This is a genomic window from Oceanicola sp. S124, from assembly GCF_000220565.1.
GTDB lineage: Bacteria > Pseudomonadota > Alphaproteobacteria > Rhodobacterales > Rhodobacteraceae > Pseudooceanicola.
The window spans coordinates 1-51,325 of sequence record NZ_AFPM01000038.1 but is presented as its reverse complement, the minus strand read 5'-3'; the positions used below and the strand labels follow the sequence as shown (position 1 = coordinate 51,325).

The 51,325-nt window shown below is 67.8% G+C and carries 53 protein-coding genes and 1 tRNA gene; 20 read left to right on the top strand and 34 right to left on the bottom strand.

Annotation, left to right across the window (positions count from 1 at the left end):
- Positions 1-143 precede the first annotated feature (143 nt).
- From OS124_RS0103670 to OS124_RS0103655, 4 genes are all read left to right on the top strand, one after another.
- The gene (locus OS124_RS0103670) at positions 144-911 is read left to right on the top strand and encodes an alpha/beta fold hydrolase (protein WP_010137982.1); all 768 of its coding nucleotides are present in this window, start codon (positions 144-146) and stop codon (positions 909-911) included.
- Positions 911-2,038: an alpha-D-ribose 1-methylphosphonate 5-triphosphate diphosphatase gene (locus tag OS124_RS0103665; RefSeq protein ID WP_010137981.1), complete on the top strand. Its 1,128-nt coding sequence runs from the start codon at positions 911-913 to the stop codon at positions 2,036-2,038. The genes OS124_RS0103670 and OS124_RS0103665 overlap by 1 nt, the downstream gene beginning before the upstream one ends.
- A 389-nt stretch (positions 2,039-2,427) precedes the next feature.
- Positions 2,428-2,916: a 5-(carboxyamino)imidazole ribonucleotide mutase gene (gene purE / locus OS124_RS0103660; RefSeq protein WP_010137979.1), complete on the top strand. Its 489-nt coding sequence runs from the start codon at positions 2,428-2,430 to the stop codon at positions 2,914-2,916.
- Positions 2,909-3,982 carry a 5-(carboxyamino)imidazole ribonucleotide synthase gene (locus OS124_RS0103655; RefSeq protein WP_010137978.1) on the top strand — a complete coding sequence of 358 codons (1,074 nt, stop codon included), beginning with the start codon at positions 2,909-2,911 and terminating at the stop codon, positions 3,980-3,982. The genes purE and OS124_RS0103655 overlap by 8 nt, the downstream gene beginning before the upstream one ends.
- Positions 3,983-4,122: 140 nt before the next feature.
- Here OS124_RS0103655 and OS124_RS0103650 read toward each other — a convergent pair whose 3' ends face one another.
- Positions 4,123-4,347, bottom strand: a complete 225-nt coding sequence (locus OS124_RS0103650; RefSeq protein ID WP_010137977.1) for a YdcH family protein — start codon at positions 4,345-4,347, stop codon at positions 4,123-4,125.
- A gap of 160 nt (positions 4,348-4,507) precedes the next feature.
- On the opposite strand from OS124_RS0103650, the gene OS124_RS0103645 reads away from it, so the two are divergent.
- Positions 4,508-4,921 (top strand): Hsp20 family protein, encoded by a 414-nt coding sequence (locus OS124_RS0103645; RefSeq protein ID WP_010137976.1) that lies wholly within the window; start codon positions 4,508-4,510, stop codon positions 4,919-4,921.
- A 26-nt stretch (positions 4,922-4,947) separates the two neighbouring features.
- Complete coding sequence (locus OS124_RS0103640) at positions 4,948-5,187, top strand: DUF1150 family protein (RefSeq protein ID WP_029375141.1); 240 nt, start codon at positions 4,948-4,950, stop codon at positions 5,185-5,187.
- Between the two features lie 138 nt (positions 5,188-5,325).
- Here OS124_RS0103640 and OS124_RS0103635 read toward each other — a convergent pair whose 3' ends face one another.
- Complete coding sequence (locus OS124_RS0103635) at positions 5,326-5,661, bottom strand: ribonuclease E inhibitor RraB (RefSeq protein WP_010137974.1); 336 nt, start codon at positions 5,659-5,661, stop codon at positions 5,326-5,328.
- A gap of 4 nt (positions 5,662-5,665) precedes the next feature.
- Positions 5,666-6,607 carry a thioredoxin-disulfide reductase gene (gene trxB / locus OS124_RS0103630; RefSeq protein WP_010137973.1) on the bottom strand — a complete coding sequence of 314 codons (942 nt, stop codon included), beginning with the start codon at positions 6,605-6,607 and terminating at the stop codon, positions 5,666-5,668.
- A 209-nt stretch (positions 6,608-6,816) separates the two neighbouring features.
- Here trxB and OS124_RS0103625 point away from each other — a divergent pair, with 209 nt between their 5' ends.
- The gene (locus OS124_RS0103625; RefSeq protein ID WP_010137971.1) at positions 6,817-7,317 is read left to right on the top strand and encodes an Lrp/AsnC family transcriptional regulator; all 501 of its coding nucleotides are present in this window, start codon (positions 6,817-6,819) and stop codon (positions 7,315-7,317) included.
- Positions 7,318-7,426: 109 nt separating this feature from the next.
- Here OS124_RS0103625 and OS124_RS28150 read toward each other — a convergent pair whose 3' ends face one another.
- From OS124_RS28150 to lgt, 4 genes are all read right to left on the bottom strand, one after another.
- Positions 7,427-7,561 carry a hypothetical protein gene (locus OS124_RS28150; RefSeq protein ID WP_272941939.1) on the bottom strand — a complete coding sequence of 45 codons (135 nt, stop codon included), beginning with the start codon at positions 7,559-7,561 and terminating at the stop codon, positions 7,427-7,429.
- 154 nt (positions 7,562-7,715) lie between these two features.
- A complete protein-coding gene (gene pgeF, locus OS124_RS0103615; RefSeq protein WP_010137970.1) occupies positions 7,716-8,471 on the bottom strand; it encodes a peptidoglycan editing factor PgeF in 756 nt (251 codons plus the stop codon).
- A gap of 91 nt (positions 8,472-8,562) precedes the next feature.
- Positions 8,563-9,642 (bottom strand): class I SAM-dependent methyltransferase, encoded by a 1,080-nt coding sequence (locus OS124_RS0103610; RefSeq protein ID WP_010137969.1) that lies wholly within the window; start codon positions 9,640-9,642, stop codon positions 8,563-8,565.
- A 5-nt stretch (positions 9,643-9,647) separates the two neighbouring features.
- Entirely contained in the window at positions 9,648-10,547 is a 900-nt protein-coding gene (gene lgt, locus OS124_RS0103605; RefSeq protein WP_010137968.1) for a prolipoprotein diacylglyceryl transferase, read from the bottom strand.
- Between the two features lie 123 nt (positions 10,548-10,670).
- Here lgt and OS124_RS0103600 point away from each other — a divergent pair, with 123 nt between their 5' ends.
- Positions 10,671-10,922 (top strand): accessory factor UbiK family protein, encoded by a 252-nt coding sequence (locus tag OS124_RS0103600; protein WP_010137967.1) that lies wholly within the window; start codon positions 10,671-10,673, stop codon positions 10,920-10,922.
- 196 nt (positions 10,923-11,118) lie between these two features.
- On the opposite strand, the gene OS124_RS0103595 is transcribed toward OS124_RS0103600, so the two are convergent.
- The 8 genes from OS124_RS0103595 to OS124_RS0103560 form a co-directional block, all read right to left on the bottom strand.
- Positions 11,119-11,727, bottom strand: a complete 609-nt coding sequence (locus OS124_RS0103595) for a DUF4136 domain-containing protein (RefSeq protein WP_010137966.1) — start codon at positions 11,725-11,727, stop codon at positions 11,119-11,121.
- Between the two features lie 158 nt (positions 11,728-11,885).
- Positions 11,886-13,031 (bottom strand): iron-containing alcohol dehydrogenase, encoded by a 1,146-nt coding sequence (locus tag OS124_RS0103590; RefSeq protein ID WP_010137965.1) that lies wholly within the window; start codon positions 13,029-13,031, stop codon positions 11,886-11,888.
- A gap of 10 nt (positions 13,032-13,041) precedes the next feature.
- Complete coding sequence (locus tag OS124_RS0103585) at positions 13,042-14,415, bottom strand: aldehyde dehydrogenase family protein (protein WP_010137964.1); 1,374 nt, start codon at positions 14,413-14,415, stop codon at positions 13,042-13,044.
- 2 nt (positions 14,416-14,417) lie between these two features.
- The gene (locus OS124_RS0103580) at positions 14,418-15,779 is read right to left on the bottom strand and encodes a glutamine synthetase family protein (RefSeq protein ID WP_010137963.1); all 1,362 of its coding nucleotides are present in this window, start codon (positions 15,777-15,779) and stop codon (positions 14,418-14,420) included.
- Positions 15,780-15,852: 73 nt separating this feature from the next.
- Positions 15,853-16,890 carry a TRAP transporter substrate-binding protein gene (locus tag OS124_RS0103575; RefSeq protein ID WP_010137962.1) on the bottom strand — a complete coding sequence of 346 codons (1,038 nt, stop codon included), beginning with the start codon at positions 16,888-16,890 and terminating at the stop codon, positions 15,853-15,855.
- A gap of 63 nt (positions 16,891-16,953) precedes the next feature.
- A complete protein-coding gene (locus OS124_RS0103570; protein WP_010137961.1) occupies positions 16,954-18,279 on the bottom strand; it encodes a TRAP transporter large permease in 1,326 nt (441 codons plus the stop codon).
- Entirely contained in the window at positions 18,279-18,872 is a 594-nt protein-coding gene (locus OS124_RS0103565) for a TRAP transporter small permease subunit (RefSeq protein ID WP_010137960.1), read from the bottom strand. The genes OS124_RS0103570 and OS124_RS0103565 overlap by 1 nt, the downstream gene beginning before the upstream one ends.
- Complete coding sequence (locus OS124_RS0103560) at positions 18,869-19,663, bottom strand: N-formylglutamate amidohydrolase (protein ID WP_010137959.1); 795 nt, start codon at positions 19,661-19,663, stop codon at positions 18,869-18,871. Before OS124_RS0103560 ends, OS124_RS0103565 begins: the two co-directional genes overlap by 4 nt.
- Before the next feature lie 106 nt (positions 19,664-19,769).
- On the opposite strand from OS124_RS0103560, the gene OS124_RS0103555 reads away from it, so the two are divergent.
- Complete coding sequence (locus OS124_RS0103555) at positions 19,770-20,672, top strand: MurR/RpiR family transcriptional regulator (protein WP_010137958.1); 903 nt, start codon at positions 19,770-19,772, stop codon at positions 20,670-20,672.
- A 1-nt stretch (position 20,673) separates the two neighbouring features.
- Here the strand turns inward: OS124_RS0103555 and aroQ are convergent, their stop codons facing one another.
- Positions 20,674-21,111, bottom strand: a complete 438-nt coding sequence (gene aroQ / locus OS124_RS0103550; RefSeq protein WP_010137957.1) for a type II 3-dehydroquinate dehydratase — start codon at positions 21,109-21,111, stop codon at positions 20,674-20,676.
- Positions 21,112-21,494: 383 nt separating this feature from the next.
- On the opposite strand from aroQ, the gene OS124_RS0103545 reads away from it, so the two are divergent.
- On the top strand, positions 21,495-22,376 hold the full coding sequence (locus tag OS124_RS0103545; RefSeq protein WP_010137956.1) for a Hint domain-containing protein: 882 nt from the start codon (positions 21,495-21,497) through the stop codon (positions 22,374-22,376).
- Between the two features lie 19 nt (positions 22,377-22,395).
- Here the strand turns inward: OS124_RS0103545 and OS124_RS0103540 are convergent, their stop codons facing one another.
- From OS124_RS0103540 to OS124_RS0103500, 9 genes are all read right to left on the bottom strand, one after another.
- Complete coding sequence (locus OS124_RS0103540; protein ID WP_010137955.1) at positions 22,396-24,354, bottom strand: sulfotransferase; 1,959 nt, start codon at positions 24,352-24,354, stop codon at positions 22,396-22,398.
- Positions 24,351-25,121, bottom strand: coding sequence for a hypothetical protein (locus OS124_RS0103535; RefSeq protein ID WP_010137954.1), 771 nt, complete (start codon positions 25,119-25,121; stop codon positions 24,351-24,353). Before OS124_RS0103535 ends, OS124_RS0103540 begins: the two co-directional genes overlap by 4 nt.
- 75 nt (positions 25,122-25,196) lie before the next feature.
- Positions 25,197-26,129 (bottom strand): AEC family transporter, encoded by a 933-nt coding sequence (locus tag OS124_RS0103530; RefSeq protein ID WP_010137953.1) that lies wholly within the window; start codon positions 26,127-26,129, stop codon positions 25,197-25,199.
- 34 nt (positions 26,130-26,163) lie between these two features.
- A complete protein-coding gene (locus OS124_RS0103525) occupies positions 26,164-26,961 on the bottom strand; it encodes an MBL fold metallo-hydrolase (protein ID WP_029375137.1) in 798 nt (265 codons plus the stop codon).
- Complete coding sequence (locus OS124_RS0103520; protein ID WP_010137951.1) at positions 26,961-27,770, bottom strand: TatD family hydrolase; 810 nt, start codon at positions 27,768-27,770, stop codon at positions 26,961-26,963. The genes OS124_RS0103525 and OS124_RS0103520 overlap by 1 nt, the downstream gene beginning before the upstream one ends.
- A 27-nt stretch (positions 27,771-27,797) precedes the next feature.
- Entirely contained in the window at positions 27,798-28,937 is a 1,140-nt protein-coding gene (locus OS124_RS0103515) for a DNA polymerase III subunit delta' (RefSeq protein WP_010137950.1), read from the bottom strand.
- Positions 28,934-29,572 carry a dTMP kinase gene (tmk, locus tag OS124_RS23565; protein ID WP_010137948.1) on the bottom strand — a complete coding sequence of 213 codons (639 nt, stop codon included), beginning with the start codon at positions 29,570-29,572 and terminating at the stop codon, positions 28,934-28,936. The genes OS124_RS0103515 and tmk overlap by 4 nt, the downstream gene beginning before the upstream one ends.
- A complete protein-coding gene (locus OS124_RS0103505) occupies positions 29,569-30,774 on the bottom strand; it encodes a D-alanyl-D-alanine carboxypeptidase family protein (RefSeq protein WP_010137947.1) in 1,206 nt (401 codons plus the stop codon). The genes tmk and OS124_RS0103505 overlap by 4 nt, the downstream gene beginning before the upstream one ends.
- Before the next feature lie 100 nt (positions 30,775-30,874).
- The gene (locus OS124_RS0103500) at positions 30,875-31,810 is read right to left on the bottom strand and encodes an SPOR domain-containing protein (protein WP_237708066.1); all 936 of its coding nucleotides are present in this window, start codon (positions 31,808-31,810) and stop codon (positions 30,875-30,877) included.
- A gap of 442 nt (positions 31,811-32,252) precedes the next feature.
- On the opposite strand from OS124_RS0103500, the gene OS124_RS0103495 reads away from it, so the two are divergent.
- Positions 32,253-32,340: transfer RNA gene (locus OS124_RS0103495), tRNA-Ser, on the top strand.
- A 192-nt stretch (positions 32,341-32,532) separates the two neighbouring features.
- Here OS124_RS0103495 and OS124_RS0103490 read toward each other — a convergent pair.
- Both OS124_RS0103490 and OS124_RS0103485 read right to left on the bottom strand, forming a co-directional pair.
- Positions 32,533-35,322: a bifunctional aconitate hydratase 2/2-methylisocitrate dehydratase gene (locus tag OS124_RS0103490; protein WP_010137945.1), complete on the bottom strand. Its 2,790-nt coding sequence runs from the start codon at positions 35,320-35,322 to the stop codon at positions 32,533-32,535.
- Positions 35,323-35,552: 230 nt separating this feature from the next.
- A complete protein-coding gene (locus tag OS124_RS0103485) occupies positions 35,553-36,074 on the bottom strand; it encodes a CBS domain-containing protein (protein ID WP_010137944.1) in 522 nt (173 codons plus the stop codon).
- A gap of 86 nt (positions 36,075-36,160) precedes the next feature.
- Here OS124_RS0103485 and OS124_RS0103480 point away from each other — a divergent pair, with 86 nt between their 5' ends.
- Positions 36,161-36,340: a hypothetical protein gene (locus OS124_RS0103480; RefSeq protein ID WP_010137943.1), complete on the top strand. Its 180-nt coding sequence runs from the start codon at positions 36,161-36,163 to the stop codon at positions 36,338-36,340.
- A gap of 65 nt (positions 36,341-36,405) precedes the next feature.
- Here OS124_RS0103480 and nqrM read toward each other — a convergent pair whose 3' ends face one another.
- Entirely contained in the window at positions 36,406-36,642 is a 237-nt protein-coding gene (nqrM, locus tag OS124_RS0103475; protein ID WP_010137942.1) for a (Na+)-NQR maturation NqrM, read from the bottom strand.
- A gap of 13 nt (positions 36,643-36,655) precedes the next feature.
- Positions 36,656-37,681, bottom strand: a complete 1,026-nt coding sequence (locus tag OS124_RS0103470) for an FAD:protein FMN transferase (RefSeq protein WP_010137940.1) — start codon at positions 37,679-37,681, stop codon at positions 36,656-36,658.
- 138 nt (positions 37,682-37,819) lie between these two features.
- Here OS124_RS0103470 and OS124_RS0103465 point away from each other — a divergent pair, with 138 nt between their 5' ends.
- Genes OS124_RS0103465 through nqrF form a run of 6 tightly spaced genes read left to right on the top strand, consistent with a single transcriptional unit; the run spans position 37,820 to position 43,729 of the window.
- Positions 37,820-39,196, top strand: a complete 1,377-nt coding sequence (locus OS124_RS0103465; protein WP_443189680.1) for a Na(+)-translocating NADH-quinone reductase subunit A — start codon at positions 37,820-37,822, stop codon at positions 39,194-39,196.
- Positions 39,197-39,199: 3 nt separating this feature from the next.
- Positions 39,200-40,399: an NADH:ubiquinone reductase (Na(+)-transporting) subunit B gene (locus OS124_RS0103460; RefSeq protein WP_010137938.1), complete on the top strand. Its 1,200-nt coding sequence runs from the start codon at positions 39,200-39,202 to the stop codon at positions 40,397-40,399.
- The gene (locus tag OS124_RS0103455) at positions 40,392-41,234 is read left to right on the top strand and encodes a Na(+)-translocating NADH-quinone reductase subunit C (RefSeq protein ID WP_010137937.1); all 843 of its coding nucleotides are present in this window, start codon (positions 40,392-40,394) and stop codon (positions 41,232-41,234) included. The genes OS124_RS0103460 and OS124_RS0103455 overlap by 8 nt, the downstream gene beginning before the upstream one ends.
- Entirely contained in the window at positions 41,234-41,887 is a 654-nt protein-coding gene (locus OS124_RS0103450) for an NADH:ubiquinone reductase (Na(+)-transporting) subunit D (protein ID WP_010137936.1), read from the top strand. Before OS124_RS0103455 ends, OS124_RS0103450 begins: the two co-directional genes overlap by 1 nt.
- Complete coding sequence (nqrE, locus tag OS124_RS0103445; RefSeq protein WP_010137935.1) at positions 41,887-42,495, top strand: NADH:ubiquinone reductase (Na(+)-transporting) subunit E; 609 nt, start codon at positions 41,887-41,889, stop codon at positions 42,493-42,495. The genes OS124_RS0103450 and nqrE overlap by 1 nt, the downstream gene beginning before the upstream one ends.
- 10 nt (positions 42,496-42,505) lie before the next feature.
- Complete coding sequence (nqrF, locus tag OS124_RS0103440; protein ID WP_010137934.1) at positions 42,506-43,729, top strand: NADH:ubiquinone reductase (Na(+)-transporting) subunit F; 1,224 nt, start codon at positions 42,506-42,508, stop codon at positions 43,727-43,729.
- Between the two features lie 130 nt (positions 43,730-43,859).
- Here nqrF and OS124_RS0103435 read toward each other — a convergent pair whose 3' ends face one another.
- Positions 43,860-45,182, bottom strand: coding sequence for a DEAD/DEAH box helicase (locus tag OS124_RS0103435; protein WP_010137933.1), 1,323 nt, complete (start codon positions 45,180-45,182; stop codon positions 43,860-43,862).
- Between the two features lie 404 nt (positions 45,183-45,586).
- Here OS124_RS0103435 and OS124_RS0103430 point away from each other — a divergent pair, with 404 nt between their 5' ends.
- Positions 45,587-45,985, top strand: a complete 399-nt coding sequence (locus tag OS124_RS0103430) for a RidA family protein (protein ID WP_010137932.1) — start codon at positions 45,587-45,589, stop codon at positions 45,983-45,985.
- Between the two features lie 6 nt (positions 45,986-45,991).
- A complete protein-coding gene (gene nagB, locus OS124_RS0103425; RefSeq protein ID WP_010137931.1) occupies positions 45,992-46,753 on the top strand; it encodes a glucosamine-6-phosphate deaminase in 762 nt (253 codons plus the stop codon).
- Positions 46,754-46,756: 3 nt separating this feature from the next.
- Here nagB and OS124_RS0103420 read toward each other — a convergent pair whose 3' ends face one another.
- The 4 genes from OS124_RS0103420 to OS124_RS0103405 all read right to left on the bottom strand — a co-directional run.
- Positions 46,757-47,467, bottom strand: a complete 711-nt coding sequence (locus OS124_RS0103420) for a copper homeostasis protein CutC (RefSeq protein ID WP_010137930.1) — start codon at positions 47,465-47,467, stop codon at positions 46,757-46,759.
- Between the two features lie 12 nt (positions 47,468-47,479).
- Positions 47,480-48,691, bottom strand: a complete 1,212-nt coding sequence (locus OS124_RS0103415; protein WP_010137928.1) for an MFS transporter — start codon at positions 48,689-48,691, stop codon at positions 47,480-47,482.
- 135 nt (positions 48,692-48,826) lie between these two features.
- Positions 48,827-50,275 carry a M81 family metallopeptidase gene (locus OS124_RS0103410; RefSeq protein ID WP_010137927.1) on the bottom strand — a complete coding sequence of 483 codons (1,449 nt, stop codon included), beginning with the start codon at positions 50,273-50,275 and terminating at the stop codon, positions 48,827-48,829.
- Between the two features lie 126 nt (positions 50,276-50,401).
- Positions 50,402-51,325: family 20 glycosylhydrolase (locus tag OS124_RS0103405; RefSeq protein ID WP_010137926.1), on the bottom strand; the 924-nt coding region annotated here is incomplete at its 5' end.

Genomic DNA, 51,325 nt, shown 5'->3' with positions numbered 1-51,325 from the left:
TTATCCGATCGCTGCCGGCACGGCCTTCGCCTCGGAAAAGCTGGTCTATCCGCCGGCCTACCGCGAACTGGGCCTGGCACCGACGAACTGAGCGGCACCGCGTGCCGCTTTGCAGGCGCCGCCGCAGGGTGTAGCAAGCCGCCATGTCGCACCGCGCTTTCCACCCTGCCCGGACCCTGCCGCTTTCGGGTCTGCTTGTCCTCTGCCTGCTGCTGCTGCCGCTGCGTGCGGCGGCCTCGGACTGCGTGTTGCTGATCCATGGGCTTGGGCGCAGTGGCGCCTCCTTCACCGTGATGACGCAGGCGCTGCAGGCGCACGGCTACCGGGTCGAGAGGGTCGACTACCCCTCCACCCGGGATGAGGTTGCCCGACTGGCCGAGGGCTGGCTGCCGCAGGCCTTCGCCCGCTGCGGCGGGTGGGCCGACGTGGTGACCCATTCCATGGGCGGTATCCTGCTGCGGGCCTTCGTCGCCGCCGATCCGGATCGCGCCGCCCTGATCGACCGAGCCGTGATGCTCGGGCCGCCCAATCACGGCTCCGAGATCGTCGACACCTTCGGCGGGCTTGGCCTCTTTGCCGCGCTCAATGGGCCGGCAGGGCTCGAACTGGGCACCGAAGGTCTGCCCGACAGCCTGCCGCCGGTGCGGTTTCCCCTCGGCGTGATCTCGGGCAGCCAGAGCCTGAACCCGCTGTTCTCGGCGCTGATCAAGGGCGAAGATGATGGCAAGGTCTCGGTGGCCTCGACGCAGGTGGCGGGGCAGGCGGGACAGATCACTCTGCCGGTGACCCATACCTTCATGATGAACGACCCGCAGGTCATCGCTCAGACGCTGGCGTTCCTGGACAGCGGCGCCTTCCGCGAAGGTCTTTCCTGGGGCGCGGCGCTGCGCGAATTGCTGGAGACACCCTGATGCAGCTCACCCTGACCGGCGCCCGCGTGCTGCGCCCCGACGGCTGGTCCCGCGCGCCGCTCGGCATGGAGCACGGGCTGCTGAGCGATGACACGCCGGGGCGGCAGCTGGACCTCACGGGCTACTGGTTGCTGCCGGGCATCGTCGATGTTCATGGCGACGGCTTCGAGCGGCACCTGGCGCCCCGGCGCGGTGCGCTGTCCAGCCTGGAAGACGGCCTGGCCATGGCGGCGGCCGAGCTGGCGGTGAACGGCATCACCACGGCGATGCTGGCGCAGTTCTTCTCCTGGGAAGGGGGGATGCGCGGGCCCGATTTCGCCGAGGCGATGTGTGCCGCCCATGCCGCGCTCGCGCCTTCGCAGCCGATCGACCTGCGCCTGCAATTGCGGCTCGAGGTCGGCATGGCCGCTGAGTTCGACCGTGCCAGCGCGCTGATCCGCCAGCATGGCATCGGCTACGTGGTGCTGAACGATCACCTGCCGCACGCGGCGCTGCTGAAAGGCAAGCGGCCGCCCCGCCTGACCGGGCAGGCGCTGAAATCGGGCCGCAGCCCCGAGGCTCACCTGGCCCTGTTGCAGCGCCTGCACGAGGAGGTGCACGGCAATCCCGCCCCGGCCCGCGCCTTCATCGAGGCCCATCCCGGGGTGCTCTTCGGCAGCCACGACGACCAGTCGGCGGCGGATCGGGCGCATTGGGGCGATCTCGGTGCCGGGGTCGCCGAATTCCCCGAGACCGAAGAGGCGGCCCGCGCCGCCATCGCCCGGGGAGAGCCGGTGGTGCTGGGCGCACCCAACGTGGTGCGCGGCGGCTCCCATGCGGGCAAGGTCTCGGCGGCGGAGCTGGTCGGCCTGGGGCTCTGCACTGCGCTGGCCTCGGACTACCACTACCCGGCCCCGCGCCAGGCGGCGCTGAAGCTGGCGACAGAGATCGGCATCGAACGGGCCTGGGCGCTGGTCTCCTCCGGTCCCGCGGCAATGCTGGGGTTGCGCGATCGCGGAGAGCTAAGCCCCGGCAAACGCGCCGACGTGGTGGTGCTGGAGCCCGAAACGGGCCGTGTCGCCGCAACCTTTGCCGCCGGGCGGCTGGCCTGGCTTGGCGCCGAACTGGCCGAGGTCCTGCTGGGCTGAGCAGGCACGGGTCTGCCGCCCTCTCGGCTGTGCCTCACCCCCGCGCGTATTTTCGGCTTGGCGAGGAAGCGGGCGCGCACCCGGCTCTGGCCCGCCGCTAGGACAGGCCGGGGTGGGCGCGCTGCGGCGGTTCCTTCGCACCCCGGGCCCGCTCTATCCGAAGGCTGAAAATACTGCCGCCGGAGGCGATCAGCCGCAGGCTGATACCGGTGAGCGCCGGCGTCGCCTATTCGTGACGCGACGGGGTAACCGGAGGGGCCCCTGCGGGCATGCGCCCGCGGCGGCGTGCCATTCGGGGCCCGGCCTCGGGTTTCCGTGCACCGCCCCGATTGCCCCCTGCCGCAAATCCTCTATAAGTCCCATCTCCGAACCCCTTTGGAGGCAGGCAGATGAGCGCAATCAAGGTCGGTATCATCATGGGGAGCCAGTCCGACTGGCCGACGATGAAGGAGGCAGCCCTGATCCTGGATGAACTGGGCGTCGCCTATGAGACGAAGATCGTCTCGGCGCACCGGACCCCGGATCGCCTGTGGACCTACGGGAAGGAAGCCGCGGGCCGGGGCCTTCAGGTGATCATCGCCGGGGCCGGCGGGGCGGCGCATCTGCCCGGCATGATGGCCTCTAAGACCCGGGTGCCGGTGATCGGCGTGCCGGTGCAGACCCGGGCCCTGTCGGGTGTCGACAGCCTCTATTCCATCGTCCAGATGCCCAAGGGCTTCCCGGTCGCCACCATGGCCATCGGCGCGGCCGGAGCCGCCAATGCGGGTCTCATGGCGGCGGGTATCCTGGCCAATGCCGATGCCGATCTCGCCGCCCGCCTCGACGCCTGGCGCGCGGCGCTTTCGGCCTCCATTCCCGATGAGCCTGCCGATGACTGACATGCTTCCCACCGGCGCCACCATCGGCATCCTCGGCGGCGGCCAGCTGGGCCGCATGCTGGCCGTCGCGGCCTCCCGCCTCGGCCTGAAGACCCATATCTTCGAGCCCTCGGCCAACCCGCCTGCCGCCCAGGTCTGCGACGCCCTGACCACCGCCTCCTACGAGGACGAGGCCGCCCTGCGCGCCTTCGCCGAAGCGGTGGACGTGGTGACCTATGAATTCGAGAACATCCCCACCTCGGCGCTGGACGTGATCGAGGCGATCCGCCCGATCCGGCCGGGGCGCGAAGCGCTGCGGGTCAGCCAGGACCGGCTGACCGAGAAGGACTACCTCTCGGACCTCGGCCTGACAACGGCGCCCTACGCCGATATCACCGACTTCCCCTCGCTTGGCCGCGCGCTGGCCGAGTTCGGCACGCCGGCCATCCTGAAGACCCGCCGCTTCGGCTATGACGGCAAGGGCCAGGTGCGCATCACCGACCCCGCCGGCGCAGAAGAGGCGCTGGCCCAGCTGAAGGGCGCGCCCGCCGTGCTGGAAGGTTTCGTCGACTTCACCGCCGAGATCTCGGTCATCGCGGCGCGCGGACTCGACGGGTCGGTCTCGTGTTTCGATCCGGGCGAGAACGTCCATGCCGAGGGCATCCTGCGCACCACCACCGTGCCCGCGAAGATCCCCGCCAGCCTGCGCACCGATGCCATCCTGCTGGCCGCGCGCATCCTCAACGCGCTGGACTATGTCGGCGTCATGGGGGTCGAGCTGTTCGTCACGCCGCAGGGCCCGGTGGTCAACGAGATCGCGCCGCGGGTCCACAACTCGGGCCACTGGACCCAGAACGGCTGCGCCGTCGACCAGTTCGAGCAGCACATCCGCGCCGTGGCCGGCTGGCCGCTTGGCGACGGGCAGCGGCATTCGGACGTGGTGATGGAGAACCTGATCGGCGACGACATGGACCGGGTGCCCGAGCTGGCCGCCCGTGGCGGTGCCGCGCTGCATCTCTACGGCAAGGCCGAGACCCGGGCAGGCCGCAAGATGGGTCATGTGAACCTGGTCACGCCCAAGGCCTGACCGTGGATAGGCGCGTCGAAAGGTGCGCGCAGCCAGCAGACCAGAAGGGCGCCCCTCGGGGCGCCATCTTTCTTTCATGGGCCGCTTCCCATGGGCCGCTCGGCAGCCGGAAAGCCGGGCGCGCCCGGCCCGGGGTGGCCTCAGGCGATGATGTCGGGGGTCAGCCGGTCCTCGATCAGCGCGATTCGGTCCTTCAGCGCCAGCTTCTTCTTCTTTAGCCGCTGGATCGTCAGCCGGTCTGCCGAGGCCCGATCCTCGAGCGCGCGGATTGCCTCGTCGAGGTCGCGGTGCTCGGCGCGGAAGTGTTCCAGCTCGACCCGCAGCACCTCGTCGGTCTTCATCGAAAGGTCGGTGGGGGCATTCATGGCGGGACTCGCTTCACAGGTGGCTGGAGCTGCAGAATACCCGAAACGGGGCAATTCGCAAAAGCCTTGCAGCGGCCCGGGCCACTCCCCATATTATCGGGACAGGGCCTCGCCGACAGGGGGGCCGCACTGACGTCGCTTTTGCCAAGGACGCATGGAAATGAGCAAGCTGACCCTGGGGTCGCACCCCTATCTTCTGGGCTTCGAACAGCTGGAACGGCTGCTGGAGCGCAGCGCGAAGTCCGGTAACGAGGGCTATCCGCCCTTCAATATCGAACAGACATCCGAGAATTCCTATCGCATCACCCTGGCCGTGGCCGGGTTCCTCGAAGAGGATCTGGCGATCACGCTGGAGGACCGGCAACTGGTCATCCGTGGGCGACAGGGCGATGAGGGCGAAGGCCGGATCTTCCTGCACCGCGGAATCGCCACCCGCCAGTTCCAGCGCAGCTTCGTGCTGGCCGAGGGCGTCGAGGTCGGCGAGGCGGTGATGGAGAACGGATTGCTGCACGTGGACCTGACCCGGGCCGAGCCCGAGCGCGTCGTCCAGCGGATCAATATCCGCCGCAGCTGAGTTGAGTTGAAGAAAGGGGGTTCATGATGACCCAGAAGTACGATTTCGATCACCCCGCCCAGGCCCATGTGGCCGAGAAGATCGTCTATGTCCGCCCCGTCGAGGCGGCCGATCTGCCCGAGGAACTGCGCGAGCAGGTCGAGGGCATCGAGACCCTCTTTGCCGTTCACAACTCTGACGGCGAACGCCTGGCGCTGGTGGAAGATCGCCGCACCGCCTTCATCCTGGCGCGCGAGAACGATCTTGCGCCGGTGACGGTGCACTGAAGCCGGTGGCATGAAGCCGGGCGCGATGCGCCCAAGCGATCATCAACGGCCCGCCCTTCGGTGGGCCGTTCTGCATTCCGGGAAAGGAAAAGGCCCCGCCGGATCAGCGGGGCCTTCTTGTCTTGCGGGGCCGGGCGCTCAGCCCTCCAGGCCCCATCCGTCGGGGGCAAAGCCGTGTTCCAGCGCGGCGCGGGTGGCCGTTTCCTCTCCGATCCAGATGCCGTCGGCCGAGATCGCCTGATCCGGCAGCGTGGCGATCAGGTAGGGGGTGTCTGCTTCTTCGTCATCGTCGATGTACTGGCACTCGAAGCCTTGCAGGGTCAGCGCCTCGGCGAGGGGGCGCCAGTCGGCTTCCTCGGAGGTGGCGATGAGGAAGTAATCCACATCCGCCACCTCGGGCAGCCCGTGCTCGGCCTGCATCTCGTTGTAGACCGCGCGGGTCTCGGCCTGCTGACTGGAGAAATCGTGGCTCATCGGATCACTCGTTCTCGGCCAGGAAACGCTCGGCATCGAGCGCGGCCATGCAGCCCATGCCCGCCGAGGTCACGGCCTGGCGGTACTTGTGGTCGGTCAGGTCGCCGGCGGCGAAGACACCGGGCACCGAGGTCTCGGTCGAGCCCGGCTTGACGCTGACATAGCCGCCGTTGTGCAGCTCCAGCTGGTCCTTGACCAGTTCGCTGGCCGGCGCATGGCCGATGGCGACGAAGACGCCCTTGGCGGGGATCTCGGTCACCACGCCGGTGTCGACGTGTTTCACCTTGATGCCGGTGACGCCCTTGGGGTTGTCCTCGCCCACGACCTCTTCGAGGACGTGATGCCAGAGCGGCTCGATCTTGGGGTTCTTCATCAGGCGGTCGATCAGGATCTTCTCGGCGCGCAGCTCGTCGCGGCGGTGGATCAGGGTGACCTTCGAGGCGAAGTTGGTCAGGAACAGCGCCTCTTCGACAGCGGTGTTGCCGCCGCCGATCACCACGATCTCCTGGCCGCGGTAGAAGAAGCCGTCGCAGGTGGCGCAGGCCGAGACGCCGAAGCCCTTGAAGGCCTCTTCGCTTTCCAGACCCAGCCACTTGGCACGGGCGCCGGTGGCAAGGATCACCGCGTCGGCGACATAGTCGGTGCCGCTATCGCCCTTCGCGACGAAGGGCCGCTTGGACAGGTCCAGATCGGTGATGATGTCGCCGATGATCTCGGTGCCCATGGCGCGGGCGTGGGCCTCCATGTTGACCATCAGGTCGGGGCCCTGGATCTCGGTGTGGCCGGGCCAGTTCTCGACCTCGGTGGTGGTGGTCAGCTGGCCGCCGGGCTCGATCCCCTGGACCAGGATGGGTTCCAGCATGGCACGGCTGGCATAGACCGCGGCGGTATAGCCCGCCGGGCCGGAGCCGATGATCAGAACCTTGGTCTTGCGCGTCTCGGACATTCTCGGCATCCCCCGGAAAGAAAACTCATGCCTACTTAAGCCCCGCCCCGAGGCCATGCAAGGCAGGCTAGGCAGGGCCATCGAGGCAGCGGGACGCCCGAGAAAAACCAAAAACCGCCGCCTATACGACCGGATGTTGCGCAAAGGGGAAACTTTATTGCGTCAGCCTCGGGGGGTGATATAAGAAATGCAATCTTCCGGAGAAAGACATGCCTGGCAGCAAGCTGGACCCCATCGACAGAAAGATCCTGGCCGAACTGCAGGCCGACGGTCGCATGACCAATGTTGAGCTGGCCAAGCGGGTCGGCATCTCGGCGCCGCCCTGCCTGCGGCGGGTGCGCACCCTGGAAGAGCAGGGCTTCATCCGCGGCTACCACGCCGAGGTCGACAGCCGCGAGCTGGGCTTCGAGGTGCAGGTCTTTGCCATGGTCGGGCTGCAGAGCCAGGCCGAGGCCGACCTGGTCGCCTTCGAGAAGCGCTGCCGCGACTGGCCGCTGGTCCGCGAATGCCACATGCTGAACGGCGAAGTGGACTTCATCCTGAAGTGCGTCGCGCCGGACCTCTCGACCTTCCAGACCTTCCTGACCGGCGACCTGACCTCGGCCGACAACGTGGCCAGCGTCAAGACTTCGCTGGTGATCCGCTGTGCCAAGGACGAACCCGGCGTGCCCTTCGAGGTGCTGGAAGATCGCCTGAAGCGCGACGCCTGAGCCCTGCGGAAACAGGTAAACGACAACGGCCCCCGCCTGAGCGAGGGCCGTTCTGCATTCGGCCCGGGTCTGTGCCTGAGCCGTTTCGCCGTCGCGCCGGGTGACCCGCTCAGGCCGCCTTGGCCGCCGCGTCGCGCAGGCGCGCGACGGGGCCGCGCTTTGCCTCGGGGGCGGCAGGTTTCCGGCGGGTCTGCTTGGCGGTCTTGATCGCGGATTGCATCCAGCGCTTCGACTTCTGATCCATCTGGGTCACCTTCCGTTTCGCGTGCCGGGAGGACCCGACCGTTCATGCTTTGGTTAACCATGGCCTGCCAATAGGGCGAGGTTTGGATGAATTATGTCGAATTCAAGGATTCTCGACCTGCGGCGGGACGGCCGAAAGCGCGGCCAGGCCGAGGTCAGAGCCGGATCGTCGAGATGAGCCGGCCGTAGTCCACCTCGCCCGCATGAGTCGTGCGGCGGTACGAGAAAAAGCGCTCGGGGTCGCTGTAGGTGCAGTGGCGGATCCATTGGGCCTCGGCGATGCCGGCGCTGCGCAGGCGGTGCAGCCCGTAGGAGGGCAGGTCGAACTGCAGCCGGTCGCCTTCGCCATTGGCAAAGAAGCGCGCGTTCCCGGGATCATCGTCCATGAAGTCGTCGAAGAATTCCGGGCCGACCTCGTAGGCCTGCTGGCTGATGGTGGGGCCGATGACAGCGCGGATGCGGTCGCGCGCGGCGCCCAGCCCGACCATGCAGTCGATGGTGGCTTCCAGCACCCCGTCGCGGGCGCCGCGCCAACCGGCATGGGCCGCGCCGATCACCCCGCCCTCGGTGTCGGCGAAGAGCACCGGCTGGCAGTCGGCGGTCAGCACCGACAGCACGACGCCCGGCGTCGCGGTGGCCATGCCATCGGCCTCGGGCGCCGGCGACTGCGGCGTGTCGATGGCCACGGCACGGGCGGAATGCACCTGGCGGACAGCGGCCAGCGCCTCGGGGGCGGCCTCCATCGCGGCGGCGACGCGGGCGCGGTTGATCGCCACGATCTCAGCCTGGTCCGAGGAGCCCGTGCCGCAGTTCAATCCCGAGAAGATGCCCGAAGAGGCGCCGCCCCGGCGGGTGAAAAACCCGTGCCGCAGCGGAGCAAGCGCCGGAGAAGTGAGGATTTCCAGGGTCATGGTCTCTCTGGGATCGGTGTCTTGGGGTGCAGGCCGGGGCAGGTGCCGGCAGTGGGCCGGGTTGCCGGCGCATTCCGGCAACGCGAGGGTGTCAGAACCTGATCCCCGGTTCCAGCCCCGGTGGCGGGCGTTGGCCCGGCGGGATCAGCGCGAGAATCTTGAAGAGCGTCCCCATTTCCTCAGGGTGGGTCAAGCGGCGATGTGCGCTGACGTGACTGTCCAGCGCGGCGCCGCTCAGCCCCTTTGCCAGGGCCTGGGCGCGGGCGGTGATGCCCAGCCGTTCGAGGAAGACGCCCTGGGTCTCCAGCCGCGTGGCGGCAGCGGGCAGGGCGGCCCGGGCGATCTCGGCAAAGTCGACATGGGCGGTCAGATCGGCCTCGCCCGGGGTCTCGAAGGGATCGGCGGGGGCCTTGTCGCGCAGGGCCTGCAGCGTGTCGCCCAGAGAGCGCCAACCGCCGTAGTCGACCAGCAGAGCGACCCCACCGTGGCGTGCCACATGGGCGCCGATGGCCCGGCCCCAGCCCTGCGCGGCCTCTGAGATCTCGACGATGTCGCCGCTGCGGGTATCGCCCAGCCGGTAGTCCAGCGCCGGCAGGGCCCGGGGCTCGGCGTAGCCGGGTGTCAGCCCCTGCAGGCCGCGCTCGACCCGGCGTTCTTCCCACAGGTCGCCCTCGGCGCGGCGGAATTGGCGGATCGGCAGGGCATCGAGGAACTCGTTGGCGACGAGGAACAGCGGGATGCCGGGCAGGCCGGTCAGATCCTCGCGCCAGCCCAGGTCGAAGCCCTCCAGCGTGGTGCGCTGGATCGCGCGCAGGCGGGGCGACGCCTCGACCAGCAGGATCCGCATCGCCGCATGGAAGCCCGGTACGTGGCGGGTCGCGCGCAGGATGTCGGCCATCAGCGTGCCGCGTCCCGGCCCCAGCTCGGCCAGCAGGAAGGCAGGGGCAGAGCCCTGGTCCATCCAGCACTGCGCCAGCGACAGGCCCAGAAGCTCTCCGAACATCTGCGATATCTCGGGGGCAGTGGTGAAATCGCCATCGGTCCCGATCGAGGGGCGGGTGGTGTAATAGCCGAAATCGGGATCCAGCAGGCAGGCCTGCATGTAGGCGTCGATGCCAAGCGGGCCGTCCTCGGCGATCCGGGCGACCAGCTTTGCCTGCAGGGTGCTCATGGGGCTCATGGGGCCAGCGGTTGCTTGCGGAAGGACAGGGCGATCAGCGCCAGGCCGATCAGGACCATGGGCAGGGACAGCAGCTGGCCCATGGTCAGCCCGAGGCTCTCGGTCAGGCGCAGCACATGGCCATGGGGATTGCCCGGGGTGATGAACTGGGCATCGGCCAGCCGGAAGAACTCGACCACGAAGCGGGCGATGCCGTAGCCGGCGACGAAGACCCCGGTCAGCCGCCAGGGGCTGCGCAGGGTGCGGGTGCCGAAGGCCAGCCAGAGGAGCAGCAGCCCCAGCACCAGCCCCTCGAGCCCCGCCTCGTAGAGCTGCGAGGGATGGCGGGCGCAGAGCCCCTCCACGCCGGGGCAGTCCTGCGCCGCGGGGCCGGGGAAGATCACCGCCCAGGGTGCCTCGGAGGGGCGGCCCCAGAGCTCGGCGTTGATGAAGTTGGCGATGCGGCCCAGCATCAGGCCCGCCGGTGCGGCCAGGGCCAGCATGTCGGCGGTCTGGCCCAGCGGGATGGCGTTGCGGCGGCAGAAGACCAGCGCCGCGACGCAGACGCCGAGGAAGCCGCCGTGGAAGGCCATGCCGCCGTTCCAGACCTGCAGGATCTCGAGCGGGTGCGACAGGTAGTAGCCGGGCTGGTAGAACAGCACGAAGCCCAGCCGTCCGCCGATGATCACCCCGAGGATCAGCCAGGTCACCAGGTCGTCCAGCTGCTCGCGCCGCATCGGCGCCGTGGCATGGGGCCAGAGCCGCGCCCGGCCAAGCGCGGCACGGGCCAGCACGTAGCCCAGCAGGATGCCGACCAGGTAGGCCATTGCATACCAGCGCAGGGCAAACTCCATGCCGAAGAGCTGGATCGAGAAGATCTCGGGTGAAATGTCGGGGAAGGGGATTACGGCGCGCATTCGGGCTATCTGCCTGTGCTCGGGATTGACTGTCAAGCGGCCGCAGCGCGCCGTGGCGGGTTGAGGCCGCGCCCATTGAGCCCCATATTACCGGGCAAGGTAACACTTACATGCGAGAGACCCATGCAGACCCGTTCCAAGTTCTTCGACGACATGTCGCAGCTGATGACCAATGCCATGGGTGTCGCCCAGGGCGCCAAGGACGAGGCGGAAACCGCCTTCAACTCGATGGTCGACCGCTGGCTGGCCGACCGTGATTTCGTGACCCGCGAGGAATTCGACGCGGTGCGCACCATGGCCCAGAAGGCGCGCGAGGAAAACGCTACGCTGAAGGCCCGCCTGGACGCGCTGGAAGCCGCCTCCAAGATCGAGTGACCGAACGACCCCGGCATGACGGCTCCGGCAGGACGGCCCCGCAGAGCGCGGCCTGACCGCAGGCGAGCCGTTTCGGCAAGAGAAAAGGGCCCGGCGTAACGCGCGGGCCCTTTGTCGTTTCTCCGGTTGTTGTTTCGCCGAGTGCCGGGGCCCATGGTCGCGGGGGCGCGAACAAGGGCCGGAGAACAGGCGCCGACTAGCAGGCCTTGTCCCCGGTCTGCGTCACCCGTCCGCTCTGGGCCTCGGGGAAGCTTTTCAGCGCTGCGCCCAGCATCAGGGCGACGACCTTGTCGGTGCGGTCGCAGGTGTCGCGGCTGCTTGCGCTGGCCTCGAAGACGGGCTGGCCGCTGCGGGCATCGCGCATCGTGACGCTGATCTGGCGGGGATAGACTGTGCGGGTCTCGTACTCGGTCCGGTAGCCGATGGTGCCGCGGATCGGCACGGTCTGCAGGACGCCCTCGCGTACTTCGCGGGTCTCGTAACCGATGATGCCCTGGATGGGCACCCGCACCGGGTAGCGCTCGGTCTCGGCCGCACCGGCGGCATAGGAGAAGCGGGCCAGCAGCCGCGCCTCGCCGCGCGGCACCGAGGCATAGCCGCGCGCGGCGAGCACCCCGGCGAGGCTTTCGGCATTGCTGCGCCAGGCCAGGCTGTCGCCGCTCATGCCCGGGCCGGGCGCGATATGCACGGTCTTCGGTGCGAGGTCGGCGGGGATGACGGAATAGCCCTCGACGGTCGAGGTGACGCTGGTACAGGCCGCGAGCAGCAGCACCAGCGCGGCGGAAAGGGCGGGGATCAGGCGCATGGGCCCTCCGGAAATGCAGGTATTCAAATCGGCGCCACTCTAGCGCGGGGTGGCGCTCATGCAAACGCCCGCCGGTGAGGGCGGGCGTTCTCGGCGGATCACGACTTGTTGTTCCGCCGCGATGGTTCAGGGGCCGGATCGAGACGACCCGGGCGGCCTCAGATGCAGGCTTCGACCACCGGCTTCAGATTTTCCGGCGTCAGGGTGACCGGGTTGCCCCCGCAGGAGGGATCTTCCAGCGCCATGGCGACGATATCGTCGATCCGGTCGCCGGTAACGCCAAGGGCGGACAGCTTGCGCGGGATGCCGAGGCGATCGTTCAACTTCTGCACGTAGTCGCGGAAGCCGTCGAAGCCGCCCTCGATGCCGAGGTAGGGTGCGGCCTCGTCGAAGCGGCTGCGGATCTTGTCGGCGTTCAGCTCAAGCACGGCGGGCATGCAGATCGCATTGGTGGTGCCGTGGTGGGTGTTGAACAGCGCCCCGACCGGGTGAGAGATCGCGTGGATTGCGCCCAGGCCCTTCTGGAAGGCGGTGGCGCCCATCATGGCGGCGGACATCATCTGCGCGCGGGCTTCGATGTCGGTGCCGTCCTCGAAGGCGCGGGGCAGGTAGTCGACGACCAGCCGCATGCCCTCAAGCGCGATGCCCTGGGACATCGGATGATAATGGGGGCTGCTGAAGGCCTCGACGCAATGGGCAAAGGCGTCAAGGCCGGTGCCGGCAGTGATGAAGCCCGGCATGCCGACGGTCAGCTCGGGGTCGCAGATGACGACGGCGGGCAGGACCTTCGGGTGGAAGATGATCTTCTTCACGTGGGTTTCGGAGTTGGTGATGACGCTGGCGCGCCCCACTTCCGAACCGGTGCCGGCGGTGGTCGGTACGGCCACGATGGGCGCGATGCCGGCCGGGTCGGCGCGGGTCCACCAGTCGCCGATGTCCTCGAAGTCCCAGACGGGCCGGGTCTGGCCGGCCATGAAGGCCACCATCTTGGCCAGGTCCAGCCCCGAGCCGCCGCCGAAGGCGATCACGCCGTCATGGCCACCCTCGCGGTAGACCTTCAGGCCTTCTTCCAGGTTCTTCTCGGTCGGGTTGGCATCCACGCCCGAGAACATGGCACGGCCCAGGCCGCCCGCGACCATCAGGTCGAGGGTCTTCTGGGTGATGTCCATCGAGGCCAGGCCGCGGTCGGTGACCAGCAGCGGCTTGCGGATGTTCGCCGCGGCGCAGGCCTCGGCGATCTCGGCAATGCGTCCGGCGCCGAAGCGGATGGCGGTCGGGTAGGACCAGTTTGCGGTGAGGGTCATCAGGGGTTCCTCAGGCTTTGCGGTAATGATGCGACTTGGGACGGGTCAGGGCCATGTAGCCCAGTTCGGACAGGCCCTGGCCATGGCCGGTCTGCTTGCAGCCGGTCCAGCACAGCGCCGGGTCGAGGTAATCGCAGCGGTTCATGAAGACGGTGCCCGTCTGCAGGCGCGGCGCGATGGCGTTCATCGCGTCGATATCCCTGGTGAAGATCGCCGCCGTCAGGCCGTACTGGCAATCGTTCATCAGGGCGATGGCCTCTTCGTCGTCCTTGACCGGCATGATGCCGACCACGGGGCCGAAGCTTTCCTCGCGCATGACTTCCATGTCGTGGGTCACTTCGGTCAGGATCTGCGGCGTCAGGTAGGCGCCGCCGTCATCGGCCTCCATGGGCTCGATATGGGCCTTGGCGCCCTGGGCGACGGCGTCCTCGATCTGGGCGCGGACGGTGGCGGCGAAGCGCACGTTGGCCATCGGGCCGATGGTGGTCGCGGCGTCCAGCGGGTTGCCCAGCTTCTGCGCCTTCACCCAGGCCACTGCCTTCTCGACGAAAGCGTCATAGAGGCTCTCGTGGACGTAGATGCGTTCCATGCCGCAGCAGCACTGGCCGGCGTTGAACATCGCACCATCCATCAGCCCGTCGACAGCCGCGTCGAGGTCGGCATCGGCGCGGACATAGCCCGGATCCTTGCCGCCCAGCTCGGTGGCCACCGGCGTGAAGGTGCCGGCTGCGTCGCGTTCCACCTGCTGGCCGCCGCGGACAGAGCCGGTGAAGTTGATGAAGTCGAAGAGGTTGTCCGCGATCAGTGCCGAGCTCACGTCATGGCTCAGCACCATGTTCTGGAACACCGCCTCGGGCACGCCGGCGGCGTGGAAGGCTTCGGCCAGGTGCTCGCCGACCTTCAGGGTCTGGGTCGCGTGCTTCAGCACCACCGCGTTGCCCGCGATCAGGGCGGGGGCAATGGTGTTGATGGCGGTCATGTAGGGGTAGTTCCACGGCGCGATCACGTAGACCAGGCCCTGGGGTTCGCGGGTCAGCTTGCGGGTGAAGCTGTCGCTGTCCTCGATGACTTTGGGTGCCAGCGCCGCTTCGGCGATCGAGGCCATGTAGAGCGCGCGCTCTTCAAAGCCGCCGAATTCGCCGCCGTAGCGCACGGGGCGGCCCATCTGGTGGGCCAGTTCTTCGGTCATCCGCTCCTTCTGGGAGCCGATGATCGCGACGGCCTTCTTCACCATCTCGATCCGCTCGGCCAGGGGGCGGGCAGCCCATGCGGGCTGCGCCGCACGGGCGGCCTCGATGGCCGCGCGGGCGGCCGCTTCCGAAACATACTCCCGCGACAGGTAGACAGACCCGTCGACAGGAGAAATCAGATCCACTTTGCTCATCGTTACGCTCGCTCAAATCCGCGTTGAATTTCCCAGTCGGTGACCACCGCGTCGAAGGCTTCCTGTTCCCAGTCGGCTGCGCGGGTGTAGTGGTCGATGACTGCATCGCCGAAGGCCTCCCGCAGGAAGGCCGAGTTGGTCATGGTCTCGCGCGCGGCGCGCAGGGTGCCGGGCACCTCGGTGACCTTGCCGTTCTCGTAGACGTCGCCATCGGCGGGCGGCGCCAGTTCCAGCCCCTCCTCGATGCCCTTGATACCGGCAGCCAGCTGCACCGCCATGGCGAGATAGGGGTTCACGTCAGAGCCGGGAATGCGGCATTCCATCCGCACCGCCTTGCTGTTCGCGCCGCAGAGGCGGAAGCCCGCCGTGCGGTTGTCCACCGACCAGACGGCCTTGGTGGGGGCGAAGGTGCCGGCCATGAAGCGTTTGTAGCTGTTGATGTTCTGCGCCAGGAAGAAGGTGTAGTCGGGGGCATACTTGATGATGCCCGCGCAGTAGCTCTTCATCAGCGCCGACATGCCAAGGCTGTCCTCAGGATCGTAGAAGGCGCTTTCGCTGCCCTTCCAGATCGACTGGTGCACATGGGCCGAGCTGCCGACCTTGTTGCGGTGCCACTTCGGCAGGAAGCTGGCCGCATGGCCCTTCATCAGGGCGACGTCCTTGACCACATGCTTGCCGATCACGTGGTAGTCGGCGGCCAGCATGGCCTCGTCATAGCGGATGTTCAGCTCTTCCTGGCCGGCCTCGGCCTCGCCCTTGGTGCATTCCACCGGGATGCCCATGGCATAGAGCGCATTGCGCACCGGGCGCAGCACGACCTCGTCGCGCAGGCTGAGCTGCAGCGCGTAGTCCTCGTTGAACGGAGTCAGCGTGTCCAGCGCGCTGTAGCCCGACTTGCGGATCTCGTCGAAGCTCTTCTCGAAGAGGAAGAATTCCAGCTCGGTCGCCATCTTGGCGGAATAGCCCATGGCCTCAAGCCGGGCGATCTGGCCCTGCAGCATGGCGCGCGGCGAATGGGGCACCGGCTTGTGGTCGTGGTGGTCCAGGACGTCGCACAGGACGATGGCCGTGCCCTCCAGCCAGGGGGCGGGACGCAGGGTCGAGAGGTCGGGCTTCATCACGTAGTCGCCGTAGCCGCCCTGCCAGCTGGTCGCGGCATAGCCCTCGACCGTGTACATCTCGAGGTCGGTGGCCAGCAGGTAGTTGCAGCAGTGGCTCTCTTCCCAGGCGCTGTCGACGAAATGCGCCGCATGAAAGCGTTTGCCCATCAGGCGGCCCTGCATGTCGATGATGCAGGCCAGGACCGTGTCCACTTCGCCCGCGGCCACCTGTTCCTTGAGTTTGTCGAACGTGAGTGCTGCCATCTTTCATTCCTCCTGACCAGAGAGAGGCGGCCCCGGAAGGGCCGCCCCGTCATTTGCTGTTGCGACCCGGCGATCAGCCGAAGGTGTAGGGCGGGCCTGCCTTCGAGGTCACGTCCTTGTAGTCGCGGAAGATCTGCACCAGCTTGGCGGCCACTTCGCCCTGCTCGGCCATCTCGTCCCAGAAGGTGACGGCGGCGTCTTCGACGACCTTCCACTCGTCCTGCGGGATCGAGCGCAGCTGCAGCTTGTCGCCCTGGGCGCGCAGGCGCGCCTCGCCGCCCCAGTACCACTGGTTGCGGTAGGTGTGGCTGGCTTCGATGGCCGAGGACACGATGGTCTTCAGGTGCTCGGGCAGGTCGGCCCAGCGTTGCTGGTTGACGAAGAACGAGCCGATCCAGGCGCCCGAGATGTTGTTGGTCAGGAAGTAGTCGGTCACATCGGCCCAGCCGACGGTGTAGTCTTCCGTGATGCCCGACCAGGCCATGCCGTCCAGCTCGCCGGTCTGCACGGCGACCTGTGCATCCTCGTAGGGGATGTTCATCGGCACGACGCCGAACTGGCTGAGGAACTCGCCCGCGGTCGGGAAGGTATAGAGCCGCAGGCCTTCCAGGTCGGCCAGCGAGGTGATCTCTTTCTTGGTGTTGAAGTTGCACGGATCCTGCCCGGCAGCCGACAGCCACTTGACGCCGACCTTGGCGTATTCCTCGTCCCAGATCTCGGCCAGGCCGTACTGCTTGAACAGGACGGGCACGTCGAGGGCGTGCTTGGTGGCCAGCGGGAAGTAGCCGCCGAACTGGCGCAGCGGGGTCGGCGAGGCCATCGAGTCGTCGTCCGAGTGGACGCCGTCGATGGTGCCGCGCTGCAGGGCCTGGAACAGCTCGCCCGTGGGGACGATCTGGTCGGCGTAGTACAGCTCGATTTCAAGCTCGCCCTGGGCGGCGGCATTGATCGCGTCGATGGCGGGCTTGGTCACTTCCTGACCCAGGGCCGAACCGGCATAGGTCTGGAATCGCCACTTGATGGCTTCCTGGGCCTTGAGGACGGCCGGGGCCGCCAGAGCTGCGGGGGCCGCCATGGCGGCGCCGCGCAGGAAGGAACGTCTGTTGGTCATCTCGGGTACTCCCTTGGTTGGTGTCGGTCTTGGCCCCGCTTGGTCGCGGGATCTGGTTGATTATTATTGGTAGACGTAGTTCGGCAGCCAGGTGGCAATCTGCGGGAAGACCATGGTGATGGTCAGCGCGAGGATCATCACCGCCACGAAGGGCGCGATGGAGCCGTAGATATCTTTCAGGCTGATCTCGGGCGGGGCCATGGCCCGCATCAGGAACAGGTTGTAGCCGAAGGGCGGCGTCATGTAGGCGATCTGGCAGGTGATCGTGTAGAGCACACCATACCACACCAGGTCGAAGCCAAGCGCCCCCACGAGCGGCACGTAGAGCGGCGCGACGATCACCAGCATGGCGGTGTCGTCCAGGAAGCTGCCCATGACCAGGAAGCTCAGCTGCATCAGGATCAGGATGACCCAGGGGCTCAGGCCCAGCTGTTCGGTGAACAGGAAGCTGATCGCCTTGACCGCGCCCAGCCCGTCGAAGACCGCGCCGAAGGCCAGCGCCGCCAGGATGATCCACATGAACATGCACGAGATGCCCAGGGTGTTGCGGGTGGCGGTCAGGAAGACCGTCTTCGTCATCCGGCGCTTCAGCACGGCGGCCAGGAAGGCCGCGATGGCGCCGATGGCCGAGGCCTCGACCAGCGAGGTCCAGCCCTTGACGAAGGGCACCATCATCACCGCGAAGATGCCAAGCGGCAGCAGGCCGGCGCGCAGCAGGCGCATCTTCTCGGCGCGGCTCACCTGGGCGCGCTCTTCCGCCGGCAGGGCGGGGCCGAGCGCCGGGTTCAGGTGGCAGCGGATGACGATATAGGCGACGAACAGCCCGGCCATCATCAGCCCCGGCAGCACCCCGGCCAGCCAGAGCTGCCCGACCGGCTGGCGGGCGATCATCGCATAGAGCACCAGCACCACCGAGGGCGGCACCAGGATCCCCAGCGAAGAGCCCGCCTGGATCACCCCGGTGACCATCTTCTTGTCGTAGCCGCGCTTCAGCAGCTCCGGCAGCGCGATGGTCGAGCCGATGGCCATGCCGGCCACCGACAGGCCGTTCATCGCCGAGACCAGCACCATCACGCCGATGGTGCCGATCGCCAGGCCGCCCTTCACGCCGCCCATCCAGACGTGGAACATCTTGTAGAGGTCGTCGGCGATCTTCGATTCCGACAGCACGTAGCCCATGAAGACGAACATCGGCAGCGTCAGCATCGGATACCAGTTCATCAGCTTGATCAGCGCCGAATAGCCGATGTCGTAGCCGCCCCGGTCCCCCCAGAGCAGCAGCGAGGCCACCACGGCGACAAAGCCGATGGCGCCGAAGACCCGCTGGCCGGTCAGCAGCATCAGCATCATCGTGCTGAACATCAGCAGGGCGATCATTTCATAGGACATCAGATCTCTTCCCCGCGCAGACGCAGCAGGTCCTTGAAGAATTCGGAAAGCACCTGCAGCAGCATCAGGAACAGCCCGAGGCAGGTGATCAGCTTGATCGGCCACATGACCGGGCCCCAGGACGACCGCGAGGTCTCGATGTAGCCCATGACCTCACCCGCCGCCGCCGGGCCGCCGGTGAAGAAGGCACCGATCAGCTTGCCGAAGAAGGCCAGCGGAGAGCCCATGAAGTTGCCCAGAGAATAGGCCAGCGAGGCAAGGCCACCGTAGATCATCACGCCGAGGTAGAAGATCAGGAAGAAGACGGTGAAGGCATCCAGCCAGGCCTTCCGGCGGTCCGAGAGCTCGGCATAGATCAGGTCCATGCGCACGTTCGATCCCAGCTGGATCGAGTAGGGCCCGCCGAGGATGTAGTAGGCCACCATGACGAACTGGGCCATCTCGAGGGTCCAGAGCGAGGGCAGGAAGAAGGTCTTCGAGATCGAGGACCACAGCAGGATGCCCATCAGGATGAAGAGGCCGAACATGGTGATGCGGCCGATCAGGCGGTTCATGCCGTCGATCCAGGCGATATAGCCGCGCATCAGTTTCATACGTCGGCCCCCGGAGCGGGCGTGTCGGCCGCCTCTGTCGCCAGCTGCGCCAGCGAGCGGCTGAGCGCGGCGCAAAGCTGCTCGGCCATGGCGGCGACCTGGGCGGGCTCTGCCAGCAGGTCGTTGCGCACCTCGATCATCACGTTGAGCCGGCCCCGCGCCACGCCCTGCTCGTGCAGGGTATGGGTCACCCCGTCCGAGGCGGCATAGGGCGCGTTCAGCTCGGCTTGATTGGGGCCTGGCCAGTTTTCCAGCATCGCCACGGCAAGGCGGTCGTCGCTGTCATGCAGCAGGCCGACCTCGGTGGCACGCGGCGCGCCGTGGAAGACCGGGGTGAAGGAATGGACGGTGACCAGCGCGCCGCCGTGGCGGTCGAGCACGGCGCCGAGCGTCTCGGTGAAGGGCTGGTAGACCTCGCGCACACGCGCCGCGCGGTCGGCCTCGGACAGGTTGCGGTTGCCCGGCACCTCGATGACCTCGGACTTCGCCGACATCGCGCCGGGAGAGCTGGGCGGGCGGTTGCAGTCGTAGACCAGCCGCGACACCCGGGCGGCGACCAGCGGCGCGCCCATGCGTTCGGACAAGGCCAGCGAAAGCGCCAGCGCGCCCGGATCCCAGGCCGCATGGCTCAGCCTGTCTTCCGGAGCCAGCCCGAGACCGTCCAGAGAGGCCGGGATCGTCGCGCTGGCATGCTCGCAGCACAGCACGACCGGGCCGGTGCCCTCGGGGTTGAGAACATCTGCCGCAGGGCCATCGCCCGCCGTCAGGATAAGTGGTGCATTTCCCGTCATGGCCGCAGGGAAACCGCGACTGACCCGGAGTGTCAATTCATTTCTGTAGACATGACTACAGAGCGATCCTAGTTTGTAGCTATTGCTACAGGCGGAGGCGTGAGGCGTGGCAGGCGACAGGTCCGACGGCAGTTGCAAGGCATCCGACGAGGGCGGCGCCCTTTCGGTGCGGCAGCGGATTCGCCTGCGCGACCAGCAGCTCACCGCCGCCGAGCGCCGGGTCTGCGATGTCCTGCTGGACGACTATCCGATGGCGGGGATGCAGAGTGTCACCAAGCTTGCCGAACTGGCCTGCGTGTCGACGCCCACTGTCATCCGCATGGCGCGCAAGCTGGGCTTCGAGGGCTTTCCGGAGTTGCAGAACGCTCTGCGCGACGAGGTGGCCGACCGCATCAAGGCCCCGGCGCTTAAGCGCGATGCCCGGGGCGGGGATGGCCATGTGCTGCATCGCTTCGCCGATGCGCTGATCGGCAACCTGACCCGCTCTCTCGAACGGCTGGATACGGCGACCTTCGATGAGGTGGCCGAGCTGCTGGCCGATACCTCGCGACATGCCTACTTTCTGGGCGGCCGGATCACCGGCGCCACGGCAGCCTATTTCCACAATCACATGCAGATCATCCGCACCGGGGTGACGCTGCTCGATCAGGGGCCTTCGGTCTGGCCGCACTACCTGCTGGACATGGGCGAAAGCTCGGTCCTGGTGCTGTTCGACATCCGCCGGTACGAGAAGGACCTGCTGCGGCTGGCCGAACTGGCGCAGGGGCGCGGGGCGACCATCGTGCTGTTCACCGACCAGTGGGGATCGCCCATTGCACAGGTGGCGCGACATGTCTTCCACCTGCAGGTCGAGGCGCCCTCGAACTGGGACAGCACCACGGCGATTGTCGCCGTGGTCGAGGCATTGATCGCCGAGGTTCAGGCCAAGCGATGGGACGAGAGCCGGGAACGCCTCGACGAGCTCGAGGCGATGTTCTCGACCACGCGGGTCTTCCGCTCGGGCGGCTAGCTCAGGCGGTCAGCACGGCCATGCGGCGCAGCGCCAGCTGGTAGCCCTGCGTGCCGAAGCCCGCGATCACCCCGTCCGCGCGCAGCGAGACGTAGGAGTGATGCCGGAAGCTCTCGCGCTTGTGGACGTTCGAGATGTGGCATTCGATCACCTTGCCGTCGTAGGCGTTCAGCGCATCGAGTATGGCGACCGAGGTATGGGTGAAGGCGCCGGGATTGATCACGATGCCGGCGCAGGTCTCGCGCGCGGCGTGGATGCAGTCGATGATGCCGCCCTCGTGGTTGGACTGGTAGAAGGCCAGCTCAAGCCCCAGCTCCGCGGCCAGCGCCTCGCAGTCGCGGGCGATGTCGTCCAGGGTCTCGGCGCCGTAGATCTCGGGCTGGCGCTTGCCCAGCAGGTTCAGGTTCGGGCCATTGATGATCTGGATCCGGGGGGCCATGCGGCGTCCTTTCTGACTGTGGCGCGCCGGGGCGCTCTTGCCATGTCCTATGCTGCACACGGGGATGGGGCAAGCGCGACGCGCCCCGGAGGGCAGGCCCGCTGCAAGGAATTTGACTGCCTGCTCAACGATCTGCGGCAAGTTTGCGGCCCGGACCGCCCTGATTTCGCCGCAATCGAGCCATGTCTTGACCCGGGATCGCTCCAACTTTGGCCATTGCCCCATGGTCACTTTACCTTAACGGCACGCAGCAGACGGGCCGCGCAAAGGCGATGTGCCAGAGGGTAGAGATGATCCGGGACAGGGAGATGAGGGCCAATGTGGTTGGCGCCGGTGTGGTTGGTGCCAGGGCCCTAGGGGCAGGTGCGACGGGTTGCAATGTCATGGCAAGCGCCGCGACCGCCCCTGCGCGCCTGGCCATTGCAGAGCCACCACGCGGGCTCCGCGCAGCGCCGCTGTGCTGGTCCGACCTGACCCGGGCGCTGCGCATCCACCTTGGCGAGGGCGACGGCGGCGGTCTCGATGCACGGCTGGCGGCCGGGACGCGCGGCGTGCTCGAGGATGGATCGGCGGCCTTCCACGGCCAGCGGGTCGGCACCTACCGGCTGAATGGACGGCTGCGGATGATATCCGCCGACCATGCCACGCCCTTCCTCGCCGGCACCCTCGTGCGCACCCCCGGGGGGCTGCGGCGGGTCGAGAGCCTGCGGGCCGGGGATCTTGTGTCGACGCTGGACAACGGCGCGCAGCGGGTGCTCTGGACCGGGCGGCGCCGGGTTGCGGGGGATGGCCGCTTCGCCCCGATCGAGATCCGCCCGGGTACCCTGGGCAACGCCGTGCCGGTGCGACTGGCAGCGAGTCAGCATCTGGTGCTCAAGGATGCATCCATCGCCATGCTGTTCGGCCGGGACGAGGCGGTGGTGTCCCTGCGTCACCTTCTGGACGGCAGCCGGGTCCGGCGCGCGCCCTGTCGCCTGGCCGAACATGTGCTGCTGGCGACCGAGGGCTACCAGGTGCTGGATCAGGGTGACTTCGGGCTGGAATGCGCCGAGCCGCCGCTGCTGGCGGAAGCTGCCGAGACCATTCTGGAGGATGCCGGCCTGTGTCGTCATCCCCAGCACGTCGAGGCCCGGTTGCGCGTCGCCCGTGGCGGGCGCCCGGGACTGACCGGTTTCGAGGGGCGGCTGCTTGGTGCGATGATCGCCGCGAATGCCCCGTCTGCCGAGCCACGCCGCCCCGAGGCGCTGGCCGCAGCGCCGCGCTGAACGGCTGCGCGCGCGACGCTCAGGCCCGTGCCAATGCCGCCCTGGCCCTGTCTGCATCGAAGCGCAGCCCCATGGCGGCGCAGACCGGTTCCAGGGCCGCGACGTCTCCGGCCATCAGCCGGTCGGCCTGCACCTCGATGACCGTGACGCCGCTGGCGCGCAGCGCCGCGAGGCGGTCGTAGTAGCAGGCGCAGAAGGGCTTCCAGAACTCCTCCGAGGTGGAATGCCGCCGCATGAAGCTGGCCTTTGCGAGCGAGCGCAGCACCGCCTCGCGGTCTCGCGTGACCACCACCCAGGTGGCCTGCGGGAAGGCGCGGGCGAAGAGCGGCCAGAGCAGCGTCAGCTTGGGATCCTTGTAGCCCCAGGGCGCGCGCCCGTCGTAACCCTGGTCACGGATCGTCCGCAGCATCCCGGCCGCCAGCGCGGGGCAGGGCGGCAGGGCCTCGGTGCGGGGCAGGGGCGCCACGCCGCGCGGGTCGGCACCGAGACGCTCGAGCAGCGGTTTCAGCTGGGTCTCGCGCAGGGCACGGTTCTCGGCGTAGCCCTCGGGGTTGTCGGCATTGCCGGGGATCGTCTCTCCCAGCCACAGGCCCTGTCCCGCCAGCATGCGCATCACCAGCGAGGTGCCCGAGCGGGGCAGGCCGGTCACGAAGAGCGGGCGGGCCGCGGCGGGCAGATCGGGGGCGGCGACATGGGGCAGGGGCAGCGGCGCCACGGCGCGGGCCTGCCACGCGGCCCGGGTCTCGTCCATCCAGGCGGCGATGGCGGGGGCCGAGAGATCCTCCTTGCGCAGGGTGCGGGCCTGGGGAAAGACCGTGGCCGCGTCGCGCTCGGGCCCCCAGAACCAATGCGCCGTGCGGTTCATTACCGCCAGCAGCGGCACGCCCGAAAAGCCCGCCATGTGCCAGTTGGCACTGTCGACCGAGATCATGCCGGCAAGCGGGCGGATCATGTCGATGGTGCCGATGGGATCGGCGGTGATATCGGCCAGCGGCACCTCGCAGCGCGGGTCGGCCTGCAGGATCTTGCGCTCGTCCTCGGTCAGGTCGAACTGGAAGGCCAGGTAGCGCCCGTCCATGGGCAGCATGTCCAGCAGGAAGCGCAGAGGGATATGGCGTTCCTCGCGCCGGTTCTGTCCCGAGCCGCCGCGCCAGCAGATGCCGAAGACCGGCGTGTCGAAGGCATGGCGTGTCGGCCGGTCCAGCTGGATGCCGGGCGAGATCCGGCCAAGCCGCCGGTAGCCGCGTCCGACGAAATCGGCGGCTAGATGGGCGCGCGGCTTGCCGAGGGCGCCCGAGAGTTGCTGTATCGGGGTGAAGCTGGCCTGCGGGAAGTAGCGTCGCACCAGCCCGCCGTACTTGGCCAGCCCGGTGAAGGCCGATTTCTCATGCGCGCCTTCGGCCTTGATATGGGCAAGATGGAACAGCACGTCGCCAAGCCCCTGTTCCAGCACGATCAGCCCGGCGTCGCGCGACGGGTCCTCGGTGAGGGGCGCATGGGTGACGGCCTCGGGCAGCACCTTGGGAAAGTTGATCGCCCGCCCCCGCGCCGCATAGAGCGGGAAGCCGAGGCGGTAGCGGTGCGCCCAGATCTCGTGCAGCCCGGCAGAGGTGCGGAAGTCGGCCAGCTCACGCGGGCCATTGGCGGGATCCTTGCGCAGGCGCCGGGCCTGGCCGGGATCGCGCAGGCGCAGCGACAGGCGATAGCGCAGCGGGGTGAACAGTTGGCTCGGCAGCGCCCGGTTCAGCGCCCGCGCGGCATCCATGTCACCGACTTGGTAGAGCGCGCAGCCCAGCTGGAGATACTGCAGCGCCTGCCGGTGCGCCTCGGGCAGCGCTGCCGCGACGGGGCTGCGCAGCAGCGGTTCCAGCACCTGCCAGGCGCGCGAGATATTGCCATTGCGGAAGGCGGTCTGCGCCTCCTTCAGCAACCGGGCCGGAGAGACGCGGCGCGCCGTGGCGGCCGGTGTCGCTGTCATTTCTCGCGCGCTTTCAGCAGCTTCGCCGGGCGCACCCGTTCCGCCGCTTCGAACAGCGAGAAGGTCTGGTTGACGTAGTTCACCGCGCCGCCGATGTGATCCATGTAGGTCTTCAGCTCGTCCGTCATCTCGGCCTCGACCATCTGCACGGTCCGGTCCGGGCCGTCGGCCTCGAAGAGGCAATAGAACAGCGGTTCGCCGCGCCGGATCACGATGGGTTTTTCGATGTCATGCCATTCGAAGGCCCACATGAGGGGGCGCGGCCAGAGGGTGATCGGGAAGCGCCCGCCGAAGATCGTGCCCGGCAGGGGCGTCTTGCGGTAGTACATGTAGGCTTCAAGCTGGGTCAGGTAGACCGGCTCATCCGTGATGAAATAGTAGGGCAGCTTCAGCTGCAGGATCGGCCGGTCGGGGTAGCGCCACTCGGCCTCGGGCACCAGCGACAGCCGCTTGCCCAGGGTCGAGCCGCGCACGGCGGATTTCTCGCCCGAGAGGTTGCGCAGCTGCGGCTTGCCCTCCTTGTCGCGGGTGAAGCCGATGTTCAGGTCGAAGGGACAGGGGACTTCGAAATAGCGGCTTTCCAGGCCGACCACCGCGGGGCAGCGCGAAGCCGACTTGGCGTGCTCGCGGCGGGCGTCGCGGGAATGGACGCGGCGCGGCGGCTCGTAGATCACCGGGGCATCGACGGGGCCGAGCAGCCAGCCCACCTTCACCGGACCGGCGCCGGGATCGGTGGGGCCGCGCTGGTAGGTCACGTTGATCTCCATGGAAACACTCTCTCCTGCGTGCGCGGCTGCGGTCAGGAAAGGGGTAGCCCCTGCGGGACGGTCGCGCAAGCGGCCCTAGGGCAGCAGCGACAGCCAGAACCACGAGGTGAACAGGCAGACGCCCGTCGCGATCAGCAGCCCCGAGGCGGCCGAGCGCTTGGCCCGGTCATAGAGGTTGGCGAAGACATAGGTGTTCACCCCCGGTGCCACGGCGGCGGTCAGGATGGCCGAGCGGAAGCTTTCCGGCGAGAGGCCGTAGGCCTTGCCGAGGACCCATGTGATCGCCGGATGCACCATCAGCGACAGCAGGCAGATCAGCCCGATCAGGCGCCAGTCGCCTTCGATCCTGTATTGCACCAGTACCCCGCCGACCGCGAACAGCGCCGCCGGCAGCGCCGAGCGGGCGATGATCTGCAGGGCGTCCTCAAGCGGCACGGGCACCACGAAGCCGGTGAGGTTGACCACGAAGCCCAGCATCAGCGCGATCACCAGCGGGTTGGTGAAGATCTGGCGCAGAATCCGCCTGACCAGCGGGAACAGTGCCAACCCCTGTCCGCCGGCCATCGTCAGCTCCATCGCGACGATGCCGAGGGTGTAGCAGAAGGGCGCGTGGATCGAGATGATGGCGAAGTTGGCATCCAGCGCCGAGGTGCCGAAGGCGCGTTCGGTGATCGGCACGCCCAGCATCATCGAGTTGCCGAAGAGGCAGCAGAAACCGATGACCACCGCATCCTCGGGAGAACGCCCGATGGCCCGGGCCCCCAGCACTCCGAGGGAGAAGCAGGCCGTGGCGCCGACGTAGTAGCTGACCAGCAGCGGCGCGTGGAACTGTTCCCCGAGGTCGAAGCCCGAGATGGCGAGAAACAGCAGGCAGGGGAAGGCCGCGCTTTGCGTGTACGACATCAGCCCTTCGGCGACCGAGAGCTTCAGCAGCCCGGTGCGGGTGGTGACATAGCCCGCTCCGAGCACGAGGAAGACGGGCAGGATGATGTAGAGCAACGCGCTCATCACGGCGTCCTTTGCAGGGCCGGTCGCCGGCGGGTCAGATGCGGTAGGTGATCTGCATTCCGTCAAAGGCCGGGGTGATATGGTCCGGGGTCTCGGCCTGCAGCGTGTCGTAATCCAGGTCGATATGCATGTTGGTCAGCACCGCGCGATCGGGAGCGGCGCGGGCGATCCACTCCAGCGACTGGGCCAGGTGCGAATGGGTCGGATGCGGGTCGCGGCGCAGGGTGTCGAGGATCCAGCAGTCGAGGCCGGCGCAGGCCTCCCAGGCTTCCTCGGACATCTGGGCCACGTCGGGCAGGTAGGCCAGGTCGCGCACCCGGAAGCCGAGCGCGTCGATCGAGCCATGGTTCACCCGGAAGGGCAGCAGGGTGATGGTGCCGCCCGCGCCGGGGATGCTGACCGCGCCCTCGATCAGGTTCAGGTCGAGGATCGGCGGATAGGACGAGCCCTCGGGCTGGGTGAAGACATATCCGAAGCGGTCGGTCAGATCCTTCTGCGTCGGGATGTCGGCCCAGACCGGCAGGCGCTTGCGGGTGTTGAAGACCACCTGCCGCAGGTCGTCGATGCCGTGGACATGATCCGCATGGGCATGGGTGAAGACCACCGCGTCCAGCTTGCCGACCCCGGCCGAGATCAGCTGCTCGCGCATGTCGGGCGAGGTGTCGATCAGCACCGTGGTGCGGCCCTCGGGGCCCTCCTGCTCGATCAGCAGCGAGCAGCGGCGGCGGCGGTTCTTCGGATTGGCCGGATCGCAGTCGCCCCAGTGGCCGCCGATCCGGGGCACGCCGCCGGAAGAGCCGCAGCCGAGGATGGTGAAGGTCAGCGTTCCCATCAGGCGGCCTTGGCCTGCCATTGGCCGACCTTGGTGAAGAGGCGGTCGAAATTGGCCTGGGTCTGCGCCGCGAAGGCCAGGTAGTCGAGGCCGAAGACCTCGGCACCGACATGGGCGGTCAGGGCGGTAAAGGCGGGCTCGTTGCGCTTGCCGCGATGCGGCGGCGGGGCGAGGTAGGGGCTGTCGGTTTCCACCAGCACGCGCTCCAGCGGCACGGTGGCGAAGAAGTCGCGCAGCTCCTGGCTTTTCTTGAACGTCGTGACGCCGGACATCGACAGGTAGAAGCCCAGCTCCAGCGCCTTGCGACCCAGATCGGCACCGGACGAGAAGCAGTGCATCACGCAACTGTAGGGCGCGTTGCGGTATTCCTCTTCGAGGATGCGCGCCATGTCCTCGTCCGCGTCGCGGGCGTGGATGATCAGCGGCAGGCCGGTTTCGGCGGCGGCGGCGCAGTGGACGCGCAGGCTGGCCTTCTGGGCCTCGGCGCTTTCGGCGGTGTAGTGGTAATCCAGGCCCGTCTCGCCGATGCCGACCAGCTTGGGATGCTGCGCGATCTCGACCAGCTCGTCGAAGCTGACGGGCGGGTGATCGGCCACCGACATCGGGTGCAGTCCGAAGGTCCAGAAGACCGAAGGGTTGGCCTCGGCGATGGCGCGGACCCTGGGGACCGAGGGCATGCGCGTGCAGATCGAGACCATGCGTGACACCCCGGCCGCATGGGCGCGGGCAATCACCTGATCCAGTTCACCGTCGAAATCCGGGAAGTCGAGATGGCAATGGCTGTCGGTGATCTGGGGCGTATCGGTCATGTCTGTCCTGAAGGTCTTCGCGGCGGGTCAGCCCCCGCCCGCTGCGCGTTGCAGCCTGAAGACCGTATCAAGGATGAGCGCGGCAGGGTCAAGGTTGACCGCCGTGCCGTGGCGCAGCCGGGCGCCGATCTCCTGCGCTTCTGCCGCCCAAAGACGCGCATGGTGCGGGGTGGGGGCAAGGCGGGCAAAGACCTCGGCCTCTCCGGGGGCGGCCTCGGGGGAAGGGGGCTGGCCGGTGGCGCCGGCGCGCGACAGGCGGGCAAGGGCCTGATCCAGCAGCGACAGCAGCAGGGCGCGGCTTTCCTCGGCACCGCGCGCGGCGGCGGCATCGGCCAGCGCCTGTGCCCGGGCGCGGTCGAGACGCGGCAGAGAGCCGAGGATGGCGATCCATTCGCCGTAAAGCTTCAGACCGTCCAGCATCGCCAGCCGCACCGCCGCGCCGACAGAGCCTTCGGCCAGCGCCGCCAGACGTTCGGGCTGGGTGGCGGTGATACCGGCCTGATCCAGCGCGGCCTGCATCATGTCGGGGTTCAGCGGCTTCAGCCGCAGCAGGCGGCAGCGCGAGCGGATGGTGGGCAGCAGGCCCGAGGGCTGGTGCGTGACCAGCAGCAGGGTGGTGCGGGCCGGTGGCTCTTCCAGCAGCTTCAGCAGGGCATTGGCAGCCGAGGTGTTCAGCTCGTCCGTGGCGTCGACGATGACCACGCGGCGGCCGCCGTCGGCGGCGGACAGGGTGAAGAAGCCCTTCAGCCGGCGCGCCTCGTCGACGGTGATCTGCGCCTTGAGGCGGCCTGTCGTGTCGCTGACCCCGCGGCGCAGCACGAAGAGGCCCGGCTCGGCGCCGGCGGCCATGCGGCGGGTAACGGGGTGATCCACGGGGATGGCCAGGCTGTCGGCCTGCGCCGGGGCCAGGGCCGCGCCGAACATGCCCCCGTCGTCCTCGGCGGGGTCGGGGGTGGCCAGCAGGAAGCGGGCGATGGACCAGGCCAGCGTCGCCTTGCCGCTGCCGCGCGGGCCGGTGATCATCCAGCCATGGTGCAACCGGCCGCGGTTGAAGGCATCGAGAAACTCGGCCTCGGCCTCGGCCTGGCCGAAGAGGCGGAGGGTGTCGCGGGGATGCGGCGCGCCCTCGACGCGATCCGGTTCCGGCTGGCCGTCCTCGCCGCTCATGCACGGGGCTCCGAGAACTCGGGCAGGGCGGACAGCAGCCGGTCGAAGACCTCATCCGGGTCGCCGGTGCCGTCGACCACGCGGAAACGCTCGGCATGTTCGCGGGCGAGGTCGAGGTAGCCGCGTCGCATCGCCTGTTGCAGCTCGAGGCCGAAGGTCTCGAAGCGTTCCTCGGCGCCGGTGCGCGACAGGGCGCGCGACAGGCCCTCGGCGGGGTCCATGTCAATCAGCAGGGTGATGTCCGGCTCGCGCCCGATCATCAGGGCGTGCAGCTTGTCGACCTGGGCGCGCAGGTCGCCGCGCGACAGGCCCTGATACATGCGGGTGCTGTCGGCGAAACGGTCGCAGATCACCACCGCGTCGCGCTCCAGCGCGGGCTGGATGGTGCGTTCCAGGTGATCGCGGCGGGCGGCGGTGAACAGCAGGATCTCGGTCTCGGCGGACCAGCGGTCGGGGTCACCGTTCAGCACCAGCGCGCGGATCTCCTCGGCGCCCGGCGAACCGCCGGGTTCGCGGGTCAGCACCACTTCGCGCCCGAGGTCGCGCAGGTGCCCGGCCAGCCGGCGCGCCTGCGTCGACTTGCCGGACCCGTCGATGCCCTCGAACGACAGGAAGAGGCCGCTGCCCTGGCTCAAGAGGCGACGCCCTCGGGCGATGCCTCGTCCGGGCCCTCGTTCATCCGGCGCAGCAGGTAGCGCGCGGCGCTCTGCAGCTTGGCCTTGAAGCCGCCATGGGGCACCGCCTCGGCGGCGATCAGGGCGACGCGCTTCTCGGGCAGGCCCTCGGGGCGCAGGATCAGGTGACCCAGTTCCTGGCCGGCGATGACGGGCGCCTTGACGGGGCCGTCGAAGACCACCTCCGAGGCGATGCCCTCGGCCGAGAGCACCGGCACCAGGGTGGTGACATCCTCGGCCACGGTCAGGCCGACATCGGGGCGGTCGCCTTCGTGGACGGGCAGGCGGGTGGGCAGCACCTCTCCGGCTTCCAGCAGGGTGCTTTCCTTGAACTGGCGGAAGGCCCAGTTGACGATCGAGCGGCCCTCTTCGGCGCGGGTCTGCATGCTGTCGAGGCCGGAATAGACGAAGACGATGCGGCGCCCGGAGAGATCATCCACCGCCGAACCGACGAGGCCGTAGCCTGCTTCCTCGGTGTGGCCGGTCTTCAGCCCGTCGGCGCCGATGCCCATCGACAGCAGCGGGTTGCGGTTGTGCACATTGTCGGGCGCACGGCCATCGAAGGCGAATTCGCGCTCGTTGAAATAGGCGTAGAACTCGGGGAAGTCCTCGATGATCCGGGTGGCCAGCAAGGCAAGATCCCGCATCGACATGCGCTGCATCGGATCCGGCCAGCCATTGGAATTGGCGAAGGTCGAGTTGGTCATCCCCATCTGCTGGGCGCGCTGCGTCATGTAGCGGGCAAAGCCCGCCTCGGTGCCGTCCGGCGACAAGGCCTCGGCGATCACCGCGCAGGCGTCGTTGCCCGACAGGACGATGATGCCCTGGATCAGGTCCGAGACCTTCACCCGGTCGGTGGTGTCCAGGAACATGGTCGAGCCGCCATAGTTCATCGCGTGCTGCGAGACCGGCAGTTCCTCGTCCAGCCGCAGGCGGCCGTCGCGAATCGCCTCGAAGGCCACGTAGAGCGTCATCAGCTTCGACATCGAGGCCGGGGGCAGCGGCACGTCGGCCTCTTTCGCCAGAAGCGCCGTGTCGGTGGTAATATCGACCACGTAGGCGGCACGGGCCTTGGTGTCGAAGGCCTGCGCCGGAAGGGCGGCAAGCCCGAAGGCAGCGAGGGTCAGACCGGCGAGGAGGGCTCGCAGCGGGCGGGTTTGCATGGGTGGATCACTCCTGCTTCGCAGTGGCAAGAAGGTTGGCCGGCCCCGGCCGGAAAGGCGCCGGACCCGACGGATCGCACCTTTTCTAGCATGGGCCGGATCAGTTCGTAACCGCATAGGCGTCGGTAAATCCGGCGTCCTTGATGACCTGCAGCATGGTCGCCCGTTCGGTGGCGGAACGGGCCGGGCCGACGATCACCCGGTAGAAGGTCTTGCCCTGGCTCTCGTGGGTCAGAACCTCGGGCGAGAGCGACCGCTGGCGCATCGCGACGGCGGTGTTCTCGGCGTTCTGCAGGACGCTGAAGATGCCCAGCTGGATATAGGGCTTGTCGAGAGACGAGGTCACGGTGGCGGCGGGCTGGGCGGCGGGGGCGGCCCCCGCGAGCGGCGCCGCGGAGACGGCGGGCGCGGCCATGGCGGTCATTGCGGACTCGGGCGCGGGGTCATCCTTGCGGCGCAGCCAGCCGAAAAGCCCTTTCTTCGCAGGCTCTTGCGTGCTCGTCGCGGCTGGGGGCAGGGGCGTGGCCATGGCGGCAGGGGCCGGGTCGGCGGTGGCCTCGAGCATGGCGGTGGTGTCGGTGGCGACCGGGTCAAGCGCAGCGGTCTCGACCGCAGCGGCGGCGGGCATCGCGGCCGAGGCGGGCAGGGGCGCGGGGGCGACGGGCGCCGGGTCCACCGTCTCGCGGCGCAGGGCGGTGACGTTCAGCTGCTCGGGCGCGCCGGCCAGCATGCCGAGCGCGGCGGCGGCGTCCGAGGAGACCTGAAGCCGCGGCCCCGGGCCCATCGTCTCGCGGCGGAACAGGGCGCCGATGACGAAATTGTCATTGTCGGTATTGCGGATCAGCACCCGTTCGGGCTCGGTCACGTCGGGGTGGGCGACCCAGACGCCGCCCAGCGAGGGGCGCCCGTCCCAGAGACCGGACTCGGTCACCTGGAAGACCTCGGGCGCCTCGACATCCCGTTCGATCAGCTTGGTCGAGCGCGACTGGCCACGGCTGGCCTCGGGGCTTTCCTGGCTGGCCTTGAACAGCTGCATCTGCCCGCCTTCCTGGCAGGCCGACACCGCAAGCACGGCGCACAGCGCAACCGCCCCCCGCATGAGGGTAAGCCCTTTGGGTCGGGAAAGAATGCCCTGCATCATCTGTCCTGCTCTTGCCTCGGCGGGAGGTCCCGCACCCTGGCCCTTCGGGCCTGCTCGTTGACGGTCCGACTTGCGCGGGCCTTGTTGTGCAGGACTCTAGCGTGAAGCCCCCTGCAAGGAAAGCCCGGCGTCCGGTATCGGCGGGTTTTCCCGTGCGCCGCCAGAGCCGTCCCGGGGCCCGTCGCAGGGTCAGTTGTCGGGCCGGCTACCGGGCCAGATACTGCGCCAGATACCGGGCAAGTCATCGTCGCGGCATTGACCGCTTCCAGAATCGCGGCGCAGCCATTAGGTGCTGTCGGACCACGGGCGCGCGCCACCTGGCGCTGCGGTCCATGCCGGAAGGGTGGCAGAGTGGTCGATTGCTCCGGTCTTGAAAACCGGCGATGTGCAAGCATCCGTGGGTTCGAATCCCACCCCTTCCGCCATCTCCCTCAGCCCAAACCAGTCCAGGCCGACCCGAGGCCCCGTCGCTGACGCGGCTGTGCGCAGACAGCCCGCTGCCGTGGGCTGATGCCGTGTCGATCTGGGGGAGGGGTGGCCCGTGCCGGGCGCGGCACTGCGGGGCAGGGGGGAGGACCCGCGCGGGCGCGGATCCTCCGATATCGTTCAGGGCGGTGTCAGAAGTGCAGCGAACGGCTGTCCAGCGGCGCCTTCACCGGCGGGGCGAACTTGGTCAGGTCGATGCCCTTCACCGCGTCCTTGTACTCGGTCAGGGTCGGGGTGCGGCCGAGGATGGCCGAGAGCACGACGACCGGCGTCGAGGCCAGCAGGCTCTCGCCCTTCTTGGTCTCGCTGTCGGCCACCACGCGGCCCTGGAACAGGCGGGTCGAGGTCGCCAGGACGGTGTCGCCCTTCGCGGCCTTTTCCTGGTTGCCCATGCAGAGGTTGCAGCCGGGACGCTCGAGATAGAGGATGTTCTCGTACTCGGTGCGGGCGGTGGTCTTGAGGTTGAAGTCGTCGAACTCGAAGCCCGAGTACTTCTGCAGGATCTCCCAGTCGCCCTCTTCCTTCAGCTCGTCGACGATGTTGTAGGTCGGCGCGGCGACCACCAGCGGGGCCTTGAACTCGACCTTGCCGGTCTTCTCTTCGAGGTTCTTCAGCATCTGGGCGACGATCTTCATGTCACCCTTGTGCACCATGCAGGAGCCGACGAAGCCCAGGTCCACCTTCTTCTCGGCCTGGTAGAACGAGATCGGGCGGATGGTGTCGTGGGTGTAGCGCTTCGAGACATCGGCGTTGTTGACGTCGGGGTCGGCGATCATCGGTTCGTCGATCGCGTCGAGGTCGACGACAACCTCGGCGTAGTACTTGGCGTTGTCATCGGGCCGCAGCGCGGGCTTCTCGCCCGAGCGGATCTGCGCGATGCGCTGATCGGCGATCGAGATCAGCTTGGCCAGCATGCCGCTGTCCTGCTCCATCCCCTTGTCGATCATGATCTGGATGCGGCTCTTGGCGATCTCCAGCGAGGCGATCAGGGTCTCGTCCTCGGAGATGCAGATCGAGGCCTTGGCCTTCATCTCGGCGGTCCAGTCGGTGAAGGTGAAGGCCTGGTCGGCCAGCAGGGTGCCGATGTGCACCTCGATGACGCGGCCCTGGAAGACGTTGTCACCGCATTGCTTCAGCATCTGCGCCTGGGTGGCGTGCACCACGTCGCGGAAGTCCATGTGCGGGGCCATCTCGCCCTTGAAGGTGACCTTGACCGAATCCGGGATCGGCATCGAGGCCTCGCCGGTGGCCAGGGCCAGGGCGACGGTGCCCGAGTCGGCGCCGAAGGCCACGCCCTTGGACATCCGGGTGTGGCTGTCGCCGCCGATGATCACTGCCCAGTCGTCGACGGTGATGTCGTTCAGCACCTTGTGGATGACGTCGGTCATCGCGTGGTAGCGGCCCTTGGGATCGCGTGCGGTGACCAGGCCGAAGGCGTTCATGAAGGACATCAGCTTGGGGATGTTGGCCTCGGCCTTCTTGTCCCAGACGGATGCGGTGTGGCAGCCCGACTGGTAGGCGCCATCCACGGCGGGCGACAGGACGGTGGCCGCCATGGCCTCAAGCTCCTGCGCGGTCATCGGGCCGGTGGTGTCCTGGCTGCCGACGATGTTGACCTTGACCCGCACGTCCGAACCGGCGTGCAGCACCTTGCCGGGCGTGTTGCCGACGGCATTGGCGTTGAAGATCTTCTCGACCGCGGTCAGGCCCTGGCCCTCGTGGCTGATTTCCTTCGAGGGGGCGAAGACCAGCGGCGGCTCGACGCCCAGGATCTCGGCGGCGGTGGTCTGCAGCTTCTTGCCGAAGACCACGGCGTAGGAGCCGCCGGCCTTCATGAACTCGACCTTGGGCGAGGTGAAGCTGTCGGAGAGGTCGGCCAGCTCTTCGCCGTCCTCGCTGAACAGCTTCTTCTTCTTGGTGTCGATCTTCAGCACGGTGCCGGTCTCGACCGAGTACTTCTGTTCGATCAGCGGGTTGCCGTCATTGCCGTAGATCGGCTTGCCGTCCTCGCCGGTCTTCTTGACCCAGTTCTTCAGGTCGATACCGATGCCACCGGTCACGCCGACGGTGGTCAGGAAGATCGGGGAAATGCCGTTGGTGCCGGCGACCACGGGGGCGATGTTGACGAAGGGCACGTAGGGGCTGGCCTGCTTGCCGGTCCAGAGCGCCACGTTGTTGACACCCGACATGCGGGACGAGCCGACGCCCATGGTGCCCTTCTCGGCGATCATCATGATGCGCTTGCCCGGGTGCTGCAGCTTCAACTCCTGGATGTGCTTCTGGGCGGCCGCGTCGCACATGCACTTGCCGTGCAGCTCGCGGTCCGCGCGCGAGTGCGCCTGGTTGCCGGGCGAGAGCAGGTCGGTCGAGATGTCGCCCTCGGCGGCGACATAGGTCACCACCTCGATCTCGTCCTCGATGTCGGGCAGCGAGGTGAAGAACTCGGCATTGGCATAGCTGCGCAGCAGGTCGGTGACCACGGCATTCCCGGCTTCATGCGCGGCCTGCAGGCGATCGGTGTCGGCCTCGTAGAGGAAGACCTGGGTCTTCAGCACCTCGGCGGCCTGTTCCGCGATCGCCTTGTCATCGCCCAGCAGGAGGTCGATGAGCACCTTGACCGAGGGGCCACCCTTCATGTGCGACAGCAGCTCGAAGGCGAAGTCCGGGGTGACCTCGGCGACCGTTGCGGTGCCCAGGATGATCTCTTTCAGGAACTCGGCCTTCACGCCTGCGGCGCTCGTCGTGCCGGGCAGGGTGTTGTAGATGAAGTACTGCAGGGAATCGGCCCGGTGGGGATGCGCGGTGTCGCGGATCTGGGCGATGATTTCGGCGGTCAGGGCGCCGTCGTCGATCGGCTTGGGGTTCAGCCCTTCGGCTTTGCGGGCTTCGATCTCTTCAAGGTAGCTGGCATAGAGGCTCATGAGCGGTTCCGGTGGCTGAGGTACGTGGATCCGGGACAGCCTGCCGGGAATTGGAGAGCGGTCCCTATTGGTGTGCGGTAGTATACAGAGCTTTGGAAAACTACAAGATCGCGTGAGTGCCACGTCACTATAGCCGGGTGCCGTCCGAGGCACGCGCGGGATCCGGACAAGTCGTCTCGGATTTGGGGGAACGGGGGGGATCGCCCGCCGGGCGGGCAGATCCCGGGGGTTCAGCCGACGATGAGCTGCTTCATATGCAGGGCTTCCAGCTCCAGCTGGCGGAGTCGGAAATGCACCAGGTCGCCGATGGTCACCAGGCCGGTCAGGTGCTGCTCTTCCAATACCGGCATGTGGCGGAAGCGGCCGTCGGTCATCCGCTGCAGCACGTCGCGCAGCAGGTCGTCGGGGGCACAGGTCTCGACGGCGCGGGTCATCACCTCCTCGACCCGGTGGGGCAGGGTGCGGCCCGGGGCATCGGCCAGCTTGCGCACGATATCGCGCTCGGACAGGATCCCGACGAGCTTCGCATCGATGTCGGTTACCAGCAGCGCGCCGATCCGGTGGTCGCGCAGCATCTCGACCGCGCGGTGCAGCGTCTGCTCGGGAGAGATCGTGTAGAGCGTCACGTCCTTGCCCGCCAGCACCTCGCTGACCCGGGCCCGGCCGGGGGCGGTGTTGGAGACGACGGACTGGCTGGACGTGCGCTGCGGCGCGTCATCCTTGCGCAGGTGGGGGCGATAGGACTCGGGCATCGATTGGGCTCCCTGCTTGTGCTGACAGCTGTGGTCGTGCAGACAGCCTACACCAGATTGCCCGCTCCTCGTCCGGAAACTTGTCGATGTCCCTGCTTACGCCGCTCTCCGCCACCCTGATCTTCGTGCTGGCCTGCATCGCGGGCTACCGCTACCGGCGCGTCTGGAAGGCCGAGGGGCCGCGCTGGCAGCTCTGGCTGTTCGGCCTTATCGCGGCGACCGGCTTCCTGGTCTTGGGCTTCGTGCCCATGGCGACACCGGGCTGAGCGGGCGCCTGGCGCCTCCTTCGACGACCTGTCCGTGTCCGGCGCCAAAGAGAAAGGGCGGCCTCTCAGCCGCCCTGTTGCATCCGTTCGGTCATCTGACGCGCCCTCGGACAGGCCAAGCGCTCGCGCAGGGGGCTGTCGGGGTCGATCTCTTTCTTGCAGACGATGCAGTGATCGGCGCCCGCGATGGCGTTGAGGCCACCGCAGCTGCCCTTGATCCTGCGCCCCGAGAAGATCACCCCGACCGCCATGCCCAGCATGACGAGGGACAGCAGCGCGAAGGCAAGGATTGCGGTGGCCATGGGCCCCTCCGGTTCAGGCTTGCAGCGCGGTGTAGCGGCTGCTTTCGGTGGTCACGAAGCCGGCGTCGGGCTGGCGCTCGATGAACAGCACGGCGAGGTCCTGGGCTTCGGCGATCTGCAGGCCGCGCTCGCGGCCCAGGACCAGCATCGCGGTGGCCCAGGCGTCAGCCATCATGGCATTGTCGGTCATCACGGTGGCCGAGACGGTGCCATGGGTGATCGGACGGCCCGTGGTCGGGTCGATGATGTGCGAATAGCGGGTGTCGGCTTCGTCGAAGAAGTTCCGGTAATCGCCCGAGGTCGCCATGCCCAGACCCGAGACATCCGCCACGCCATAGAGCGAACGGTCGCCGGGAACCGGCTGCTCGATCCCGATGCGCCAGGGCTGGCCCTCGGGGTTGCGGCCCGAGGTATAGAGGTCGCCGCCGATCTCGACCATGAAGTCGGTCACGCCGAAGCTGCGGACGGCCTCGGCCACGCGGTCGACGCCATGGCCCTTGGCGATCGCCGACAGGTAGATCTCGGCACCGTCGACGGACTTGTGCAGCCGGTCGCCGGACAGGGTCAGCACGCGCTCCTGGCCGCTGGTCTGCAGGGCGGCCTCGATCAGGCGCGCCTCGGGCACATGCGGCAGGGTGTCGGCAGAGCCGAAGCCCCAGAGGTCGATCAGCGGGCCGACGGTGACGTCGAAGCGGCCGTCCGAGGCGCGGTGCACCTCGGTGGCGCCCTGCATCACGTGGGCCAGGGCCGGCGAGAGGGTCACGGTCTGGCCCGCCGCAGCGGCATTGACGCGCGAGATCTCGGAGCCGCGATCCCAGTTCGACATCTCGGTGTTCACATCGGCCAGCGCGGAGTGCACGGCGGCCTCGAGGGCAGCCTTCTCGACGCGGCGGCCATTCGGCAGGGCGACGATGTTGAAGGTCGTGCCCATGGTGGCGCCCGAGAGCTTGATCACCTCGTCTTCCGGCTTGCAGGCCGCAAGGGCCGCCGCCGACAGGATGAGGAACGTGCGGCGCGTGAATCTTTCGGTGGCGAACACTGGACGAGGCTCCTCGGAATTGTCTACGTGATGACGCTGCAGCCTTACTATGGCGAAGGATTTGCGGCTGCAACCTGCTCGGATTGGAAAAATTCGCAGGAATTTGCGCTGGGCAAGGTTTTTCTCGGCGGAAAAGCGATGCATAAGGGCGAAAAACCGAAGGCGATGCATGTGCAGAACTACAAACTGAACAAGGGCCTCGATCTGCCGATCACGGGGGCTGCGGCAAGCGGCGATGCGGAGTACGCTCCGGTCGCCACGGTTGGTCTGCTGGGCGCGGACTATATTGGCCTGAAGCCCCGACTGGCTGTGCAGGAAGGCGATGTGGTGGCTGCCGGAGCTCCGGTATTCGCCCACAAGGACAACCCGGAGGCGCTGGTGACGGCGCCCGTCTCGGGGCGAATCAAGGCGATTCACCGCGGCGCCCGGCGCAAGCTGGTCAGCGTCGAGATCGAGGCCGACGCGACGGCCGCCGAACCGCTCGATTTTTCGGCAGTCGGCGATGCCGTGACCGCCGAGGGGCTGGTCACGAAGTTGTGCGCCTCCGGCCTTTGGACCTCGTTCCGTACCCGGCCCTATTCCAAGGTGCCCGAGGCGACGACTCGCCCGGCGGCGATCTACGTCAACGCCATGGACACCGAGCCGCTCTCGCCCGATCCGGCACCGATCATCTCTGCCGAGGCCGAGGCCTTCACCACCGGCCTCGCCGCCGTGGCCCGCCTGTCCGAAGGCGCGACCTGGCTGTGCCACGAGACCGGCGCGGATGTGCCCGGTGCGGATGTCGAAGGTGTCAGCATCGCCACCTTCTCGGGGCCGCACCCGGCGGGCCTCTCCGGCACCCACATGCATTTCCTCGCGCCGCCACGGGCCGACAGGATCGTCTGGACCATCGGCTACCAGGACGTGATCGCCATCGGGCGCCTGCTGCTGACCGGCCGCCTGGACATGACCCGCGTCATCGCGCTCTGCGGTCCGCTGGCCGCCCGGCCGCGTCTGGTGAAGACCCTCGCCGGCGCCGCGCTGACCGAGCTCTGCGCGGGCGAGAACCCCCAGGGCCTGCCGATGCGGATGATCTCGGGCTCCGTCCTCAGCGGGCGGGCCGGCGAGGGGGCGGATGCCTTCCTCGGCCGCTACGCCCGGCAGGTCACACTGATGGAAGAGGATCACAAGCAGATCCCCCTTGGCTGGATCCGTCCCATGGGGTCGAAATACGCGGTGCAGCCGGTGCTCGGCTCGGCGCTGTCGCGCCGTCTCTACAGCCTGACCACCAACCTGAACGGCGGTCGCCGCGCCATGGTGCCGATCGGCACCTTCGAGACGCTGATGCCGCAGGACTTCCTGCCGACGCAGTTGCTGCGGGCCCTGCTGGTCATGGACACCGACCAGGCCCAGGCCCTCGGGGCGCTGGAGCTGGACGAGGAAGATCTCGGGCTGGTCGGTTTCGCCTGCCCTGCCAAGTATGAATACGGGCTCGCGCTGCGCGACTGCCTCAGCAAGATCGAAAGGGAGGGCTGACCCATGGGTTTGCGCCGCTTCTTTGACAGGATCGAACCCAGCTTCGAGAAGGGAGGCAAGTACGAGCGGTACTTCCCCCTCTACGAGATGGTCGAGAGCTTCCTGTTCACGCCCAAGACCGTGACCACTGCCGCGCCGCACGCGCGCAGCTACATCGACATGAAGCGCATCATGACCTACGTCGTGATCGCCACCATCCCCTGCATCCTCTTCGGTCTCTACAATACCGGCCTGCAGACCAACCTCGCCATCGCCGAGCACGGCGCCGAGGGCTGGCGCGCGGCCGTGATCGAGACCCTGGGCATCGGCTTCAACGCCGCCAACCCGCTGGCCAACATGGCGCACGGGCTGCTCTACTTCCTGCCGATCTACATCGTGACCCTGGTCGCGGGCGGCCTGTGGGAAGTGCTCTTCGCCACCATCCGCCGCCACGAGGTGAACGAGGGCTTCCTTGTCACCTCGATGCTCTACACGCTGATCCTGCCCGCCTCGACCCCGCTGTGGCAGGTCGCCTTGGGCATCTCCTTCGGCGTGGTGATCGGCAAGGAGATCTTCGGCGGCACCGGCAAGAACTTCCTGAACCCGGCGCTGGTCGGACGGGCCTTCCTCTACTTCGCCTATCCCGCCTACATGTCGGGCGACACCATCTGGACTCCGGTCGACGGTTTCTCGGGCGCCACCACCCTGGCGATCACCGCCTCGGACGGCGTTCAGGCGCTGGCGGGCTACGGCATCACCTGGTGGGACTCCTTCGTCGGCACCATCCAGGGCTCGATGGGCGAGACCTCGACCATCGCCTGCCTGCTCGGCCTGTGCTTCCTGCTGCTGACCAGGATCGCCAACTACCGCATGGTGCTGGGCTGCCTGGGCGGGATGATCGTCTTCTCGTCGCTGCTGAACCTCATCGGCTCGGCCGACAACCCGGCCTTCGCGACGCCCTGGTACTGGCACCTGGTCATGGGCGGCTATGCCTTCGGACTGGTCTTCATGGTGACCGAACCCGTCTCGGGCTCGCACACCAACCTGGGCCGCTACATCTACGGCGCGCTGATCGGCTTCATGGTGGTCATGATCCGCGTCATCAATCCCGCATTCCCGGAGGGCATGATGCTGGCCATCCTGTTCGGTAACGTCTTCGCGCCGCTGATCGACTACTTCGTCGTTCAGGCCAATATCCGCCGGAGGGCCCGCCGCAATGCCTGACAAGGATATCGACACCAACGCCCCGGGCACGCCCGCCAAGGCGCCCGGGCTGATCCGCCGTTTCCTCGACACGCCGCCGGACAACGTCGGCAAGACCGTCGCCGTGGCGCTCGGCCTCTGCCTCGTCGCCTCGATGGTGGTTTCGGCCGCCGCCGTGTCGCTGCGGCCGCTGCAGGAAAAGAACGCCGCGCTGGACAAGCAGGTCAACATCCTGCAGGTCGCTGGCCTCTACGAGGAAGGCGTCGACGTAGCCCAGGCCTTCGCCGCCTTCGAGCCCCACGTGCTGGAGCTGGAGACCGGCGAATTCGCCGAGCAGTTCGACGCGACCAGCTTCGATGACCGCGCTGCTGCCAGCGACCCCGAGCTGTCGCACACCCTCGACGAGGATCCCGCGGGCATCGGGCGCCAGTCCGACTATGTCACCGTCTACCTGCTGCGTGACGATGCCGGTGCGCTCGACAAGGTGATCCTGCCGATCTACGGCTACGGCCTCTGGTCGACCCTCTACGGCTTCATCGCCCTGGAAGAGGATGCCAACACCATCTACGGCCTGCAGTTCTACGAGCACGCCGAGACCCCGGGCCTTGGCGCCGAGGTCGACAATCCGCGCTGGAAGGCGCTCTGGCGTGACAAGGAACTGCGCACCGAAGGCGGCGAGGGCGAGCTGGCGATCACCGTCGGCAAGACCGTCCCGCCGGAAGGCCGCGACTACTACGTCGACGCGCTGTCCGGGGCGACCCTGACCTCGCGCGGGGTCAACAACCTCGTCCGCTTCTGGATGAGCGACCGTGGCTTCGAGCCCTTCCTTGAACGCCTGCGGGCAGGAGAGATCTGATGGCACAGACCTATCGCAGCATGCTGGTCGACCCGATGGTCGACAACAACCCCATCACCCTGCAGGTGCTGGGTGTCTGTTCGGCGCTGGCCGTCACCTCTTCGCTTCAGGTCGCCGCCGTGATGGCGCTGGCCGTGACGCTGGTGACCGCCTTCTCGTCGATGTTCATCTCGGCCCTGCGCAGCCAGATCCCCAGCTCGATCCGGATCATCGTGCAGATGATCATCATCGCCTCGCTGGTGATCGTGGTGGACCAGGCGCTGAAGGCCTACGCCTACGAGATCTCGAAGACCCTGTCGGTCTTCGTCGGCCTGATCATCACCAACTGCATCGTCATGGGCCGCGCCGAGGCCTTCGCGATGAAGAACCCGCCGGTGGCCTCGTTCATCGACGGCATCGGCAACGGCATGGGCTACGGCCTGATCCTGCTGCTGGTCGGCTTCATCCGCGAGCTGTTCGGTTCGGGCAGCCTGTTCGGCATCACCATCCTGCCGACCGTGAACAACGGTGGCTGGTACGTGCCCAATGGCCTGCTGCTGCTGCCGCCCTCGGCCTTCTTCGTCATCGGCCTGCTGATCTGGGGCTTCCGCAGCTGGAAGCCGGAACAGGTCGAAGACCGCGAATACCGCATCCAGGTCGTGGAGGCCCACTGATGGAACAACTCGTCTCCCTCGCGGTAAAGGCCATCTTCGTCGAGAACATGGCCCTCGCCTTCTTTCTCGGCATGTGTACCTTCCTGGCCGTGTCGAAGAAGATCGGCACCGCCATCGGCCTCGGCATCTCGGTGACGCTGGTGCAGGCGATCACCGTGCCGGCGAACAACCTGATCCTGACCTACCTGCTGGCGCCCGGCGCGCTGGCCTGGGCGGGCTTCCCGGACGTCGACCTGACCTTCCTCGGCCTGATCTCCTACATCGGGGTGATCGCCGCCATGGTGCAGATCCTCGAGATGATCCTCGATAAGTACTTCCCGCCGCTCTACAACGCCCTCGGTGTCTTCCTGCCGCTGATCACCGTGAACTGCGCCATCCTCGGTGGCTCGCTGTTCATGGTCGAGCGGGATTACAACCTCGCCGAGGCCAGCGTCTACGGCGTCTCTTCCGGCCTCGGCTGGGCGCTGGCGATCACCGCCATGGCCGGCGTGCGCGAGAAGCTGAAGTACTCCGACATTCCCGACGGCCTGCAGGGGCTCGGGATCACCTTCATTACCGCCGGACTGATGGCCATGGCCTTCATGTCCTTCTCCGGCGTGAACCTCTGAGGGAAGACAGATGCAGACTTTCTCTCTGGGCGTCCTGCTCTTTTCGCTGATCGTGCTGGGCCTCGTGGCCCTCATCATGGCCGCGCGCTCGCGGCTGGTCTCGTCGGGCAACGTCAACATCACCATCAACGGCGAGAAGACCATCTCGGTCCCCGCCGGCGGCAAGCTGCTGCAGACCCTGGCCGGACAGAAGCTGTTCGTGCCCTCGGCCTGTGGCGGCGGCGGCACCTGTGCCCAGTGCCGGGTGCGCATCCATTCCGGCGGCGGCTCGATCCTGCCGACCGAGGAAAGCCATATCACCAAGCGTGAAGCGGCCTGCGGTGACCGGCTGTCCTGCCAGGTCGCGGTCAAGCAGGACATGGAGATCGAGGTTCCCGAAGAGGTCTTCGGCGTCAAGAAGTGGGAGTGCACCGTGCGCTCGAACGAGAACGTCGCGACCTTCATCAAGGCGCTGGTCCTGGACCTGCCCGAGGGCGAGGACGTCAACTTCCGCGCCGGTGGCTACATCCAGATCGAGGCCCCCGCCCACCACGTCAAGTACACCGACTTCGATGTCGAGGAGGAGTACCGGGAGGACTGGGACAAGTTCAACATCTGGCAGTACGAGTCGAAAGTGGACGAGCCGATCGAGCGCGCCTACTCGATGGCGAACTACCCGGATGAGAAGGGCATGATCATGCTCAACGTCCGTATCGCCACCCCGCCGCCGCGCACCGAGGGCATCCCCCCGGGCCAGATGTCGTCCTACATCTTCAACCTGAAGCCCGGCGACAAGGTCACCATCTCGGGTCCGTTCGGCGAATTCTTCGCCCGCGACACCAAGAAGGAAATGGTCTTCGTCGGCGGCGGTGCCGGCATGGCGCCGATGCGCAGCCACATCTTCGACCAGCTCAAGCGGCTGGAGAACCGCGACCGGAAGATCAGCTTCTGGTACGGCGCCCGCTCGAAGCGCGAGATGTTCTTCGTCGAGGACTTCGACCAGCTTGCAGAAGAGTTCGACAACTTCGAATGGCACGTGGCGCTCTCGGATGCGCTGCCGGATGACAACTGGGGCGGCTACACCGGCTTCATCCACAACGTGCTCTTCGAGGAATACCTCAAGAACCACCCGAACCCGGAAGACTGCGAGTTCTACATGTGTGGTCCGCCGATCATGAACCAGTCGGTGATCAACATGCTGCTGGATTTGGGCGTGGACCGCGAGGACATCATGCTCGACGACTTCGGCGGGTAACGAAAGATCGGAAGGCCGCCCCCTCGGGCGGCCTTCCTGCTTTCGGTGCCGCGTCTGCGCCGGGACATGGCGGCAAAGGAAAGGGCCGGGGATCAGCGATCCCCGGCCCCTTGTCATTCTGCCGGTCCGATCAGGCCGCGGCGCGCCGGCGGCGGCGGCGCTGGCCGTTGCCCGGTTTGCCCTGGCTCTGACCTTGGCCCTGGCCCTGGCCGCGGCCCTGACCCTGGCCACCACCACCACGGCGACGGTTGCCCGACGAACGGCCCTTGGCGCCGCCGCCCTGGCCCATGGCGGGGGCCTCGCCGCTGGCGACGGGGATGTCGATCTTCATCAGCTTCTGAATCTGGCGCAGCAGGTCACCCTCGTCCGGGGCGCAGAAGGCGATGGCCTCGCCCTCGCGACCGGCGCGGGCGGTGCGGCCGATGCGGTGGACGTAGTTGTCGGGCACTTCCGGCAGGTCGTAGTTGATCACATAGGCGACGCCCGGAATGTCGATGCCGCGCGCGGCCACATCGGTGGCGACGAGCACGGTGATGGTGCCGTCACGGAACGCCTTGATGGCGCGGTCGCGCTGGCCCTGGCTCTTGTTGCCGTGGATCGAGGCGGCGTTGTAGCCGTCGGCCACGAGGCCCTTCATCAGCTTCTCGGCGCCATGCTTGGTGCGCGAGAAGACCAGCGTCAGCGCGTCGAGGTCCTGGGAAAGGATCTCGCGCAGTTTCTTCGGCTTCTCGGTCTTGGGCAGGAAGTGGATCGACTGGGTGATCTTGTCGGCGGCCTTGCCCGGAGGCGAGACCTGCACCCGCTTGGGATGGTTCAGGTAGGCGCTGGACAGCTCCTCCATCTGCTTCGGCATGGTGGCCGAGAACAGCATGGTGCGGCGCGGCGTACCCAGCTTGGGGGCGATCTTGCGCAGGGCGTGGATGAAGCCGAGGTCCAGCATCTGGTCGGCCTCGTCCAGCACCAGCTGGCGGGTCTGGGACAGGTCGACGGCGCGGCGGTCCATCAGGTCGATCAGGCGGCCCGGCGTGGCGACGAGGATGTCGGTGCCGCGCGCCAGGGCGTTGATCTGGCGGTTGATCGACTGGCCGCCGACGACGGTGGTGACCTTCATGCGGGTTTCGCCGGTGAGGGCGCGCAGGTTGTCGGCGATCTGGTTGACCAGCTCGCGGGTCGGGGCCAGGACAAGGGCCTTGGCGGTGCGGTCCTGCGGCTTGCCCTTCATCTGGAACAGGTGCTCCATCAGCGGCAGGCCGAAGGCCAGGGTCTTGCCGGTGCCGGTCTGGGCGAGGCCCAGCACGTCATGGCCTTCCAGGGCCAGCGGAATGGCCTGTTCCTGGATCGGGGTGGGTTCGGTCAAACCGGCTTCGGTCAGGGCATCAGTGATCTTCGGCGACAGGCCGAGGTCATGGAAAGTGGTCAAGGGATATCCTTCAGCGGCCGCATGCACGGCCATGTACCGGCGGTTCTGCCGGCAAGGGTTCGCAGAGGCCTCGGGACAGGCGGGCGTGTCCCGCAGATCCGGCCGTTGCGTAAGAACCCTGCGTGATGGGGAACTGGAAAAGGGTGGCGCTGATGGCCCCTTCGGGCACGGCAAGCTCACGCGGCTGCGCAGCGCACCGCCGGTAGATGCCCGCTTTCGGCGCGAAAGTCAAGGTGCTGCGCCGCAGCAGCCCCTTGCGGTCTGCTCATGGACCTGCGCGGGGGCACCGTCGAGGCGGTTCTGTGGGACCAGGATCGCCTCCGGCAGCTTGAAGGTGTGGAAATTGTTTTCAGTATGGGCCGAGATGGCGCGAAAATCATTGCGATTCCCGTCATGCCACGCGACAAACGGGAAAACAAATTTCGTGGAGCTGCATCATGTCCATTCCCGGTCTCATCCGTCTCGACTCTGCCGACGCCCAGGCGGGCGGGCAGGAGCGTCCCTTCTCGAAGGCCGTCCGCGCCGGCGATTTCGTCTATGTCTCGGGCCAGGTCCCGACGCGTGACGGCGAAGTCGTGGTGGGCAATATCACCGTCCAGACCGAGGTGGTGATCGAGAACATCAAGGAGGTCCTCGCGCTGGCGGGCTGCGGCATGGAGCACGTGGTGAAGGTCGGTGTCTGGCTGGATGACGCGCGCGATTTCTCCTCCTTCAACGCGGTGTTCAAGAAGCACTTCAGCGCCCATCCCCCGGCGCGCTCGACCGTGCAGTCGCCGCTGATGGTGGATGCCAAGGTCGAGATGGACGTGGTGGCCTATTGCCCGCTGGAAAGCTGATCGGCGATGAAGATCCTGATCCTTGATGACGCCGGGGCGGCCTCGGCCCGGGCTGCGGGGCTGATCGCCTCGCAGGTCGCGGCGAAACCCACCTCGGTGCTGGGGCTGGCGACCGGCGGCACGATGGAAGCGGTCTATGCCCGGCTCATCGCGCTGCATCGCGCGGGCGAGGTCAGCTTTGCCGGGGCCTCCAGCTTCAACCTGGATGAATATGTCGGGCTGGTCGGGGATCACCCCTGTTCCTACCGCCACTACATGCGCGAACTGCTGTTCGATCATATCGACATGGCACCCGGCGCGGGCCATCTGCCCGCCGGCGAGGCCCCGGACCCCGAGGCCGAGGCCGCGCGTTATGAAGAGCAGATCGTGGCGGCGGGCGACATCGACCTGCAACTGCTGGGACTGGGCCTTAACGGCCACATCGGCTTCAACGAGCCGACCTCGTCGCTGACCTCGATCACCCGGCTGAAGACCCTGACGCGGCAGACCCGTGAGGCCAATGCGCGCTTCTTCCCGGCGGGCCAAACCCCGCCCCGCCTCGCCATCACCATGGGCATCGGCACCATCATGCGGGCGCGGCAGGTGGTTCTGGTGGCGACCGGCAAGGCCAAGGCCGAGGCGGTGCGGCAGGTCATCGAGGGGCCGGTTTCGGCGCGCTGGCCCGGCTCGGTGCTGCAGATGCACCGCAATGCGACGGTGATCCTCGACCGCGAAGCGGCCAGCGGGCTGGACCTGCTGGATTACTACCTCGACGTTCACCCTGAATAGGCCCTAGCCGAGCAGCGCCTTCAGCGTGGCCACCCGCGCGGCATCGGTCTGCCGCGCGGCCTCTGACTGGAAGCCGAAGCGGGTCAGCGGCTCCTGCAGATGCGCGGGCGAGGAGGCCGAGGCATGGACCTCTGCCGGGTCCAGCGCCGCAAGGATCGGCGGCAGGGTTTCCGCAGTCACCCCGGCGCCGGGCATGATGACCAGCCGCCCTGCCGCCGCCTCCTGCATCGCCTTCAGCTGCTCCAGCCCCTCGACCGCGCGCAGGGCGCTGCCCGAGGTGAGGATGCGGTGGATGCCAAGCTCGGCGGCTTCCCCAACGGCGGCCACAGGGTCTGCCAGCAGGTCGACGCAGCGGTGCAGGGTCACCTGCATCCCCTCGGCGGCGCGGATCAGGCGGGCCAGCACGGCGAGGTCCAGCCTGCCGCTGCGGGTGGCGCCGATGACCACGCCGGCAAGGCCCGTGTCACGGGCGGCCAGCACCTCGACCTCCATCGCGGCGACCTCCTCGACGGACCAGTTGAAGCCACCAGCGCGGGGGCGGATCATGGCGAAGGCGGGCAGGGGGCCCTGCGCTGCCAGCCGCATCAGCCCGGCCGAGGGGGTCAGGCCGCCAAGGTCCAGCGCCGCGCACAGCTCGACCCGGTCCGCGCCGCCCTCGGCGGCGGCGTGCAGGCCCTCGGGGGTGTCGACACAGATTTCCAGAAGCTTGCTCATCTGCTCAGCCTGTCACGGGGCGGCCCGGAAACGCCAGCCCTCGAGCGCCAGAAGGCCCAATGCGCCAAGCGCGCCGGCGCCAGCGCCCAGAAGAGAGACAAGCGGGTAGTCCCCGATGGCCGTGCCGAAGGCGAAGAGCGCGGCGGCGATGGCGCCCGCAAGGAAGATGTTGACCGAGATTAGCGAGGCCGAGAGGCCGGGGCGATCCGCGATCAGCTCCTGCAGGTAGCCGAGCGGCAGGGTGATCAGCGCCGCGGCACCGATGCCGCCCACGACCGAGGCCGCGATGACCGAGGCCGGCGACAGGGCAAAGGCCAGCCAGACGAGGTAAATCATGTAGAGCGCCGTGCCGATGGCCAGCGCCGCCACGATTGAGATCGAGCGCACGATACGGGCCCAGACCAGGATGAAGGCCACTTCCAGCGCGGCGACGAGGCCGACGATGACGCCCACATCTCCGGGTTCGCCCCCGGCCTGGCCGGTGACGATCAGCGGCATCACGGCAGCGTTGACGTGGATCATCGCGGTGATGACCGCAGCGCCCAGCACGCGGGCGGCGACCGGCAGGCGGGTCAGCAGCCGGAAGGCGGCGGCGAGAGAGACCTTGGGTGGCCGCTGGCTGGGATCACCGCTGCCGCCGCGCGGCATCATGGCGTTGATCACCAACATGCAGACCAGCGCCGCACCCCCGGCGATGGCGAAGGCGGGCAGCAGGCTGTCTGCGCCCGAAAGGGCAAAGCCGACAATGCCGGGCACCAGGATCCAGGCCAGAGAGATCAGCCCGCGCAGCACCGAGCTGACCGCCGCCTGATCGCCCTTCGGCAGGTCCGAGCTGAACACCCGCCCGGCCCCGAACAGCAGCGAATTCAGCCCATGGTAGACCGAGATCGGCAGCAGGAGCGAGATCACGAAGATCCAGGCCGAGGGGAAGAGAAAGATCGCCATGTACCCTGCGACCCCGATGAAGGCGAGGCTCATCAGCAGCTTGCGGTAGCCGGTGTCGCGGTCCGCGAGGATGCCGAGGTAGATCGCCGCGGTGACATTTATCACCGCCGCTGCCAGCGTCAGCGCCGAGAAGGCGGCGTCCGACAGGCCCAGCTCTCGGATCGCCACGACGGACTTGTAGGGCGCAGTGGCCGCGCCGGAGAAGCCGAAGAAGAAGATGGCCAGTGCACAGGCGCGCAGGCCGGGGTTGTTCCACAGGATCGAAAGGGTCGAGAACATGGGGCCTCGGGGCTTGGCCGGGATGGAACCGGCGGGTCGTCAAACGCGTCAGCGGCAGACCCCGGGGAAGGGCCTGCCGTGTCAGGATACTTGTCTCGGGGGCCGGTTGGTCGGGGCCCCGTGGTCAGGGTCTTCTCAGCCCGGCGCGCGGGCCGAGCGAAGGGGGGCGGGCGTGAAGGTTGCCTCAGGCTCCCAGGGGAAGATGCCGGGGGAGCGGTTCAGGTTCTCCAGCTTCGGAATGTCTTGGTTCACCACGCCCTCGGTCAGCGCCATCAGGTTCGGATTGGCGATCGGCGCCAGTTCGGGCGAGAGATAGCCCGATTTCACCACCAGAAGCGAGACCGCTTTCGGATCGAGCCCCAGCAGGGTGAAGTCCTCGATATTGTGGTAGGGGCGGCGACGGGCGGCGAGCACCACGGTGATGCCGCCAGTCTTGACGACCGCCTGCCGGAAGGCGCCGCCCGCGCCCTCGACGAGGAGCAGCACTTTGAAGGGCGCGGTGACGCGAATGCTCTTCGGATCGAGCGCGCCGCCGATGGAAAGCTCCAGCTCGGCGCCCTCTCCGGCAGCGAAGGCGGCATCGACAGCGGGGGCATCGGTGATCCCGGCGATCAGCGCATCCTGCCAGTTCCGGGCGATCAGCGCCTCAAGCACGAGGCCATTGTCGCCAACGCCGCCGCCCGTGGGGTTGTCGCCGCTTTCGGCGAGGATCTGGGGCGCGGTCTCTGTCCTGGCGGCGATGTCCAGCATCTCGTCCAGCGGGCCGGTGACAGGGCCGAAGGCGAAGGCGTGCCGCGCGTCCCAGTAGGCCTGCGCCAGCTCGGTGGCGACGGCCTCGGCCTCTGTGGCCTCGGTGGCGGTGACGACCGCACAGGCGGTGCCGCGCGGCTCATCCGCCCAGACGTAACCGACCATCTGATCGGCGCTCCAGATTCCGGGGCGGGTGTCGTGGCCGGGCAGGGCGGCATACAGCGCGTCGGCGGGCGCGTCCTCGGTCGAGGAGCGTTCGCCGGGCATCAGCACGGGGATCTTCGCCCAGGTGACGAAGGGCCGCTCGCCGGTCCGCAGGCAGCGCAGCACCATGGCCCAGGCGCGCTCCATGGTCTCGCGCACGTCGATATGCGGGGCGGTGCGATAGGCGGCGAACATGTCGATCTGGTCGATGATGCGCTGGCTGACATTGCCGTGCAGGTCGTAGCTGACCGAGATCGGGATGTCGGGGCCGACGACCTCGCGCACGGCAGAGATCCAGTCGCCCTCGGCGTCCCACATGCCGTCAACGTGCATCGCGCCGTGCATGGCAAGGTAGACCCCATCCAGCGGCAGGGCGGCCTTCAGGCGCGCCAGCAGATCGGCCTTGAAACCCTCGTAGGCCGGGCGGTCGACGGGGCCGCCGGGGACGGCACGGGCGTGCAACAGGGGCAGGACCTGAACGTCATCCTTGGGGAGGAAAGAGAAGTAGTCATAGGCGGTCAGCGCGTCGCCGCGCACAACGTGGAAGTCCTCGGCGCGGATCAGGACCGGGTTGTAGGTCGAGCATTCGGTGTGGATGCCGCCAACGGCGATGCGTTTCATCTGGCTCATCTGATTGTCCTTTCCGGCCCCGGAGGAGGGGGCCCCTTCGGCGCCCGACGTGGACGGGGGCGCCGGCGGACCCGCGCGGGGTCCGCCCGTTGTGGTTGGCCGGGGACGCGGCCCCGGTGCCCCGGCTCAGAACGCCGGGTGCAGTTTCACGATCGCCGCGTAGCGGTGCAGGTCCTTGCGCTCTTTCGGCGTCCAGGCGGCCTCGGCCACGCCGCAGAGGCGCGGGAAGACCAGCCGGTTGAAATAGGCGCGCGAGGTGAAATGCTCGCACCAGATGCAGGCCTGGATGCCCTTGAGACGGGGGCGCAGCTCTTCCGGGAACGCGCCCTCGGCCTCGTAGGTGTAGGAATGCACCGGGGTAGAGGTGCCGGCCCAGGCCGCGCCCGGTTCCAGCCATTCCTCGGCCTGCGCCATGTCGAGGTAATAGGCCTGACCGGGGGTCATCACCACGTCATAGCCCTCGCGGGCCAGCTCGATGCCGACCTCGGGCTTTTCCCAGGCCATCAGCAACGTGCCCGCGGGATCGACGCCGCCGCCATGCGCGACCTCGTTCCAGCCGGCCAGCACGCGGCCGCGCTCGGCCAGCATGCCCGCGACACGGCGCATGAAGTAGCTTTGCAGCTCGAAGGTGCCCGAAAGCCCCTCCTTCTCCATCAGCTGGCGCGCGTAGTGGGAATTCAGCCAGGAGCCGTTCGCGACCTCGTCGCCGCCGATGTGCAGGTACTTGGCGGGGAAGAGTTCGACCATCTCGTCGAAGACCTTGGCGAGGAAGTCGTAGGTCTCTTCGCGGGCCGGGTTCAGGGCGTTGTTCGCAAAACCCTGCACCGAGTGGTAGCTTTCGGGCGCTTCCTGCGGGTCGGCCAGTTCGGGGATCACGGCCAGCGCGGCGGTGCAATGGCCGGGGATGTCGACCTCGGGGACCACGGTGATGCCGAGGGCGCTGGCATGGGCCACCACCGCGCGGATCTGGTCCTGGGTGTAATGGCCGTGGACCTCTTCCACGCCATTGCCAAGCTGCGGTGTCAGCAGGGCGTCTGGGCCACGGGTGGC

Excerpts from the sequence above, each read along its gene's own strand:
- OS124_RS0103670 (WP_010137982.1), top strand. The coding sequence starts at position 144 with ATGTCGCACCGCGCTTTCCACCCTGCCCGGACCCTGCCGCTTTCGGGT.
- OS124_RS0103665 (WP_010137981.1), top strand. The coding sequence starts at position 911 with ATGCAGCTCACCCTGACCGGCGCCCGCGTGCTGCGCCCCGACGGCTGG.
- purE (WP_010137979.1), top strand. The coding sequence starts at position 2,428 with ATGAGCGCAATCAAGGTCGGTATCATCATGGGGAGCCAGTCCGACTGG.
- OS124_RS0103655 (WP_010137978.1), top strand. The coding sequence starts at position 2,909 with ATGACTGACATGCTTCCCACCGGCGCCACCATCGGCATCCTCGGCGGC.
- OS124_RS0103650 (WP_010137977.1), bottom strand. The coding sequence starts at position 4,347 with ATGAATGCCCCCACCGACCTTTCGATGAAGACCGACGAGGTGCTGCGG.
- OS124_RS0103645 (WP_010137976.1), top strand. The coding sequence starts at position 4,508 with ATGAGCAAGCTGACCCTGGGGTCGCACCCCTATCTTCTGGGCTTCGAA.
- OS124_RS0103640 (WP_029375141.1), top strand. The coding sequence starts at position 4,948 with ATGACCCAGAAGTACGATTTCGATCACCCCGCCCAGGCCCATGTGGCC.
- OS124_RS0103635 (WP_010137974.1), bottom strand. The coding sequence starts at position 5,661 with ATGAGCCACGATTTCTCCAGTCAGCAGGCCGAGACCCGCGCGGTCTAC.
- trxB (WP_010137973.1), bottom strand. The coding sequence starts at position 6,607 with ATGTCCGAGACGCGCAAGACCAAGGTTCTGATCATCGGCTCCGGCCCG.
- OS124_RS0103625 (WP_010137971.1), top strand. The coding sequence starts at position 6,817 with ATGCCTGGCAGCAAGCTGGACCCCATCGACAGAAAGATCCTGGCCGAA.
- OS124_RS28150 (WP_272941939.1), bottom strand. The coding sequence starts at position 7,561 with ATGGATCAGAAGTCGAAGCGCTGGATGCAATCCGCGATCAAGACCGCC.
- pgeF (WP_010137970.1), bottom strand. The coding sequence starts at position 8,471 with ATGACCCTGGAAATCCTCACTTCTCCGGCGCTTGCTCCGCTGCGGCAC.
- OS124_RS0103610 (WP_010137969.1), bottom strand. The coding sequence starts at position 9,642 with ATGAGCACCCTGCAGGCAAAGCTGGTCGCCCGGATCGCCGAGGACGGC.
- lgt (WP_010137968.1), bottom strand. The coding sequence starts at position 10,547 with ATGCGCGCCGTAATCCCCTTCCCCGACATTTCACCCGAGATCTTCTCG.
- OS124_RS0103600 (WP_010137967.1), top strand. The coding sequence starts at position 10,671 with ATGCAGACCCGTTCCAAGTTCTTCGACGACATGTCGCAGCTGATGACC.
- OS124_RS0103595 (WP_010137966.1), bottom strand. The coding sequence starts at position 11,727 with ATGCGCCTGATCCCCGCCCTTTCCGCCGCGCTGGTGCTGCTGCTCGCG.
- OS124_RS0103590 (WP_010137965.1), bottom strand. The coding sequence starts at position 13,031 with ATGACCCTCACCGCAAACTGGTCCTACCCGACCGCCATCCGCTTCGGC.
- OS124_RS0103585 (WP_010137964.1), bottom strand. The coding sequence starts at position 14,415 with ATGAGCAAAGTGGATCTGATTTCTCCTGTCGACGGGTCTGTCTACCTG.
- OS124_RS0103580 (WP_010137963.1), bottom strand. The coding sequence starts at position 15,779 with ATGGCAGCACTCACGTTCGACAAACTCAAGGAACAGGTGGCCGCGGGC.
- OS124_RS0103575 (WP_010137962.1), bottom strand. The coding sequence starts at position 16,890 with ATGACCAACAGACGTTCCTTCCTGCGCGGCGCCGCCATGGCGGCCCCC.
- OS124_RS0103570 (WP_010137961.1), bottom strand. The coding sequence starts at position 18,279 with ATGTCCTATGAAATGATCGCCCTGCTGATGTTCAGCACGATGATGCTG.
- OS124_RS0103565 (WP_010137960.1), bottom strand. The coding sequence starts at position 18,872 with ATGAAACTGATGCGCGGCTATATCGCCTGGATCGACGGCATGAACCGC.
- OS124_RS0103560 (WP_010137959.1), bottom strand. The coding sequence starts at position 19,663 with ATGACGGGAAATGCACCACTTATCCTGACGGCGGGCGATGGCCCTGCG.
- aroQ (WP_010137957.1), bottom strand. The coding sequence starts at position 21,111 with ATGGCCCCCCGGATCCAGATCATCAATGGCCCGAACCTGAACCTGCTG.
- OS124_RS0103545 (WP_010137956.1), top strand. The coding sequence starts at position 21,495 with ATGGCAAGCGCCGCGACCGCCCCTGCGCGCCTGGCCATTGCAGAGCCA.
- OS124_RS0103540 (WP_010137955.1), bottom strand. The coding sequence starts at position 24,354 with ATGACAGCGACACCGGCCGCCACGGCGCGCCGCGTCTCTCCGGCCCGG.
- OS124_RS0103535 (WP_010137954.1), bottom strand. The coding sequence starts at position 25,121 with ATGGAGATCAACGTGACCTACCAGCGCGGCCCCACCGATCCCGGCGCC.
- OS124_RS0103530 (WP_010137953.1), bottom strand. The coding sequence starts at position 26,129 with ATGAGCGCGTTGCTCTACATCATCCTGCCCGTCTTCCTCGTGCTCGGA.
- OS124_RS0103525 (WP_029375137.1), bottom strand. The coding sequence starts at position 26,961 with ATGGGAACGCTGACCTTCACCATCCTCGGCTGCGGCTCTTCCGGCGGC.
- OS124_RS0103520 (WP_010137951.1), bottom strand. The coding sequence starts at position 27,770 with ATGACCGATACGCCCCAGATCACCGACAGCCATTGCCATCTCGACTTC.
- OS124_RS0103515 (WP_010137950.1), bottom strand. The coding sequence starts at position 28,937 with ATGAGCGGCGAGGACGGCCAGCCGGAACCGGATCGCGTCGAGGGCGCG.
- OS124_RS0103505 (WP_010137947.1), bottom strand. The coding sequence starts at position 30,774 with ATGCAAACCCGCCCGCTGCGAGCCCTCCTCGCCGGTCTGACCCTCGCT.
- OS124_RS0103500 (WP_237708066.1), bottom strand. The coding sequence starts at position 31,810 with ATGCAGCTGTTCAAGGCCAGCCAGGAAAGCCCCGAGGCCAGCCGTGGC.
- OS124_RS0103490 (WP_010137945.1), bottom strand. The coding sequence starts at position 35,322 with ATGAGCCTCTATGCCAGCTACCTTGAAGAGATCGAAGCCCGCAAAGCC.
- OS124_RS0103485 (WP_010137944.1), bottom strand. The coding sequence starts at position 36,074 with ATGCCCGAGTCCTATCGCCCCCACCTGCGCAAGGATGACGCGCCGCAG.
- OS124_RS0103480 (WP_010137943.1), top strand. The coding sequence starts at position 36,161 with ATGTCCCTGCTTACGCCGCTCTCCGCCACCCTGATCTTCGTGCTGGCC.
- nqrM (WP_010137942.1), bottom strand. The coding sequence starts at position 36,642 with ATGGCCACCGCAATCCTTGCCTTCGCGCTGCTGTCCCTCGTCATGCTG.
- OS124_RS0103465 (WP_443189680.1), top strand. The coding sequence starts at position 37,820 with ATGCATAAGGGCGAAAAACCGAAGGCGATGCATGTGCAGAACTACAAA.
- OS124_RS0103460 (WP_010137938.1), top strand. The coding sequence starts at position 39,200 with ATGGGTTTGCGCCGCTTCTTTGACAGGATCGAACCCAGCTTCGAGAAG.
- OS124_RS0103455 (WP_010137937.1), top strand. The coding sequence starts at position 40,392 with ATGCCTGACAAGGATATCGACACCAACGCCCCGGGCACGCCCGCCAAG.
- OS124_RS0103450 (WP_010137936.1), top strand. The coding sequence starts at position 41,234 with ATGGCACAGACCTATCGCAGCATGCTGGTCGACCCGATGGTCGACAAC.
- nqrE (WP_010137935.1), top strand. The coding sequence starts at position 41,887 with ATGGAACAACTCGTCTCCCTCGCGGTAAAGGCCATCTTCGTCGAGAAC.
- nqrF (WP_010137934.1), top strand. The coding sequence starts at position 42,506 with ATGCAGACTTTCTCTCTGGGCGTCCTGCTCTTTTCGCTGATCGTGCTG.
- OS124_RS0103435 (WP_010137933.1), bottom strand. The coding sequence starts at position 45,182 with ATGGCCGTGCATGCGGCCGCTGAAGGATATCCCTTGACCACTTTCCAT.
- OS124_RS0103430 (WP_010137932.1), top strand. The coding sequence starts at position 45,587 with ATGTCCATTCCCGGTCTCATCCGTCTCGACTCTGCCGACGCCCAGGCG.
- nagB (WP_010137931.1), top strand. The coding sequence starts at position 45,992 with ATGAAGATCCTGATCCTTGATGACGCCGGGGCGGCCTCGGCCCGGGCT.
- OS124_RS0103420 (WP_010137930.1), bottom strand. The coding sequence starts at position 47,467 with ATGAGCAAGCTTCTGGAAATCTGTGTCGACACCCCCGAGGGCCTGCAC.
- OS124_RS0103415 (WP_010137928.1), bottom strand. The coding sequence starts at position 48,691 with ATGTTCTCGACCCTTTCGATCCTGTGGAACAACCCCGGCCTGCGCGCC.
- OS124_RS0103410 (WP_010137927.1), bottom strand. The coding sequence starts at position 50,275 with ATGAGCCAGATGAAACGCATCGCCGTTGGCGGCATCCACACCGAATGC.